At 70.9% G+C, this 56,372-nt stretch carries 51 protein-coding genes and 2 pseudogenes (2 of these 53 only partly in view); 28 read left to right on the top strand and 25 right to left on the bottom strand.

The annotated features are described in order from the left end of the window. Positions 1-508, bottom strand: the beginning of a protein-coding gene (locus GQF42_RS23445; RefSeq protein WP_158922931.1) for a hypothetical protein. 698 nt of this gene lie to the left of the window's left edge; only the first 508 of its 1,206 coding nucleotides appear in the window; it begins with the start codon at positions 506-508; its stop codon lies beyond the left edge, outside the window. 70 nt (positions 509-578) lie between these two features. Then, a complete protein-coding gene (locus GQF42_RS23440) occupies positions 579-1,784 on the bottom strand; it encodes a PP2C family protein-serine/threonine phosphatase (RefSeq protein ID WP_199273088.1) in 1,206 nt (401 codons plus the stop codon). Between the two features lie 196 nt (positions 1,785-1,980). Here GQF42_RS23440 and GQF42_RS23435 point away from each other — a divergent pair, with 196 nt between their 5' ends. The 5 genes from GQF42_RS23435 (at position 1,981) to metG (ending at position 9,200) form a co-directional block, all read left to right on the top strand. Further along, positions 1,981-2,466 carry a hypothetical protein gene (locus GQF42_RS23435; protein WP_199272765.1) on the top strand — a complete coding sequence of 162 codons (486 nt, stop codon included), beginning with the start codon at positions 1,981-1,983 and terminating at the stop codon, positions 2,464-2,466. A gap of 266 nt (positions 2,467-2,732) precedes the next feature. Next, positions 2,733-3,665 carry a hypothetical protein gene (locus tag GQF42_RS23430; protein ID WP_158922927.1) on the top strand — a complete coding sequence of 311 codons (933 nt, stop codon included), beginning with the start codon at positions 2,733-2,735 and terminating at the stop codon, positions 3,663-3,665. A gap of 53 nt (positions 3,666-3,718) precedes the next feature. Then, complete coding sequence (locus GQF42_RS23425) at positions 3,719-5,662, top strand: FUSC family protein (RefSeq protein WP_158922925.1); 1,944 nt, start codon at positions 3,719-3,721, stop codon at positions 5,660-5,662. Between the two features lie 73 nt (positions 5,663-5,735). Continuing rightward, positions 5,736-7,490 carry a VWA domain-containing protein gene (locus GQF42_RS23420; RefSeq protein WP_158922923.1) on the top strand — a complete coding sequence of 585 codons (1,755 nt, stop codon included), beginning with the start codon at positions 5,736-5,738 and terminating at the stop codon, positions 7,488-7,490. A 93-nt stretch (positions 7,491-7,583) separates the two neighbouring features. Further along, positions 7,584-9,200, top strand: a complete 1,617-nt coding sequence (gene metG, locus GQF42_RS23415) for a methionine--tRNA ligase (RefSeq protein ID WP_158922921.1) — start codon at positions 7,584-7,586, stop codon at positions 9,198-9,200. A gap of 73 nt (positions 9,201-9,273) precedes the next feature. Here metG and GQF42_RS23410 read toward each other — a convergent pair whose 3' ends face one another. Next, on the bottom strand, positions 9,274-9,483 hold the full coding sequence (locus GQF42_RS23410) for a DUF397 domain-containing protein (protein WP_158922919.1): 210 nt from the start codon (positions 9,481-9,483) through the stop codon (positions 9,274-9,276). Then, a complete protein-coding gene (locus tag GQF42_RS23405; RefSeq protein ID WP_375989374.1) occupies positions 9,480-9,713 on the bottom strand; it encodes a Scr1 family TA system antitoxin-like transcriptional regulator in 234 nt (77 codons plus the stop codon). Before GQF42_RS23405 ends, GQF42_RS23410 begins: the two co-directional genes overlap by 4 nt. A 188-nt stretch (positions 9,714-9,901) precedes the next feature. Here GQF42_RS23405 and GQF42_RS23400 point away from each other — a divergent pair, with 188 nt between their 5' ends. Beyond that, positions 9,902-10,591: a hypothetical protein gene (locus tag GQF42_RS23400; RefSeq protein ID WP_158922917.1), complete on the top strand. Its 690-nt coding sequence runs from the start codon at positions 9,902-9,904 to the stop codon at positions 10,589-10,591. A 90-nt stretch (positions 10,592-10,681) separates the two neighbouring features. Here GQF42_RS23400 and aspS read toward each other — a convergent pair whose 3' ends face one another. Continuing rightward, positions 10,682-12,445 (bottom strand): aspartate--tRNA ligase, encoded by a 1,764-nt coding sequence (gene aspS, locus GQF42_RS23395; protein ID WP_158922915.1) that lies wholly within the window; start codon positions 12,443-12,445, stop codon positions 10,682-10,684. 222 nt (positions 12,446-12,667) lie between these two features. On the opposite strand from aspS, the gene GQF42_RS23390 reads away from it, so the two are divergent. Beyond that, entirely contained in the window at positions 12,668-14,848 is a 2,181-nt protein-coding gene (locus GQF42_RS23390; protein WP_158922913.1) for a SpoIIE family protein phosphatase, read from the top strand. Here GQF42_RS23390 and GQF42_RS23385 read toward each other — a convergent pair. The 4 genes from GQF42_RS23385 to GQF42_RS23370 form a co-directional block, all read right to left on the bottom strand. Next, positions 14,761-15,864 carry an AI-2E family transporter gene (locus GQF42_RS23385; protein WP_158922911.1) on the bottom strand — a complete coding sequence of 368 codons (1,104 nt, stop codon included), beginning with the start codon at positions 15,862-15,864 and terminating at the stop codon, positions 14,761-14,763. The two genes, GQF42_RS23390 and GQF42_RS23385, sit on opposite strands and share 88 nt — an antisense overlap. Positions 15,865-16,038: 174 nt before the next feature. Beyond that, the gene (locus GQF42_RS23380; protein ID WP_158922909.1) at positions 16,039-17,016 is read right to left on the bottom strand and encodes a pirin family protein; all 978 of its coding nucleotides are present in this window, start codon (positions 17,014-17,016) and stop codon (positions 16,039-16,041) included. Positions 17,017-17,146: 130 nt separating this feature from the next. After that, positions 17,147-17,668: a hypothetical protein gene (locus GQF42_RS23375; protein ID WP_158922907.1), complete on the bottom strand. Its 522-nt coding sequence runs from the start codon at positions 17,666-17,668 to the stop codon at positions 17,147-17,149. A gap of 40 nt (positions 17,669-17,708) precedes the next feature. After that, positions 17,709-18,191: an SseB family protein gene (locus GQF42_RS23370; protein WP_158922905.1), complete on the bottom strand. Its 483-nt coding sequence runs from the start codon at positions 18,189-18,191 to the stop codon at positions 17,709-17,711. A gap of 176 nt (positions 18,192-18,367) precedes the next feature. Here GQF42_RS23370 and GQF42_RS23365 point away from each other — a divergent pair, with 176 nt between their 5' ends. From GQF42_RS23365 to GQF42_RS23355, 3 genes are all read left to right on the top strand, one after another. Further along, positions 18,368-20,194: an acyl-CoA dehydrogenase gene (locus GQF42_RS23365; RefSeq protein ID WP_158930479.1), complete on the top strand. Its 1,827-nt coding sequence runs from the start codon at positions 18,368-18,370 to the stop codon at positions 20,192-20,194. Between the two features lie 72 nt (positions 20,195-20,266). Then, positions 20,267-21,589, top strand: a complete 1,323-nt coding sequence (locus GQF42_RS23360) for a M18 family aminopeptidase (protein ID WP_158922903.1) — start codon at positions 20,267-20,269, stop codon at positions 21,587-21,589. A 66-nt stretch (positions 21,590-21,655) separates the two neighbouring features. Beyond that, positions 21,656-21,907, top strand: a complete 252-nt coding sequence (locus GQF42_RS23355; protein ID WP_158922901.1) for a hypothetical protein — start codon at positions 21,656-21,658, stop codon at positions 21,905-21,907. Positions 21,908-22,049: 142 nt separating this feature from the next. Here the strand turns inward: GQF42_RS23355 and GQF42_RS23350 are convergent, their stop codons facing one another. After that, positions 22,050-22,436 carry a cupin domain-containing protein gene (locus GQF42_RS23350; RefSeq protein ID WP_158922899.1) on the bottom strand — a complete coding sequence of 129 codons (387 nt, stop codon included), beginning with the start codon at positions 22,434-22,436 and terminating at the stop codon, positions 22,050-22,052. 52 nt (positions 22,437-22,488) lie between these two features. Between GQF42_RS23350 and GQF42_RS23345 the strand changes: the two genes are divergently transcribed. Together GQF42_RS23345 and GQF42_RS23340 are read left to right on the top strand one after the other, a co-directional pair. Then, positions 22,489-23,523: a GlxA family transcriptional regulator gene (locus GQF42_RS23345; protein ID WP_158922897.1), complete on the top strand. Its 1,035-nt coding sequence runs from the start codon at positions 22,489-22,491 to the stop codon at positions 23,521-23,523. 31 nt (positions 23,524-23,554) lie between these two features. Continuing rightward, positions 23,555-24,049: an LURP-one-related/scramblase family protein gene (locus tag GQF42_RS23340; protein ID WP_158922895.1), complete on the top strand. Its 495-nt coding sequence runs from the start codon at positions 23,555-23,557 to the stop codon at positions 24,047-24,049. Between the two features lie 65 nt (positions 24,050-24,114). Here GQF42_RS23340 and GQF42_RS23335 read toward each other — a convergent pair whose 3' ends face one another. Beyond that, on the bottom strand, positions 24,115-24,939 hold the full coding sequence (locus GQF42_RS23335) for a carbon-nitrogen family hydrolase (protein WP_158922893.1): 825 nt from the start codon (positions 24,937-24,939) through the stop codon (positions 24,115-24,117). Between the two features lie 182 nt (positions 24,940-25,121). Between GQF42_RS23335 and GQF42_RS23330 the strand changes: the two genes are divergently transcribed. After that, the gene (locus GQF42_RS23330; protein WP_158922891.1) at positions 25,122-25,946 is read left to right on the top strand and encodes a maleylpyruvate isomerase family mycothiol-dependent enzyme; all 825 of its coding nucleotides are present in this window, start codon (positions 25,122-25,124) and stop codon (positions 25,944-25,946) included. A gap of 237 nt (positions 25,947-26,183) precedes the next feature. Here the strand turns inward: GQF42_RS23330 and GQF42_RS23325 are convergent, their stop codons facing one another. Beyond that, complete coding sequence (locus GQF42_RS23325; protein WP_233273433.1) at positions 26,184-27,488, bottom strand: MFS transporter; 1,305 nt, start codon at positions 27,486-27,488, stop codon at positions 26,184-26,186. 2 nt (positions 27,489-27,490) lie between these two features. Then, a complete protein-coding gene (locus GQF42_RS23320) occupies positions 27,491-28,186 on the bottom strand; it encodes a GntR family transcriptional regulator (protein ID WP_233273432.1) in 696 nt (231 codons plus the stop codon). A gap of 189 nt (positions 28,187-28,375) precedes the next feature. Between GQF42_RS23320 and GQF42_RS23315 the strand changes: the two genes are divergently transcribed. The 3 genes from GQF42_RS23315 (at position 28,376) to GQF42_RS23305 (ending at position 30,755) form a co-directional block, all read left to right on the top strand. Further along, on the top strand, positions 28,376-29,287 hold the full coding sequence (locus tag GQF42_RS23315) for a D-alanyl-D-alanine carboxypeptidase family protein (RefSeq protein ID WP_199272764.1): 912 nt from the start codon (positions 28,376-28,378) through the stop codon (positions 29,285-29,287). 137 nt (positions 29,288-29,424) lie between these two features. Then, positions 29,425-29,775, top strand: a complete 351-nt coding sequence (locus GQF42_RS23310) for a GntR family transcriptional regulator (protein WP_158922887.1) — start codon at positions 29,425-29,427, stop codon at positions 29,773-29,775. After that, positions 29,772-30,755: a DUF1648 domain-containing protein gene (locus tag GQF42_RS23305; protein ID WP_233273431.1), complete on the top strand. Its 984-nt coding sequence runs from the start codon at positions 29,772-29,774 to the stop codon at positions 30,753-30,755. The genes GQF42_RS23310 and GQF42_RS23305 overlap by 4 nt, the downstream gene beginning before the upstream one ends. A 22-nt stretch (positions 30,756-30,777) precedes the next feature. Here GQF42_RS23305 and GQF42_RS23300 read toward each other — a convergent pair whose 3' ends face one another. Further along, on the bottom strand, positions 30,778-31,551 hold the full coding sequence (locus tag GQF42_RS23300; protein WP_158922885.1) for a hypothetical protein: 774 nt from the start codon (positions 31,549-31,551) through the stop codon (positions 30,778-30,780). A gap of 134 nt (positions 31,552-31,685) precedes the next feature. Further along, complete coding sequence (gene murJ, locus GQF42_RS23295; protein ID WP_267906148.1) at positions 31,686-33,329, bottom strand: murein biosynthesis integral membrane protein MurJ; 1,644 nt, start codon at positions 33,327-33,329, stop codon at positions 31,686-31,688. A 277-nt stretch (positions 33,330-33,606) separates the two neighbouring features. Here murJ and GQF42_RS23290 point away from each other — a divergent pair, with 277 nt between their 5' ends. The 6 genes from GQF42_RS23290 to GQF42_RS23265 are packed head-to-tail and all read left to right on the top strand — an operon-like array spanning position 33,607 to position 37,888. Next, a complete protein-coding gene (locus tag GQF42_RS23290) occupies positions 33,607-34,035 on the top strand; it encodes a WXG100 family type VII secretion target (RefSeq protein ID WP_158922883.1) in 429 nt (142 codons plus the stop codon). 60 nt (positions 34,036-34,095) lie between these two features. Further along, on the top strand, positions 34,096-34,413 hold the full coding sequence (locus GQF42_RS23285; protein WP_158922881.1) for a WXG100 family type VII secretion target: 318 nt from the start codon (positions 34,096-34,098) through the stop codon (positions 34,411-34,413). Next, a complete protein-coding gene (locus tag GQF42_RS46035) occupies positions 34,413-36,164 on the top strand; it encodes an RNase A-like domain-containing protein (protein ID WP_233273430.1) in 1,752 nt (583 codons plus the stop codon). The genes GQF42_RS23285 and GQF42_RS46035 overlap by 1 nt, the downstream gene beginning before the upstream one ends. A gap of 23 nt (positions 36,165-36,187) precedes the next feature. Then, a complete protein-coding gene (locus GQF42_RS23275) occupies positions 36,188-36,883 on the top strand; it encodes a hypothetical protein (protein ID WP_158922879.1) in 696 nt (231 codons plus the stop codon). After that, positions 36,880-37,185, top strand: a complete 306-nt coding sequence (locus tag GQF42_RS23270) for an RNase A-like domain-containing protein (RefSeq protein ID WP_158922877.1) — start codon at positions 36,880-36,882, stop codon at positions 37,183-37,185. Before GQF42_RS23275 ends, GQF42_RS23270 begins: the two co-directional genes overlap by 4 nt. Before the next feature lie 22 nt (positions 37,186-37,207). Next, the gene (locus GQF42_RS23265; RefSeq protein WP_158922875.1) at positions 37,208-37,888 is read left to right on the top strand and encodes a contact-dependent growth inhibition system immunity protein; all 681 of its coding nucleotides are present in this window, start codon (positions 37,208-37,210) and stop codon (positions 37,886-37,888) included. 217 nt (positions 37,889-38,105) lie between these two features. Here the strand turns inward: GQF42_RS23265 and GQF42_RS23260 are convergent, their stop codons facing one another. Genes GQF42_RS23260 through pdhA form a run of 3 tightly spaced genes read right to left on the bottom strand, consistent with a single transcriptional unit; the run spans position 38,106 to position 41,713 of the window. Next, positions 38,106-39,491, bottom strand: coding sequence for a dihydrolipoamide acetyltransferase family protein (locus GQF42_RS23260; protein WP_158922873.1), 1,386 nt, complete (start codon positions 39,489-39,491; stop codon positions 38,106-38,108). A gap of 10 nt (positions 39,492-39,501) precedes the next feature. Then, positions 39,502-40,479, bottom strand: coding sequence for an alpha-ketoacid dehydrogenase subunit beta (locus GQF42_RS23255; RefSeq protein WP_158922871.1), 978 nt, complete (start codon positions 40,477-40,479; stop codon positions 39,502-39,504). A gap of 1 nt (position 40,480) precedes the next feature. After that, positions 40,481-41,713 carry a pyruvate dehydrogenase (acetyl-transferring) E1 component subunit alpha gene (pdhA, locus tag GQF42_RS23250; protein WP_158922869.1) on the bottom strand — a complete coding sequence of 411 codons (1,233 nt, stop codon included), beginning with the start codon at positions 41,711-41,713 and terminating at the stop codon, positions 40,481-40,483. Between the two features lie 322 nt (positions 41,714-42,035). On the opposite strand from pdhA, the pseudogene GQF42_RS23245 reads away from it, so the two are divergent. Both GQF42_RS23245 and GQF42_RS23240 read left to right on the top strand, forming a co-directional pair. Beyond that, positions 42,036-42,712: pseudogene (locus GQF42_RS23245) on the top strand (response regulator). 120 nt (positions 42,713-42,832) lie between these two features. Then, entirely contained in the window at positions 42,833-43,849 is a 1,017-nt protein-coding gene (locus tag GQF42_RS23240) for a phosphotransferase (RefSeq protein ID WP_158922867.1), read from the top strand. A 114-nt stretch (positions 43,850-43,963) separates the two neighbouring features. Here GQF42_RS23240 and GQF42_RS23235 read toward each other — a convergent pair whose 3' ends face one another. Continuing rightward, the gene (locus GQF42_RS23235) at positions 43,964-45,637 is read right to left on the bottom strand and encodes a protein kinase domain-containing protein (protein ID WP_158922865.1); all 1,674 of its coding nucleotides are present in this window, start codon (positions 45,635-45,637) and stop codon (positions 43,964-43,966) included. A 344-nt stretch (positions 45,638-45,981) separates the two neighbouring features. Here GQF42_RS23235 and GQF42_RS23230 point away from each other — a divergent pair, with 344 nt between their 5' ends. Next, positions 45,982-47,613 carry a protein kinase domain-containing protein gene (locus GQF42_RS23230; protein ID WP_158922863.1) on the top strand — a complete coding sequence of 544 codons (1,632 nt, stop codon included), beginning with the start codon at positions 45,982-45,984 and terminating at the stop codon, positions 47,611-47,613. A gap of 101 nt (positions 47,614-47,714) precedes the next feature. Here GQF42_RS23230 and GQF42_RS23225 read toward each other — a convergent pair whose 3' ends face one another. Further along, entirely contained in the window at positions 47,715-48,257 is a 543-nt protein-coding gene (locus GQF42_RS23225) for a bacterial proteasome activator family protein (RefSeq protein ID WP_158922861.1), read from the bottom strand. A 174-nt stretch (positions 48,258-48,431) separates the two neighbouring features. Here GQF42_RS23225 and GQF42_RS23220 point away from each other — a divergent pair, with 174 nt between their 5' ends. Then, positions 48,432-49,154 (top strand): hypothetical protein, encoded by a 723-nt coding sequence (locus tag GQF42_RS23220; RefSeq protein WP_158922859.1) that lies wholly within the window; start codon positions 48,432-48,434, stop codon positions 49,152-49,154. A gap of 270 nt (positions 49,155-49,424) precedes the next feature. On the opposite strand, the gene GQF42_RS23215 is transcribed toward GQF42_RS23220, so the two are convergent. Further along, positions 49,425-50,405 (bottom strand): NAD(P)H-quinone oxidoreductase, encoded by a 981-nt coding sequence (locus GQF42_RS23215; RefSeq protein ID WP_158922857.1) that lies wholly within the window; start codon positions 50,403-50,405, stop codon positions 49,425-49,427. A 70-nt stretch (positions 50,406-50,475) separates the two neighbouring features. Continuing rightward, positions 50,476-51,168, bottom strand: a pseudogene (locus GQF42_RS23210) (potassium channel family protein); the annotation flags it as partial. A 366-nt stretch (positions 51,169-51,534) separates the two neighbouring features. Between GQF42_RS23210 and GQF42_RS46030 the strand changes: the two are divergent. Beyond that, positions 51,535-52,053: a DUF302 domain-containing protein gene (locus GQF42_RS46030; protein ID WP_158922855.1), complete on the top strand. Its 519-nt coding sequence runs from the start codon at positions 51,535-51,537 to the stop codon at positions 52,051-52,053. A gap of 131 nt (positions 52,054-52,184) precedes the next feature. Next, positions 52,185-53,276: a potassium channel family protein gene (locus GQF42_RS23200; protein ID WP_158922853.1), complete on the top strand. Its 1,092-nt coding sequence runs from the start codon at positions 52,185-52,187 to the stop codon at positions 53,274-53,276. A gap of 105 nt (positions 53,277-53,381) precedes the next feature. Here the strand turns inward: GQF42_RS23200 and GQF42_RS23195 are convergent, their stop codons facing one another. The 3 genes from GQF42_RS23195 to GQF42_RS23185 form a co-directional block, all read right to left on the bottom strand. Continuing rightward, positions 53,382-54,728, bottom strand: a complete 1,347-nt coding sequence (locus tag GQF42_RS23195; RefSeq protein WP_158922851.1) for a molybdopterin molybdotransferase MoeA — start codon at positions 54,726-54,728, stop codon at positions 53,382-53,384. Beyond that, positions 54,725-55,636, bottom strand: a complete 912-nt coding sequence (locus tag GQF42_RS23190) for an NTP transferase domain-containing protein (protein WP_158922849.1) — start codon at positions 55,634-55,636, stop codon at positions 54,725-54,727. The genes GQF42_RS23195 and GQF42_RS23190 overlap by 4 nt, the downstream gene beginning before the upstream one ends. A gap of 91 nt (positions 55,637-55,727) precedes the next feature. Continuing rightward, a protein-coding gene (locus tag GQF42_RS23185; protein WP_158922847.1) for a dihydrolipoamide acetyltransferase family protein crosses the window boundary here: on the bottom strand, positions 55,728-56,372 show its final stretch. The gene runs 801 nt beyond the window's last position; 645 of the gene's 1,446 nt are visible here — the last part of the coding sequence; its start codon lies beyond the right edge, outside the window — the gene reads right to left on this strand; its stop codon occupies positions 55,728-55,730.

Below are 56,372 nucleotides of genomic sequence, written 5' to 3'. Positions count from 1 at the left end.
TCATGTACGAGGGCTCGGCCGGCCCCCGCCGCCCCGGCACCGGCGCGACCCGGCCGTACACCGCCGCGTTGGGTCCGCAGTCCAGCCCGCGCTCGGCGACGTACCGCCAGGCCTCCGCGTCCGCGTGCAGATCCACGACCAGTCCCGTGTCCGCAGCGGAGCGCAGCCGCAGCTCCTCCCGGATCCAGTGCCACGGCAGCGCGGTGTAGCGCACGGTCGCCGCGGTGGTGCGCGCCAGCGCCAGATGAGGCAGACGCTGCTTGCGGTCCAGATGCACCTGACCGGCGATGTACACGGTCAGCGGCCCCGGCGCCGCCGCCGCGGCCCGCAGCCGGGTCAGCACGGCCTGCGGCTCCAGCGGATCGGCCAGCTCGACCACGTTGGCCGTGTCGGCGCCGGACAGCACGGCAGGGGCGACCGCGGCCAGCACGGGCAGCACACCGGCCGCGTCCACCAGACGCCCCCGGCCCAACGGCGAGGCCGCGAGCAGCAGCACGGTTCCGGGCATCGTCCCTCCCCCTGTCGACCTGTGCGGCCGATGGACCCCGCTCGGGCGGTGACCCCCACGCGGCCCGTGGTCACGACTTCCAGCCAGCACCGTAACCGCTGCGCCTGCAAACGCGCGCCTCAGGTCCGCAAACCGCCCTGTCGGGGCCTTCGCCCTCGGGCCCCGCAAGCCGCCGCACCGCGAACACCGTGGTGTCGTCGCCGAGCCGCCCCCTGCTGTGCCGCAGGACGCCGTCACGGACCCGGCGCACCAGCCGCCGGGGCTCGGCCCGCAGGTCCGGCTCGGCGGTGGCCATGGCGGTGATGTCCCGGGCCAGCGGATAGAACTCACCGGCCCGGTCGCGGGCCTCGGTCACGCCGTCGGTGACCAGCAGCAGCGTCTCGTCGGCGGCCAGCGGCACCCGGTGCACGGGTGGCGGCCCCGCCCCCAGCTCGCTCATGCCGATCGGCAGCCCGTCGCCGCTGGGCAGCTCGCGCACCCCGCGGGGACCGACCGCGAGCGGGGGCTCGTGCCCGAAGTTCACGGTATCGACGACGTCCGCGGCGTCCACGGGAAAGCCGATCAGCACGGCGGTGGCGAACCGGTCGCCGTCGTCGTGGCCGAGCGCGACGCCGTGGTCCCGGTGCCGCAGCATCCGGGTCTCCAGGCGTTCGGCGACGGTCGCGAGATCCCTCTCGTGGTAGCCGGCCTCGCGGAAGGTGCCGAGCAGCGCGGCGGCGGCCTCCACCGCGCCGAGGCCCTTGCCCTGGACGTCACCGACGAGGACGCGGGTGCCGTACGGGCCGGGCTGGATGTCGTAGAAGTCGCCGCCGACCCGGGCGTCGACGTCGGCGGCCAGATACACACCCGCGTGCTCCAGCCCGGCCCAGCGCGCCGGCAGCGGACGCAGCACGGTACGCCGGGTGGTCTCGGCGATGTGCATGATGCGCAGGGTCTGCCGCTCCTTGCGCTCACGCACGGCGGCGGCCATGGTGGCCAGGACACCGCCGAGGGCGACCAGGACGAAGTCGCCGAGCCCGGCCTGGTACTCACCGGGCCAGGTGCTGTCGACGACGACGTACGTCACCACCGCGAGCACGGCGAAACCACCCGTCGTCCACACCCCGCAGATCGCCGCGGCCGTACCCGGGACCAGCACGATCCAGGAGATGATCCGGAACCGCTCGGTGGTGTGGAAGTCCACCAGCAGGATGCCGATGTACAGCAGCAGCGAGGGCACCCAGGCGACACTGCGGCCGTGGAAGCGCAGCGGCTGACGCTCCCGCTCGTACTCCATCTCCGTCACGGCGGGCAGCCCTCCATGCCCTTCAGCGAAGCACGCCGGACAACCGCCCGCATCCGGGCCCCGCCCCCGTACCGCGCCCTGCTCCCCGTCCTTTCCCCCATCCGGCCGACTTGCCGGGCCGCGGTGCCAGGTGTGCCCTGGAAGGCGGGGGAAGTCGGGGGCGAGGAGAGAAGAGAGGAGCGCTCTCATGGCTCAAGCGGCACCCGCGCCCGGTGGAATGTCCCGCCCCGGGCGGACGCCTCAGGTGGAGGGCCGGGCACCCGAAGCACGCGCCACCCGCCCGCCCGACGTCTTCGACGCACGCACCCACCGCATCGCCCACATCGCCGTCCCGGTGGTGCTCGGTCTGATCTACGGCTACTGGGTCGCGGCCAACAACCGCGCAGGAGGCACCATCACCGGCTGGAACCTGCTGCTCGGGTTCGCCAGCGCGCTGGTGTTCGCGGTGGTGAGCATGGCCCTGCTGACGCTGGCCCCGCGGATGCCGCGGGAAGTGCACGCACTGCTGTGGACGGCGTTCGTCGGCTGCGCGTTCGGCTTCGCCTACGGCCAGACCGGCGCGACGGTCTGGCGGTCGGTGGTGATGTCGCTCGTGGTGGCGGCGGCGACGTTCGCCGTCTTCTTCTACCGCTACTACACACGTGAGGACGCGTTCGGCCGCCGTGTGCGCTGAGCACACAGGACGAGCACACGGTGACGGAATGTGCGTGGGCCCCGGCCACCACCGGCCGGGGCCCACGCACTCCCCTGTGCCCCCTCTTCCTTCCCTCTTCCCACACCGCTCCCTCGAGCCGGTTTCCGTCTCCCCAGCACCAGGAAACACCCGTTCGGCCCAACCCTCCACCGGAGGCTGCCGGACCGTACCCCGTCCTCGCTCCCGGGTAGCCCGAATGCCACGCCCCGCTGGCGCCCGCACCCTACGGGCCGTTGCCTGGAAACGTGCCCTCACGTCTCAGGAGCGCCCTGTCGGCCGTGCTGCTCGCCCTGTCCTGCCTCCTCGTGCCGTTCGCCGCGCTGGCGGCCTGGGCGGCGTACGGACTCGTCGACACGGGCCGGTACGTCACCACACTGGCTCCGCTGGCCGCCGACCCCGACGTCCGGGACGCCGTCGCGGACACGGTCGGCGACGGCATCCTGCGCGCGGTGGACCAGCACCCCGAACTGCGCCCGGCCGGCGGCTCCGTCCGCCCGTTCGTCCACGACGCGGTGCGCTCCTTCACCCAGACCGAGGCCTTCCGGCTGGCCTGGGACACCGGCAACCGGGTCACACACGACGCGGTCCTGCGCGCCCTGCGCGACGAGCAGGACGAACCGGCCGGACAGCCGGTCACCGTCGACCTCGCCACCGTCACCGACCCGGTCAAGCGCCGGCTCACCCACGACCACGTACCGCTCGCCGCGCGCATCCCGGTGGAACACACCCCGGTCGCCGTACTCCCGGGCGACGAACTGGTCGCGTTCCGGAAGGGATTCCACGTGCTCGAGGTCGCCGGCTTCTGGCTGCCGGTGGCGGCTGTCGTCTTCGCCGCCACCGGGATCGCCCTCGCCGTCCACCGCCGCCGCGCCATCACCGCGACCGCGCTGGGGACGGCCCTGGGCGGTGCCCTCCTCGCCCTCGCCCTCGCCATCGGCCGCAGCCTCACCCTCTCCGACCTGCCCGCCGACGTCCCCCACCCCGCCGCGGGCGCGGTCTACGACGCCCTCACCGCCACCCTGCGCTGGACGGCCTGGCTCCTGCTGGGCCTGGGCCTGACGGCAGCGGGCGCCACCTGGCTGACCCGCCGCATCCGCACGGGCCGCCCGCCGCGCAGACGGCGGCCCACGGACTCCGTGTCGAACCCGGAGACCCGACAGCCCCGGGCAGGCGTCTGAGCCGGGCACAAGCCGCCGGAGGTACGGCCGGGACGGCACTGGATAATGACGGCATGTCCCGAGAGTTCCCCATCGGCCTCACCCCTCCCGACTGGCTGGTGCGGAACCTCCAACCCCAGCAGGCCCCCGTCAACTGGCCCGCCGTGGCCCGCGCCGCCGTCGCCCTGGCCCTCCCCCTGGTGATCGGTCTTGCCACGGGCCACCCGGCCTACGGCGCCCTCGCCTCCATGGGCGGCCTGTCCGGCGTCATCGGCGACACCGCCGACGCCTACCGCATGCGCATCCTCAACATCGCCGTCCCGCAGCTGTTCGGCGCGGTCGGCGTCACGCTGGGCACGCTGGTGTACGGCCACGGCTGGTACGCGGTGGCGGCCGTCACCGGCGTGGCCCTGCTGTCCGGCATGATCTCCACGATCGGCGCGGTGGCCTCGGTCTCCGGCCTGCTCCTCCTGCTGAACTGCGTGGTGGGAGCAGGCCTCCCGCTGCCCCGGCCCTGGTGGCTGGCCCCGTTGCTGATGACGGGAGGCGGCCTGCTGGTCCTCCTCCTCGCCCTGCTCGCCTGGCCGTTGCGCTCGGGCGTCCCGGAGCGCGCGGCGGTGGCGGCCACCTACCGCACGGTCGCCGCGCTCCTCGCCGTCTCCGGCACGGACCGCGCGGAGGAGTACGAGGACGCCCGCCGCAACGTCACCCATTCCCTGAACCAGTCCTACGACCTGATCCTGGCCCGGCGCGCCCGCCACCACGGCCGCAGCCCCGAACTCACCCGCCTGCTGGCCCAGTTGAACGCCGTCACGCCCGTGGTGGAGGCGGCTCCCGCAGCCCACTGGTCGAGCCGCCCCCTGCCTGCGCAGATCCCCGCGGCGGTCCGTCACCTGGCGCAGGCCGTCGAGACGGGCCACACCGGCCCGACGGCCCTGGACCTGCCCGTCCCGGTGAGCGAGACGGCCCGCGCGGTGGACCACGCCCTGCGCCACATGGCCGAGGTGGTCGCGTCCCCCGACCTCGACCCCCGGGGCATCGACGACCGTCTGGGCCGCCCGGCGACGCTGGGCATCCGCACGGCACGAGCGGCCCGCAACGTCGTACTCTCCGCCGGCTCCTGGCGCTACGGCCTGCGCCTGGCGGTCTGCATCGGCATCGCCCAGGCCCTCGTCTCGCTGATCCCGGTCCCGCGCTCCTACTGGGTGGCCCTGACGATCACCTTCGTCCTGAAACCCGACTTCGGCTCGGTCTTCTCCCGCGCCCTGCTGCGCGCGCTCGGCACCGTGGTGGGCCTGGTGCTGGCGGCGGTGGTCCTGGCGGAGATCCCGCTGGGCTGGTGGGACGTCCCGGCGATGCTGGTCCTGGCCCCCCTGATCCCGGCCCTGACCCCACGGGGCTACGGCTACCAGACGGCGGCGATCACTCCGGTGATCCTGCTGCTGTCGCACATCCTGAACCACCAGGGCACGGCATTGCTGCTGCCGCGCCTCACCGACTCCCTCCTGGGCTGCGCCATCGCCCTGATCGCCGGCTACCTCCTGTGGCCGGAGAGCTGGCGCACGAGGGTCGGTGACCGGCTGGCCGACGCGGTGGCGGACACGGCGGCCTACGTGGAAGCGGCCTTCGGCCCGGCCGCCGACCTCGCCGCCCGGGCCCGTATGCGCCGCCGCCTCTACCGCGACCTGTCGGTGATCCGTACGGAGTTCCAGCGGGCCCTGACCGAGCCACCGCCGACCGGCCGCCGCGCCGCCGCCTGGTGGCCACTGGTGGTCGCCGTGGAACGCATCGTCGACGCCACGACGGCGGCCCGCGTCCGCGTGAAGCACGGGGCCCAGCCGCCGTCCACGGCCGAGATCACCCAGATCGTGCGGCAACTGGGGGAACTGTCGGAGGGGGTGCGCAGCGCCGAAACCCTGATCCCGGTCCGCACGGACCTCACCGGACCTGCCGACAGCGTCCTCGAACCTCTGCGCCAAGAGGTTGCCGCGGCCCGGTCGATCGCATCGCCGCACTGAGTGCTTCGCTAACCTTACGTGTCCGTCCTGGCCAGGGATCTACGGGCATCAACTCACGCGAAGGGTTGCGCATATGGGCATTCTCACTCTCCTGCGGAACGCATTCGGCCGCTCACGCAAGGGACGGGCCGCCGAGGCAGAGGGTGCGGACCGACGCTCGGCGCAACCGGCCACCCCGGCTCCCGCCGCTGCCGAGGAGCCGACCGCCACGGTCCCCGAGCCCCGCCACTCGTCCCCCGACGAACACGATCTCGTGGCAGCGGCCTTCGACAACGTCAAGGTCCCCCGCCAGCCGGAGGAGGGCGTACCTCACACCCGCCCCAAGCCCGAGACGACGGCGAAGCCGACCCCCGAGCCGGAGAAGGCCACGGAAACAACACCGGAGGCCGAGCCGACCACGGAGACCGAAGCGACCGAAGCACCATCCGCCGAGACCGAAGCCACCACGGAGGCCGAGGCGACCGCAGGGGCAACTCCCGACACGGAGGAACAGCCCGGGGCCGAGGCGACCGCGGAGGGCGAGGTGACCGAAGCGGTAACCGCCGAGGCCGAAGCCCCCGCGGAAGCAACACCCGAGACGGAAGCCCCCGCGGAAGCAACACCCGAGACGGAAGCCCCCGCGAAGGCAACGGCCGATGCCGAGGCCGCCGTGGAAGCAACCCCCGGCACGGAGGAGCAGCCCGAGCCCGAGGCGCCGACGCAGGCAACGGCCGAGGCCGAGGCCGCCGTGGAAGCAACCCCCGGCACGGAGGAGCAGCCCGAGCCCGAGGCGCCGACGCAGGCAACGGCCGAGGCCGAGGCCGGCGTGGAAGCAACCCCCGGCACGGAGGAGCAGCCCGAGCCGGCGGCCGTCGAGACAGCCGGGGCCAAGGCCGGGGAACAGCCCAAGCCCGGCACCGCCCCGGAAGCCGGAGCCAAGGCCGAGCACGAAGAGCCCGCGCAGGCGAGGGCCGAGGCGGAAGCCGAGGAGCAGGCGGAAACCGGGGAGCAGGCGGAACCGGTGGCCGTGGAGACGAGCGCACCGCAGGCCGCCGACGGCGAGACCGCCCCGCAGGGGCCACCGGCACCCGACAACGAAAGCCGCACGGGTGGTGCGGGTGGGAACACGGACGCCGAAGGCGAAGCCGAGGCGGAACCGGCCCCGGCGCCGCAGGCACCCGCACCCGCCACCCCCCTCACCAAGGTGAAGTCCCGCACCCCCGCCCTCGCCACCGCCTACAAGGCAGCCGCAGCCGCCCTGAGGAAGACCGACCTCACCGGTGCCCGGGCAAAGCTGTACCTCGTCCTCGACCGCTCCGCGAGCATGCGCGCGTACTACAAGGACGGCTCCGCCCAGGCCCTCGCCGACCAGACCCTCGCCCTCGCCGCCCACCTGGACGCCGAGGCCACGGTCCACGTCGTCTTCTTCTCCACGGAGGTCGACGGCACCACCGACCTCACCCTCACCCCGGACCACGAGACGAAGATCGACGACGTCCACGCCGGCCTCGGCCGTATGGGCCGTACCAGCTACCACGCCGCCGTGGAGGCCGTACTCACCCACCACGACAAGAACGGCGCCCCCGGCACTCCCGCCCTCGTCGTCTTCCAGACCGACGGCGCCCCGGACGCGAAGACCCCCGCGACCCAGGCCCTGACCGCAGCCGCGGACACCCACCCCGCCGTCTTCTTCTCCTTCGTCGCCTTCGGAGAGCACGACAACAAGGCCTTCGACTACCTCCGCAAGCTCAAGACCGCCAACACGTCCTTCTTCCACGCGGGCCCCACCCCCCGCGAGCTGACGGACACCGAGCTGTACGAGGGTGTCCTCGCCACCTGGCGCCCGTAGGCCCGCAGCGCGTCACCCGGGGGGTGGGCCACACCGTCCACCCCCCGAAACGCGTGTGAGTCGATCACCGCGGGCCCAGTAGGATTCCGACTTATGGCGGCCACTGGATCCGAGAAGCAGGCGGGTAAGGCGTTCTACGTCTCCACGCCCATCTATTACGTCAACGACGCTCCTCACCTGGGCCACGCCTATACGACCGTCGCAGGCGACGTGCTCACCCGCTGGCACCGCCAGCGCGGTGAGAAGGTGTGGTACCTCACCGGCACGGACGAGCACGGTCAGAAGATCATGCGCACGGCCGAGGCGAACGGGGTGACGCCCCAGGAGTGGGCGGACAAGCTCGTCACCGAGGCCTGGAAGCCTCTCTGGGAGCACCTGGAGATCGCGAACGACGACTTCATCCGCACCACGCAGAAGCGCCACACCGACCGCGTCCAGGAGTTCGTGCAGGACCTGTACGACAAGGGCGAGATCTACAAGGGCGGCTACGAGGGCCCGTACTGCGTCGGCTGCGAGGAGTACAAGCTCCCGGGCGAGCTGCTCGACGGCGAGGGCGAGTACGCGGGCCAGAAGCTGTGCCCGATCCACAAGAAGCCCGTGGAGATCCTCAGCGAGGAGAACTACTTCTTCCGGCTGAGCGAGTACGGCGACAAGCTCCTCGCCCACTACGAGGCGAACCCCGGATTCATCCAGCCTGAGTCCGCGCGCAACGAGGTCGTGAACTTCGTCCGCCAGGGCCTGCAGGACCTGTCGATCTCCCGCTCGACGTTCGACTGGGGCATCCCGATCCCCTGGGACGACAAGCACGTGATCTACGTGTGGGTCGACGCGCTGCTGAACTACGCCACGGCGGTCGGCTACAACGAGAACCAGGAGAAGTTCGAGACCACCTTCCCGGCCGACGTCCACCTGGTCGGCAAGGACATCCTCCGCTTCCACGCGGTGATCTGGCCGGCCATGCTGATGGCCCAGGGCCTGCCCCTGCCCGGCAAGGTCGCCGCCAACGGCTGGCTGATGGTCGGCGGCGAGAAGATGTCGAAGTCGAACCTGACCGGTATCAAGCCGCAGGACCTCACCTCGCACTTCGGCGTCGACGCCTACCGCTGGTACTTCCTGCGCGCCATCGCCTTCGGCCAGGACGGCTCCTTCTCCTGGGAGGACTTCTCGGCCCGCTACACGAGCGAGCTGGCGAACGACTACGGCAACCTCGCCTCCCGCGTGGCCGCCATGGTCGGCAAGTACTTCGACGGCACGCTGCCCGCGGCGACCGCGGACGGCGAGGCCGAGAAGGCGATCCACGACGGCCTGGCGAAGGCGGTCGCCGAGGCCGACCGGCGCATCGGCGACGAGCTGGACTTCCAGGGCGGCATCCTGGCCGTCTTCGACTTCGTCAAGCAGGTCAACGGCTACATCACGGAGCAGGAGCCGTGGAAGGTGGCCAAGGACGACTCCGCGGAGGGCCGGGCGCGCCTCGCGACCATCCTCTACACCGCGGCGGAGTCGCTGCGGGCGGTCGCCGTCCTGCTCAACCCGGTCATGCCGGAGACCTCCCAGAAGCTCTGGGACTCCCTCGGCGCGCAGACCTCCCTCGGCGCGCTCGCCGAGCAGCGGATCCAGGACGCGGGCGAGTGGGGCAGGCTGCAGGCGGGCGCCACCGTCACCAAGGGTGCGGTCCTCTTCCCGCGCCTGGAGGAGAAGCCGAGCGCGTAGGGGCGTGGTTCCTCGTACAAGGAGGCCTGGGAGCGACTTGCTTCCGGGCCTCCGCCTGCACCGGCGCCCTGGGTCAGCTCCGCGACGCGTGCGCCACGAGGTCGGCCCACGCGCTCGGCGCGAGCGCGCGCCGCGGACCTGCGACGTTCTTGGAGTCGCGGACGGGGACGGTGCGGGGTGCTATGGCGATCTCCACGCGTGAGTCGCCCTCGGTACCGTCGCTGTAGCTGCTCTTGAACCACGCCGGTTCGGAGGTGTCCCCGGTGGAGGCTTTGCGGATCATTTCTCTCCTAGCACTTGCTCGATGAAGGCGGGCGACTCTCCTCGCGTGAGGGCCTGGGCCCGCTGCACCTCTTCCTCCTCGTAGGGCGGCTGCCGCGCCTCGAACAGCGCCCGCGCGTGCTCGGGCGTCTGCAACAAGCCGTGGATGCTGAGCCCGACGTACACGCCGGTCTCAACCGCCTTCTGCTCCAGTTCCGCCAGCGCCCGCACACCGGACTGAGGGACTACCACTCGACGGCCTTGGCGAACGCCTCGACACAGCGAGGGAACGCCGCCTGCGGAGGGACCGGCGGTGGGAGGGAGCTGCCACGGCGGAGTCCTCAGGAGGTTGCCGAACGTGCCTTACGACCCCTCAGTGGCCGCCGCGCCGGGAAGAGTTGCCGTCGGCAGGGGAAATTCCTCTGGCAGAGTCCGTTGTCGTGAACGTCCCCGAACCCCACCGCCGGCTCCTCGCCGATGTCATCACCGCGGGCGGCCCGTACGGGCTGGTCCTCGCCGGTGGATACGCCCTCCAGGCGCACGGTCTGCTGCGCCGGCCGCACGCGAATCTCGACTTCGCCACGGAGAGCGCCGAGCAGACGGGGGTGATCGCCGGTGCCGTCCGCGCCGTCCTGGAGGCACGGGGCCGGCAGGTGCACGCCGAGGCCGTCAGCGTCTTCACCGCGCAGCTGACGGTCAGCGATCCGGAGAGCGGCGAGCGGTGCACCCTCACGCTGCACAAGGAGGTGTTCTGGCAGCCGCCGGAGCTGACCGAGTACGGCCCCACGCTGTCCCTGCAGGACGCTGTCGGTACCAAGATCCGTGCGCTGTACGACCGGGGCGCGGCCGTCGACCTGATCGACGCGCGGGCCGCCGCCGCCCGGTTCTCCCTGCCCGACCTGGAGGAGCTGGGCCGCCGGCACGCCCATGACCCCTTCGACCTGGCCACCCTCCAGTCCCGGCTGACCGGCACGGACTTCTACGCCGACCGGGACTTTCTGCGCCAGGGCCTCGCCGAGGACGAGGTCGGCGCCCTGCGCGCCTGGGCCCAGCACTGGTCCGACGACATCGCCGAGCGGTTGCTGGAGGACGGTGCGTCCCCCGACACCGAGGACGAGCAGGACGAGTGAAGCGGCGAGTGGAGCGGGGCAGGCAGGCGGAAGGGCCCGGAACCGGTGCCGGTTCCGGGCCCTTCCTGCCGGAGCAGTCCCTGCCGTGTCCTACTTGGGCTGCGGCTTCCTGATGTTCAGGTGCAGCTCGCGCAGGCGGGCCTCCTCCAGCTCGGTCGGGGCGCCCATCATCAGGTCCTGGGCGTTGCCGTTGAGCGGGAAGGCGATCGTCTCGCGGATGTTGGGCTCGTCCGCGAGGAGCATGACGATGCGGTCCACGCCGGGGGCGATGCCGCCGTGCGGCGGGGCGCCGAAGCGGAACGCGCGGAGCATGCCCGCGAACTTCTCCTCGACGGTCTCCCGGTCGTAGCCGGCGATCTCGAAGGCCTTGAGCATGATGTCCGGCTCGTGGTTCCGGATCGCGCCGGAGGACAGCTCGACGCCGTTGCAGACGATGTCGTACTGCCAGCCCAGGATGTCCAGCGGGTCCTGGTTCTCCAGAGCCTCCAGGCCGCCCTGCGGCATGGAGAAGGGGTTGTGCGAGAAGTCGATCGCGCCGGTGTCCTCGTCCTTCTCGTACATCGGGAAGTCGACGATCCAGCAGAAGCGGAAGGCGTTCTCCTCGAAGTGCCCGGCACGCTTGGCGGCCTCGACGCGGACCGCGCCCATGATCTTGGAGACCTCGTCGAACTCACCCGCGCCGAAGAAGATCGCGTGGCCGGGGGCCAGCGAGAGGCGCTTGGTCAGCTCGGCGACGTTCTCCTCGGTGAGGAACTTCGCGATCGGGCCGGACAGCGCGCCGTCCTCGCCGACGCGGACCCAGGCCAGGCCCTTGGCGCCGAGCGAGACGGCGAAGTCGCCGAGCTGGTCGAAGAACTTGCGCGGCTGGTCCTGGACCGCCGGCACCGGCAGCGCGCGCACGTGCTTGCCGGCGAACGCCTTGAACTCCGAGCCCTCGAAGACGTCGGTGATGTCCACCAGCTCCAGCTTGGCGCGCAGGTCCGGCTTGTCGGAGCCGTACTTCAGCATGGCCTCGCGGAACGGGATCCGCGGGAAGGGGGAGGTGACGTGACGGCCGCCGCCGAACTCCTCGAACAGCTCGGTCATCAGCTTCTCGACCGGCTGGAAGACGTCCTCCTGCTCGACGAAGCTCATCTCGATGTCGAGCTGGTAGAACTCGCCCGGCGAGCGGTCGGCGCGGGCGTCCTCGTCACGGAAGCAGGGCGCGATCTGGAAGTAGCGGTCGAAGCCGGAGATCATCAGCAGCTGCTTGAACTGCTGCGGAGCCTGCGGCAGGGCGTAGAACTTGCCCGGGTTCAGGCGGGAGGGCACGACGAAGTCGCGGGCGCCCTCGGGGGAGGTGGCGGACAGGATCGGGGTCGCCATCTCGTTGAAGCCCAGCGCCGTCATCTTGTGCCGGATCGCCGAGATGACCGCCGTACGCAGCATGATGTTGCGGTGCATGCGCTCACGGCGCAGGTCCAGGAAGCGGTACTCCAGGCGCCGCTCCTCGTTGACCCCGTCCTCGGCGTTGATCGTGAAGGGCAGCGGGGCGGCGGCGCCCAGCAGCTCGACCTCGGCGACCTCGACCTCGATCTCGCCGGTGGGCAGCTCGGGGTTGATGTTCTCGGTTCCACGTGAAACAACGCGCCCGTCGATACGGACCGTGGACTCCTTGGAGATCTTGTCCAGGGCCTCGTACGCGGGGGTGCCGGGGCGGGCGACCAGCTGCGTGATGCCGTAGTGGTCGCGCAGATCGATGAAGAGGATGCCGCCCAGGTCGCGCCGATTGTGCAGCCAGCCACTCAGCCGGACGTCGGTGCCGACGTCAGAGGCGCGGAGCTGGCCGCAGGTGTGGGACCTGTACCGATGCATCGTCGTTCATCGTCCTTCGTGGTGGGGTTTCTCCCGCCGGGCCTGCCGGCCGGTGGGAACGGGCACGGGGCCCGGACCCATCAAGGGTACCGGGCACCCCCAGCTCGGCTCCCCACCCTTTTCCCGCGCCCCGCCCTGGAGGATCCTCCGTACAAACGGGCGGCCAGGGTCCTCCTTTTCCTACGGTGGCACCCTTCGGGCGCATCTTCATAAAGTGGGGCAATGCGCACACGCGAGCCTCTCCCGTCCGTCGGGGACGTCCTCGCCGCCCTCGCGACCGGGCTGTGGCACTGGGACACGGCCGCAGGACTGGTCACCGTCGACGCGGAGGCGGCGCGGCTGCTCGGGCTGCCCGCGCGTCCGGTCACCCTCACCGAGGCCCAGACCCGGGCCCGGCTGCACCCGGCCGACTGGAACGAGATCACCGGGGTGGTCCCGCTGGCGGTCGCCGAGGGCACGCTCGCCGAGGTGCGTATCCGGATCATGGACGAGCAGGGGAACATCCTGCGGGTCGTCCGCAGCCGGTCCAAGCCCTCCTACGACCCCGAGCGGCAGGCGTACGAGCTGATCGGCACCCTGCAGGAGGTCACCGAACCGGCCCCGGGCACGCCGGCCGGCCGCACCGCGGTCACCGGCGACTGGCGGCGCTCGCGGGAGGCGTTCCTGCTGGACGCGGGCCGGGCGCTGGCGGAGGCACGGTCGACCGCGGAGGTGCTGCGGGTGGCGGGCACCCTGTCGATGCCGGGGTTCTCGCCGGACGGACTCGTCGTCTTCGGGGTGGAGGGCGACCGGCTGACGATCATCGGCCAGCACGGGCATGAGCCCGGCGACATGAACCCGTTCTCCGACATGCCGCTGGACACGGACTATCCGGCGGCCGAGGTCTCGCGCACCGGACGCGCCGTCTACCTCTCCTCCCCGGCGCAGTACAAGGAGCGCTACCCCGTCACCTGGCCGCTCGCCAAGCCCTTCGGCCGCCAGTCCTGGGCGTTCCTCCCGCTGACCGTGGCCGGTTGCACGATGGGCGCCTGGATGGCGGCCTTCATGCATCCGGTGGCGTTCACACCCGACGAGCGCGCGGTCCTGACGACCGTCGCGAGAATGCTCGCCCAGGCGCTGTCCCGGGCCGGTGCCGCCGAGACCGAGCGGGAACTGACGGACGGCCTGCAGCGCTCCATGCTGCCCTCGCTGGGCCCGCGGATCCCGGGAATGCAGGTGGCCGCCCGGTACATCCCGACCGGCGGCGGACTCCAGGTCGGCGGCGACTGGTACGACCTGATCCCGCTGCCCGCCGGCCGTTTCGCGCTGGTCGTCGGGGACGTCCAGGGTCATGACGTACGGGCTGCGGGCCTCATGGGCCAGCTGCGCATCGCCCTGCGCGCCTACGCCTCCGAGGGCCACCGCCCGGATGCCGTGCTCACCCGCGCCTCCCGCTTCCTGCACGGCATCACGCACGACGCCCATGACGAGGAGATGGCCGGCCTGCGCTTTGCGACCTGCGTGTACGCGGCGGCCGACCCGGCGACCGGAATGCTGGAGATCGCCCGGGCCGGGCATCCGGACCCGGCGATCCGGATGGCCGACGGCACGGTGATGATGTGGCCGACGGCGGGCGGACTGCCGCTGGGCATCGACCCGGACGCGGACTATCCGACGACCCGGTTCACCCTGGAACCCGGCGAGACGCTGATGCTGTGCACCGACGGGCTGATCGAGACCGGCGGGCACGACCTGGACAGCGGCTGGCAGCGGCTGCGCAAGATCCTGGAGGCCCACCGGGGGGACGGCGGGGTCGACGTCGAGTCGCTCTCGGACGAGCTGGTGCAGGGCGTGCACGGGCCGTCCTCGCACTACACCACCGGCCCGCTGGCCGACCGCCGCGAGGACGACATCGCGCTGATGCTGCTGAGCCGGCCGCAGGAGGGCGCCGCCCGGCCCGCAATCCGGCGCACCCTGCTGTCGGTGGCCCAGGACGAGCCGGACCGGGTCGCCGAGGCCCGCCGCCACCTGCACGAGCTGCTGCACGACTGGACCTGTCCCGAGCAGGTCGACTCGGCGGCGCTGCTGGTCTCGGAGATGCTCACCAATGTGCTCGTGCACACCGACGCCGACGCGCTGCTGCTGGCCGAGGTGACCGGCGAGCCCGGCACGCGGCGGCTCAGGGCGCAGGTCACCGACGCGGGCGACGACCTGCCGCACCGGCGCCGGCCCGGCGAACTGGCCTCGTCCGGCCGTGGCCTGATGCTGATCGAACTGCTTGCGGACGCCTGGGGCGTGGAGCCGCGGGGCGAGGGCAAGAGCATCTGGTTCGAGCTCTACGAGCCGGGCGGCTCGGGCGGCTCGGCGGGCGCCTCCTCGGCAGGCGCCGCCTCGGCGGGGACATCCTCGGCGGGCGCGGCGTAACGCGTCCGCAGTTCCTGGACGACTCCGAAGGCGGCCGCGGTCAGCGGCACGGCCAGCAGCATCCCCAGGATCCCCGCGACGGACGCCCCGGCGGTGATGGCGAGCATGACGACCGCCGGATGCATCTGTACGGTCCGGCTCTGGATGACGGGCTGCAGCACATGCCCCTCCAGCACCTGCACGGCGAGCACGACCCCGAGCGACCACAGCGCGATGACGAAGCCGCGGTCGGCGAGGGCGACCAGGACCGCGACGGCACCGGAGATGAAGGCCCCGAGATAGGGGATGTAGGCACCGACGAAGACGAGCGCGCCGAGCCCGATCGCGCCGGGTACCCGGAGGATCAGCAGGCCGACGGTGATGCACAGGGCGTCGATGAGCGCGATGAGGGTCGTCCCGCGCATGAACCCCTCCACCGCCTCGAAGGCCCGCCGGGCGACGGCCTCCAGCGTGTCGGAGGTGCCGGCGGGCGCGACGGCCCGCAGTGTTTCGACGGCCCGGTGGGAGTCGCGCAGGAAGAAGAAGACGAGCAGCAGCGCGAGCACGGCCATGGCGATGCTCTCGCCCACGACGCTGACCCCGCTGATGACGTTGGACGCGGCCGTACCGCCGAACTTGCCCAGCAGCTGCCGCGCGTTGACGGCGAGGTCGTCGAGCCCGGTCCCGGCGGCCCCGAAGTGCGCCGAGACCCCTTTGGCGGCGTTGCGCAGCGAGGCGACGATCTGGTCCCCGGTGTCGACGAGCGCCGCGACGACGATGTACACGGCACCGCCGACGACGGCCACGACGGCGACGCAGGTGAGCCCGGCCGCCACCGACGCCGGCACTCCGGCCCGCACGAGCTGCCGGTACAGCGGCCCGAGCAGTGCGGTGCCGAGCAGCGCGAGCAGCACCGGCGTGACGGCTGTACGGAACTCCCCGCACAACCGCACCCCCACCCACCCCACCCCCGCGGCCAGCAGCAGCACCGCGCACCAGGCGGCGAGGCGGCGTAGGGCGTCGGGGAGCAGCTGCACGCGTCCAGCGGATCATGGGCGTCCACGGGTGTCCTGCCGCGGTCGGCCGACCGGGTGAGCCGTGCCCGACCGGGTGCGCCGTGCCCGTGAAAACCCGCGTCGATCCTGCCGGCCGGGAGAACGCCGCACCCGGCCCGCCTGAGCGGACCGGGTGCGGCGGGTCGTACGGGTACGTCAGTCCTGCGGACCCTCGGCGGTCATCCCGTGCACCGCGGGGATGGTCCCCAGCCGGCCCTTCTGGAAGTCCTCGAAGGCCTGCTGCAGTTCCTGGCGGGTGTTCATGACGAACGGGCCGTAGTGGGCCATCGGCTCACGGATCGGCTGCCCGCCGAGGAGGACGACCTCCAGGTCCGGGGTGTGGCTGTCCTGCTGCTCGTCCGCGCGGACGGTCAGCGCGGACCCGGCGCCGAAGACGGCGGTCTGGCCGAGCTGGATCGGCCGGCGGTCCGCACCGACGCTGCCGCGGCCCGCGAGGACGTAGGCCAGGCCGTTGAAGTCCTCGCGCCAGGGCAGGGTGATCTCCGCGCCCGGGGCGAGGGTCGCGTGGATCATCGTGATCGGCGTGTGCGTGATGCCGGGACCCTGGTGACCGTCCAGTTCGCCCGCGATGACGCGCAGCAGCGCGCCGCCGTCGGGAGAGGTGAGCAGCTGGACCTGGCCGCCGCGGATGTCCTGGTAGCGCGGGGCCATCATCTTGTCCTTGGCGGGCAGGTTCACCCACAGCTGCAGGCCGTGGAAGAGACCGCCGGACACGACGAGGGCCTCCGGCGGCGCCTCGATGTGCAGCAGGCCCGAGCCCGCGGTCATCCACTGGGTGTCGCCGTTGGTGATGGTGCCGCCACCGCCGTTGGAGTCCTGGTGGTCGAAGATCCCGTCGATGATGTAGGTGACGGTCTCGAAGCCGCGGTGCGGGTGCCAGGGGGTGCCCTTGGGCTCGCCCGGCGCGTACTCCACCTCGCCCATCTGGTCCATCATGATGAACGGGTCGAGGTGGCGGTAGTTGATCCCGGCGAACGCCCGGCGCACCGGGAAGCCCTCACCCTCGAAACCGCTCGGAGCGGTGGTGACGGCCAGCACCGGACGCGCGACGGCGTCTGCGGGAGCGGTCACACGGGGCAGCGTCAACGGGTTCTCGACGGTCACTGCAGGCATGGTCGGTACCTCCTTGTGCAACCACTTTAGTTGAGCGTTGAACTTTCTGCCACCCCACAACAGAAAGAGCCCGGAGGGAATTCCCCTCGGGCTCCGACAGGTGGGCATCACATGACATATAGGACATGAATCACCCCGCGCAGGCGAGGAACACGGCGAGCACGGCCGCCCCCGCCCTGCCGACCAGCGCAGGAACCCCGAACGCCGGCAGCAGGAGGACGCCGAACGCCAGCATCCCCGCGGTACGGGTGCCGATCCGGCTGCTCCCGTCGGGGTCGGCGGGGTCGTAGAGGACCCGCACCCAGGCGGCACCGCGCGTGTCGACGCACGTACAGGTGCGCGGCTCACCGCGCGTGCCGGTGTACGCGTAGACGTGGCACCTCAGGACGGCGTCGTCGACGCTCTTCTCACAGGGCCGCTCCAGCCGCCCTTCCGCCACGACCCCGCGCGCACGCAGCGCCCGGGCCGCGCACAGCAGCCACCCACCACCCAGCGTGCCCATCCAGCCGCAGGCGAGCAGGGCGGGGGCACAGCACCAGACCGCGACGCCCCCGGCGACCCTCGGCGCGCACGCCACCGCCGCGAAGGCGGCGCCACCGGCCCACCACACTCGGTACGCACGAGCCGGGGCCGGCGTGTCGGTCGGGGCCACACCGGCACAGTAGGCCAACTCGCCCGGCAGGAGGGAGGGTTCAGCCGCCGTACATCCGGCGCATCGCGAACTCCACCATCTGCTCGACCGCCTTCGCGTCGAACACCATCCGGTGCTCGCCCTCCATGTCCAGGACGAAGCCGTAGCCGGTCGGCAGCAGGTCGATCACCTCGGCGCCGGTGATCACGAAGTACTTGGACTCCTTGCCCGCGTACCGGCGCAGCTCCTTCAGCGAGGTGAACATCGGGATCACCGGCTGCTGGGTGTTGTGCAGGGCGAGGAAGCCGGGAGTGTCGCCGCGCGGGCAGTACACCTTCGACGTGGCGAAGATCTGCTGGAAGTCCTCGGCGGACATCTGCCCGGTGGTGAAGGCGCGCACCGCGTCCGCGAGGGAGGGCGGGGACGGCTCCGGGTAGAGCGGCGGCTGCTGGCCGTACCCGCCGACACCGCCCGGCATCTGCTGCGGCGTGGCGTACTGCTGCTGAGCAGCACCACCGTCCATGGGCTGGCCGTATCCGTACATGGCGCAAGCGTACCGAGGGCTCCTGGCGAGCGGGGCGGAGTAGACCCTGCTCACACTTGAACCGGTAGGGGTTGCGTCTTATTACCGACGGGTAGCATCATCGTAGCCACTTGTTGGTACGTGAACTTAGGTGCGAGGAGTCAGTGCCTCGCCGATCCCTCTACGGAGCCGTCGCCATGGGGCACTACAAGCCGAATCTCCGCGACATCGAGTTCAACCTCTTCGAAGTACTGGGGCGCGACAAGGTGTACGGCACCGGCCCGTTCGAGGAGATGGACGTCGAGACCGCCAAGAGCGTGCTGGAGGAGCTGACCCGCCTCTCCGAGAACGAGCTGGCCGAGTCCTTCGCCGACGCCGACCGCAACCCGCCGGTCTTCGACCCGGAGACCAACACCGCTCCGGTACCCGCGTCCTTCAAGAAGAGCTACCAGGCCTTCATGGACTCCGAGTACTGGCGCCTCGGCCTGCCCGAGGAGATCGGCGGCACCACCTCGCCCCGCTCCCTGATCTGGGCCTACGCCGAGCTGATCCTGGGCGCCAACCCGGCCGTGTGGATGTACTCCTCGGGCCCGGCCTTCGCCGGCATCCTCTTCGAGGAGGGCAACGAGGTCCAGAAGCACATCGCCTCGATCGCCGTGGAGAAGCAGTGGGGCTCCACGATGGTGCTCACCGAGCCCGACGCGGGCTCCGACGTGGGCGCCGGCCGCACCAAGGCGGTCCAGCAGGAGGACGGCTCCTGGCACATCGAGGGCGTGAAGCGCTTCATCACCTCCGGTGAGCATGACATGTCGGAGAACATCCTCCACTACGTGCTCGCCCGCCCCGAGGGCGCAGGCCCCGGCACCAAGGGCCTGTCCCTCTTCCTCGTGCCCAAGTACAACTTCGACTTCGAGACCGGCGAGCTGGGCGAGCGCAACGGCGCCTACGCCACCAACGTCGAGCACAAGATGGGCCTGAAGGCCTCCAACACCTGCGAGATGACCTTCGGCGACCAGCACCCCGCCAAGGGCTGGCTCATCGGCGACAAGCACGACGGCATCCGCCAGATGTTCCGCATCATCGAGTTCGCCCGCATGATGGTCGGCACGAAGGCGATCTCCACGCTGTCCACGGGCTACCTGAACGCGCTGGAGTACGCAAAGGAGCGCGTCCAGGGCCCGGACCTGGCGAACTTCATGGACAAGACCGCGCCCAAGGTCACCATCACCCACCACCCGGACGTGCGCCGCTCGCTGATGACGCAGAAGGCGTACGCGGAGGGCATGCGCGCCCTCGTGCTGTACACCGCCTCGATCCAGGACGCGATCCAGGTCAAGGAGGCGAACGGCGAGGACGCCTCCGCCGAGCACGCGCTGAACGACCTGCTCCTGCCGATCGTCAAGGGCTACGGCTCCGAGAAGGGCTACGAGCAGCTCGCCCAGTCGCTGCAGACCTTCGGCGGCTCCGGCTTCCTCCAGGAGTACCCGATCGAGCAGTACATCCGGGACTCCAAGATCGACACCCTGTACGAGGGCACCACGGCGATCCAGGGCCAGGACTTCTTCTTCCGGAAGATCGTCCGCAACCAGGGCGCCGCGCTGAACGGGCTCGCCGAGGACATCAAGAAGTTCCTGGCGCTCGGCACCGGCGGGGAGGAGCTGGCCGGCGCCCGTGAGCACCTGGCCAAGGCGGCCGTGGAGCTGGAGGCGATCGTCGGCCTGATGCTGACCGACCTCGCCGCCACCGAGCAGGACACCAAGAACATCTACAAGGTGGGCCTGAACACCACCCGCCTGCTGCTGGCCACCGGTGACGTCGTCGTCGGCTACCTGCTGCTCAAGGGCGCCGCGATCGCGGCCGAGAAGCTGGCCACCGCCTCGGCGAAGGACAAGGCCTTCTACACCGGCAAGATCGCCGCGGCGAAGTTCTTCGCGGCGAACGTGCTGCCGGGCGTCACCCTGGCCCGCAAGGTCGCCGGGAACGTCGAGCTGGACCTGATGGAGCTGGACGAGGCCGCGTTCTAGTCCGTCGATTCGGTCCCACGGGCTCGCTCCCATACCGGGAGCGAGCCCGTACACGTCGTTAAGGTGAATCCCATGAGCGCACCAGCCCGCTTCGACCGCGGCCACACCGACGACCTGATGTCCTTCCTGGCGGCCGGAGCGTCGCCGTACCACGCGGTGGCCACCGCCGCCGAGCGACTGGAGAAGGCGGGTTTCAAGCAGGTCGCGGAGACGGACGCCTGGGACACGGAGGCAGCAGCGACGTCCGCCACCGGCAGCGGCGGCCGGTACGTACTGCGCGGGGGCGCGCTCATCGCCTGGTACGTCCCCGAGGGCGCCGAGCCGCACACCCCGTTCCACATCATCGGCGCGCACACCGACTCCCCGAACCTGCGGATCAAGCCGCAGCCGGACACCGGCGCGCACGGCTGGCGCCAGGTCGCCGTCGAGATCTACGGCGGTCCGCTGATGAACTCCTGGCTGGACCGGGACCTGGGGCTGGCCGGCCGGCTCACCCTGCGCGACGGCTCCTCGACCCTGGTGAACGTGGACCGCCCGCTGCTGCGCGTCCCCCAACTGGCCATCCACCTGGACCGCTCGGTCAGCACCGAGGGCCTCAAGCTCGACAAGCAGCGCCACCTGCAGCCGGTGTGGGGCCTCGGCAACGACGTGCGCGAGGGCGACCTCATCGCCTTCCTGGAGCAGGAGGCCGGCCTCACGGCCGGCTGGGTGACCGGCTGGGACCTGATGGTGCACCCGGTGGAGCCGCCGGCCTACCTCGGCCGGGACCGGGAACTGCTCGCCGGGCCGCGCATGGACAACCTGCTCTCGGTGCACGCGGGCACGGCCGCCCTGGCCGCCGTCGCAACCTCCGGCGCCCCGCTGACCCGTATCCCCGTGCTGGCCGCCTTCGACCACGAGGAGAACGGCTCCCAGTCGGACACCGGCGCGGACGGCCCGCTGCTCGGATCGGTCCTGGAACGCTCGGTGTTCGCGCGCGGCGGCTCGTGGGAGGACCGGGCCCGCGCCTTCGCCGGCACGGTGTGCCTGTCCTCCGACACCGGCCACGCCGTCCACCCCAACTACGCCGAGCGCCACGACCCCACCCACCACCCCCGGGTCAACGGCGGCCCGATCCTCAAGGTCAACGTCAACAACCGCTACGCCACGGACGGTTCGGGCCGTGCGGTCTTCGCCGCGGCCTGCGAGAAGGCGAACGTCCCCTTCCAGACCTTCGTCTCCAACAACGCCATGCCCTGCGGCACCACGATCGGCCCGATCACCGCGGCCCGCCACGGCATCCGCACGGTGGACATCGGCGTCGCGATCCTCTCGATGCACAGCGCGCGCGAACTGTGCGGTGCCGACGACCCGTTCCTGCTGGCCAACGCACTGGTGGCGTTCCTGGAGGGCTAGCCCGGGCCGCGCCGGGTACCCGGAAGGGACCGGAGATTCCGGAACCGGAAGGGGAGGCGAGTTCTCATGGGGCTCGGCGGATGCATCATTCTCATCGCCGTGGGAGCCATCCTGACGTTCGCGACCGACTGGCACATGCACGGCGTCAACATCCCGGTCGTCGGGCTGATCCTGATGGCCGTGGGCCTGATCGGCGTGACGACGTTCAGCGGCATCGCACGCCGCCGCCGGGTCGTCGTCCCGCCGACGCCGGTGGTGGAGGAGGAGAAGCCTCACCACCACCACGTCGACGGCTACAGCGACGGCTACGGCGTCTGAGCGCCACAGCGCCCGAGGAGCCGAGGAGCCGAAGGGTACTTCTCGTCGTCCGTCCCCGCCGTCCTCGCCGGCACCGGCGGCGGCCGGTCCGCCCCGCCCCGCCCTCGGCGACGATCACTGGCCCGGACGGACTCGCCGCGTGCTACGTCAGCGCGTGACCGGTGGTCACATCCACATGGTCCGGCACCTCCTCGTGCCGGTCGCCGACCGAGAGCGTGCCGGTCGGCTCGAAGAGGAGGACCTCGGCGCGCCGGGGCGCGAACGGCTTGTGCTCGGTGCCGCGCGGGACGGTGAACACCGATCCCCGGGACAGCACGACCGTGCGTGCCCCGGTCGCCTCACGCAGTCCGAGGTGCACCTCGCCGTCCAGGACCAGGAAGAACTCGTCGGTGTCCTCGTGCACGTGCCAGACGTGCTCACCCTCGAACTTGGCGATACGGACGTCGTAGTCGTTGACGGCGGCGACGATACGGGGGCTCCAGCACTCGTCGAAGGAGGCGAGGGCCTTTTCCAGGGAGATGGGTTCCATGGGTTCAGGGTGCGGGTGACCGGGGCCCGCAGACGAGTGCTAGAAATCGCATATGCCGCAAGGATCCTCTCACTCGCGCCCGGCCCGTCCGGCTCATCGGACTCATCGGACTCATCGGACTCATCGGACTCATCGGGTCGCCGTGATCGTCGACGAGGGAACCAACCCCTTCGAGGTCGGCGTCGCCACCGAACTGTTCGGCCTGCCCAGGCCCGAACTGGGCGGCCACGGGCCGCTGTACGAGATCACGCTGTGCACGCCCGGCTCCGCGGCCCGGATGAACCACGGGTTCTTCACTCTGACCGGCGTGCCCGGCCTGGAGGCGGTGGACGAGGCCGACACCCTTGTCGTACCGGGACGCCCGGACAACGTCGTACCGCGCGGTGCCGACGTCCTCGACGCCATCCGCCGCACGCACGCGCGCGGAGCACGGGTCGTCAGCTTCTGCACCGGCAGCTTCGCCCTCGCCGAGGCCGGACTGCTGGACGGCCGCCGGGCCACCACCCACTGGATGTGGGCGGACACCTTCCGGGACCTGCACCCCCAGGTGCTGCTGGAGCCGGACGTGCTGTTCGTGGACGAGGGCGACCTGCTCACCGCCGCCGGCAGCGCGGCCGCGCTCGACCTCGGGCTGCACATCTGGCGCCGCGACCACGGCGCCGAACTCGCCAACGCCGTCTCCCGGCGTCTCGTCTTCGCCGCCCACCGGGACGGCGGCCAGCGGCAGTTCGTGGAACGCCCGGTGCCCGACGTGCCCGACGCGTCGCTCGGCCCGCTGCTGTCCTGGGCACAGGAGCGGCTGGGCGAGCCGCTGACGGTGGCCGACCTCGCCGCCCGCGCGGCCGTCAGCCCCGCCACGCTGCACCGCCGCTTCCGTGCCCAGCTGGGCACGACCCCGCTGGCCTGGCTCACCGGGGAGCGCGTGGCGCTGGCCTGCCGGCTCATCGAGCGGGGCGAGGAGCGCCTGGACGTCGTAGCGGCCGGCTGCGGCCTGGGCACGGCGGCGAACCTGCGGGACCGGCTGCGCCGGGAGACGGGGCTGAGCCCGTCGGCCTACCGCAGACGTTTCGGGCCGGCGGGCCAGTGATGATCAACGCGGCACGGGGAACGGTACCCACATGAGATTCCTCGTACGCGACCGGCTCCTCGGCATCGGTGAAGACTACTGGATCGAGGACGAGCACGGCCGGAAGGTGTTCCTCGTCGACGGCAAGGCGATGCGGCTGCGGGACACCTTCGAGCTGAAGGACACCCAGGGACGCGTCCTGATCGACATCCACCAGAAGATGTTCGCCCTGCGCGACACGATGGTGATCGAGCGGGACGGCGAGGGCCTGGCCAGGATCAGGCGCAAGCGGCTGTCCCTGCTGCGCAACCACTACCGGGTCGCCATGGCGGACGGCACCGAGCTGGACGTCAGCGGGAAGATCCTGGACCGTGAGTTCGTCGTCGAGTACGACGGCGAACTCCTCGCCGTGATCTCCCGGCGGTGGCTGCACCTGCGGGAGACCTACGGCGTCGACGTCGTACGGGAGGACGCGGACCCGGCGCTGCTGATCGCGGTGGGGGTGTGCGTGATCCACCTGGCCGAGAAGGAGCGCGAGGCGGACTGAGCGGTCGAACGAAGTCGGCTGCGGTCCGGCAGCGCCCTGAAGGGGCGCGGCCGGCGGGGCGGGGGTCAGCCCTGGTGGCGGGGCGGTTGCAGGCCGAGCACCCGGTCCTTCAGGACCGGGAACTGCTCGCGGGTGGCCGCCACCTTCGCCGGGTCGAAGTCGACCGTGAGGACCTCCTCGCCCGGGCCCGCCTCCGCGAGCACCTCGCCCCACGGATCCACCACGATCGAGTGACCCGCCTGCGGAACTCCCGCATGGGTCCCGGCCGTTCCACAGGCGAGCACGAACGCCTGGTTCTCCACCGCCCGTGCCTGGGCCAGCAGCGTCCAGTGCGCGCGTCGCCGCTCGGGCCAGCCCGCCGGGATGACGAGGGTCTCGGCGCCGGCGTCGACGAGTGAGCGGAAGAGTTCGGGGAAACGGAGGTCGTAGCAGGTGGCCACACCCAGCGTGGTCTCGGGCAGCCGTACCGTCACCAGTTCCTGCCCCGCGCCCATCAGCACGGCCTCGCCCTTGTCGAAGCCGAAGCGGTGGATCTTGCGGTAGGCGGCAGCCGGCTCACCGGAGGGGGAGAAGAGGAGAGAGGTGTTGTAGAGGGTCCCGTCCTGCGCGGCGGAGCCGCTGCCGGACACGGCCCGTTCCGGGATGGAGCCGGCATGCAGCCACACACCCGCATCGCTCGCGGCCTTGGCCATCGTCTCGTACGTCGGCCCCTGGAGCGGCTCGGCCTCGCGGCCGAACTCCTCGAAGGCGAACGCGCCAGTGGTCCACAGTTCGGGCAGGACCACGAGGTCGGCACCGGCCTGCTCCCGGACGAGCGCAGCCACCCGCTGCCGCCGGGAGTCGACCGATTCGTCCTCGTTCACGGCGATCTGGATCAGCGAGGCGCGCACACTACCACCGTCCTGGCATTCGAGTCGTCCACACAGGCCTACGATCGTCACACGAAAGCACTGCCGGGGTGCCTGAAGGCAGCGTAACTTAGCCACTCAGACACCCGCCGCCGTGCCGCCGCCGCCCGCTGGCAACGCCGCCACAACCTGCCCGTGTACCGACCGCCGAGGGGTCCCGTTCCGTGAGTCTGCATCCCACCCTCCAGCCCTACGCCGACGCCTGGACCCACTCCATCGACGCGATATCCGAGATGGTCCAGTCGCTTGCCGAGGGCGAGTGGAACCGGCGGACCCCGTGCCCGGGCTGGTCGGTGCGGGACATCGTGTCCCATGTGATCGGCCTGGACTGCGAGATGCTCGGCGACCCGCGCCCCATCCACTCCCTGCCCCGCGACCTCTTCCACGTCGCCACCGAGCACCAGCGGTACATGGAGATGCAGGTCGACGTGCGCCGCCACCACACGGCGCCGGAGATGACGGCCGAGCTGGAGTACACGGTCATCCGCCGCAACCGCCAGCTGCGGGGCGAGTCCCGTGACCCCGGCACCACGATGCGCGGCCCGCTGGGGGCGGAAGTCACCCTGGAACAGGCCTACCGCGCCCGGGCGTTCGACGTGTGGGTGCACGAGCAGGACCTGCGCACGGCCCTGGGCCGTCCCGGCAACCTCGACTCGCCCGGCGCGCACATCACCCGGGACGTCCTGCTGGAGGCGCTGCCCAAGGTGGTCGCGAAGGACGCGGACGCGCCGCGCAGTTCGGCGATCGTCTTCGACGTGCACGGCCCGGTGGAGTTCCTGCGCACGATCCGCGTCGACATCCAGGGGCGGGGCACCCTGGAAACGGCCCCGGCCCTCGGTCCCGCCGCCACCCTCACCCTCGACTGGGAGACCTACGTCCGCCTGGCCTGCGGCCGGGTGACCCCCGAGGCGGTGGCCGACCGCCTGAAGACCGAGGGCGACCCGGACCTGACGGCGGCGATCCTGCGCAACTTCACGGTGACGCCGTAGCGGCGGGACGCACCTGCCGACGACAGGACACCGCACACCGGGACCGGAGCCGGGGGCCGGCTTGCCGGACCGGAGCCGAGGACCGGCTCGGCCGTGACACCGGGGCGGTCGTGGTGCCTCGGGGTGACGTCGGGGCGGATGCCCGGCGGGCAGCCGCCGACGGCGAGCGCCCGAGCAGGCTGTCCGGCCCCCCGGGCGACCGGAAACGGGTGGTGCGCCGATGGCAGGCAGAGCGGGCTACGCCGCGGGCACGTGCACCGTCTCCACCCGGCTGGCGACCAACCGCTCACGCTCACGCCGGGCGGCTCGTCCACGCAGCCGCAGGATCTGCGACACCCCCAGCGCCTGCAGCACGAACACCGCCGAGAACGCCACGGAGTAGTCGTCACCGGTGGCATCCAGCAGCACCCCGACAGCGAACAGCGTCGTCATCGAGGCCACGAAACCACCCATGTTGGTGATCCCCGACGCCGTCCCCTGTCGCTCGGGCGGGTTGGCCGGCCGGGCGAAGTCGAAGCCGAGCATCGAGGCAGGCCCGCACGCCCCGAGCACGCTGCACAGCACCACCAGCAGCCACATCGGCGCATGCGGCTCCGGGTAGACCAGCGTCGCCGCCCACAGCAGCGCCGTCGCCCCCACCGTCCCGAGCGCGAGCGGCAGCCGCGCGGCATGGTGCCGGGCGACGATCTGGCCGTAGACGAGCCCGATCACCATGTTGGACAGGACCACCAGTGTGAGCAGCTCACCGGCCGTGGCCCGGCTGAGCCCCTGCGCCTGGACCAGGAACGGCATGCCCCACAGCAGCAGGAACACCATCGCCGGGAACTGGGTGGTGAAGTGCACCCACAGCCCCAGCCGCGTCCCCGGCTCCCGCCAGGCCGCCGCGATCTGCCGGCGGACATAGGCCGCGCCCTGGTGCGGGGACGGCTCCGGCTCGTACCCCTCGGGGTGGTCCTTCAGGAACAGCAGGGTCAGCACCAGGACGACCACGCCCGCGAGCGCGCTGCCCGCGAACGCCGGGGTCCATCCGATGCCGTGCAGCAAGCGGGCGATGACCAGGGTGGAGACGAGGTTGCCCGCCATGCCGACCAGCCCCGCGAGCTGCGCGACCATCGGCCCGCGCCGGACCGGGAACCAGCGGGTGCCGAGCCGCAGCACACTGATGAAGGTCATGGCGTCACCGCAGCCGAGCAGTGCCCGAGAGGCCAGGGCGGTGCCGTACGACGGCGAGAAGGCGAAGCCCAGCTGCCCGGCCGTGAACAGCACGGCGCCGATGCTCAGCACCTTCTTCGTGCCGAGCCGGTCGACCAGCAGGCCGACGGGTATCTGCATGCCGGCGTAGACCAGCAGCTGGAGGATCGAGAACGTGGACAGCGCGGAGGCGTTGACGTGGAAACGGGCCGCCGCGTCCAGACCCGCCACACCAAGTGACGTACGGAAGATGACGGCGACGAAGTAGACGGCGACGCCTATGGACCACACGGCGACGGCACGTCGGCCGCCCGGCGGGTCACCCGGGAGGGTGGCCTTGCTGGTCGTCATGCTCATCGCACCTCACCCCGCGCGAGGTGCTCGAACCAGGTCACGTGCCGGTGCACGACCTCGACGGCCGCCTCCGCGTCCCCGGCCCGCAACGCGTCCAGGATCTCCTCGTGTTCGGCGAGGGTCTTGGCGATCCGGTCCGGGTGCGAGTGCATGACGGCGACGCCCATCCGCAGCTGGCGGTCGCGCAGCTGGTCGTAGAGCCGGGACAGGATCTCGTTGCCGCCGCTGCGCACGATCTCGGCGTGGAAGGTGCGGTCGGTCACCGCTGCCGCGGCCAGATCCCCGGCGGCGGCCTGCGTCTTCTGCTGCTCCAGCAGTTCGGCCAGCCGCTCGAGCAGCCCGGGCGGGGCGGGTACGGCCTTGCGCGCGGCGTGCTCCTCGACCAGCTGACGCGTCTCCACGACGTCGGCGATCTCCTGCGCGGAGACGGGCAGGACCAGGGCGCCCTTCTTCGGGTAGAGCCGGATGAGGCCCTCGACCTCCAGGCGCAGCAGCGCTTCGCGCACGGGGGTGCGCGAGACCCCGACGGCCTCGGCCAGCTCGCCCTCGGTGAGCAGGGTCCCGCCCTGGTAACGGCGGTCGAGCACGCCCTGTTTGACATGGGTGTAGACGCGGTCGGCGGCGGGGGGCTGCTTCATCGACTGGTTCGCCGGCGGGTTCGTCGGAGGGGCGGACTTCTGGACGGCCGTCATCATGCCCACAGGATAGATACAACACGTACGCATGCGGTGCCGGCGTCCATCATGCGGACGTGGCCGAAATCTTCGGCAGCAACCGCACAACCTTCTGTGCTACCTACGTGTCTCACACGTGCGGCCCTCTGCTCTTGCCACCTCAACCCGGCCGCACTTCAGGGGCATTCAAGACAATCGGGGTATTTTACTTTGATTACCGGCATTCACGGCACCCGCAGGATCCGTATCCGCAGAGCCGCCGCCGTCGCCGTCACCTCCGGCGCGCTGCTCGCGACCGGCGCCCTCACCGCGGTGCCCGCTCAGGCCGTCACAACGCCCTCGATCGTGGCCGCGGGCGGTTACGTGATGAACAACGCGAACGGCTCCTCGCTCTACACGAAGGCAGCGGACACCAAGCGGTCCACGGGCTCCACCACCAAGATCATGACTGCCAAGGTCGTGCTCGCGCAGTCGAACCTCAACCTCGACAAGAAGGTGACGATCCAGAAGGCGTACAGCGACTACGTCGTCAAGTACAACGCCTCCCAGGCGCACCTGATCGTCGGCGACAAGGTCACCGTCCGTCAGCTGCTGTACGGCCTGATGCTGCCGTCGGGCTGCGACGCCGCCTACGCGCTCGCCGACACCTACGGCTCCGGCTCCACCCGTGATGCGCGCGTGGCGAACTTCATCGGCAAGATGAACAGCGCCGCCAAGAGCCTTGGTCTGAAGAACACGCACTTCGACTCGTTCGACGGCATCGGTCAGGGCAACAACTACTCGACGCCGCGCGACCTGACGAAGATCGCCAGCAGCGCGATGAAGAACGCCAACTTCCGCGCGATCGTGAAGACCAAGTCGTACACCGCGAAGACCGTCACCAAGACGGGCAGCACCCGCACGATGGCCGCGTGGACCAACACCAACGGTCTGCTCAGCAGTTACAGCGGCACCATCGGCGTGAAGACCGGCTCCGGCCCGGAGGCCAAGTACTGCCTGGTCTTCGCCGCGACCCGGAACGGCAGGACGGTCATCGGCACCGTTCTCGCCTCCACCTCCATCCCCCAGCGCGAGTCGGACGCGAAGAAGCTCCTCAGCTACGGCTTCGCCAGGCTCGGCTGACATCCGGCCGGCCGCCCCGCCCAGGCACCACGGGCCCGTCGCACCCTGCGGCGGGCCCGTTCTGCTGCCCGGACGAGGGCAGGACGCCGGCCCGGCACTGCCGGGATGAAGAGCATGGTGCTAGTGTCATTAGCACCATGCTGCTGCGTCTGGACAGGACCGACACCCGCCCCCTGCACGAGCAGGTCGCGGCGGTGATCCGGCGGGCCGTCGCCGAGGGCGAGTGCCGCGCGGGCGACCGGCTGCCCTCCGCCCGCGACCTCTCCGAGGTCCTGGGCATCAACGTCAACACCGTCCTGCGCGGCCTGCGCGAACTGCGCGACGAGGGCCTGCTGGAGTTCCGCCGGGGGCGCGGGATCACCGTCGCCGACGGGGCCGCCGGGCGCTCCGGACTGCAGATCAAGGTGCGGGAACTGGTCGCGGAGGCATCCCGGCTGGGCTACAGCCGCACCGACCTCATCGACATGATCCGGGGGATGACCACATGACGGACGGGGACGAGCGGAAAGACGTACGGTTGCGTGCCGCGCGCTGGGGGGCCGCGGGCTGCATTGCGGCCGTGGCCGCGCTGCTCACGGTCCTGCCCTGGGCCGCGCACGGCCGGCTTCCGGACCGGCTGGCCACGCACTGGAGCGGCGACGCGGCCCCTGACAGCTCGATGCCGCTGTGGGCGGCCGCCCTGTTCCCGGCCGGGGTGTGGCTGCTGATCGCCCTCGCGCTGTCCGTGTGCCGGCGCCGTCCCTGGACGGGCCGCCACCCCTGGCTGTCGATCGCGCTGGCACCCACGGGCGTGGTCCTCGTCGGCGCACAGGCCTCCATCGTCAGGGCGAACCTCGACCTCACGGACTGGCACCAGGCGCGCCAGCCTGCCTGGGGCATCGTGCTGATCCTGGCCCTGGCGGCGGTCGCGGGTGCCGTCGCCTGGCGGCTGAGCGTCCGCTCCGCCGCCACCGCGCCCACCGCCGCACCACCCGAGCTGGACCTGCCCGAGGGCGAGCGGCTGGTGTGGTTCTCGCGCGCGGCCAACCCCTGGCTGCAACTGCTCGCCGCGGCCGGCGTCCTGATCGCCGCCGCCGCGCTCGTGGTCCTCGCCGTCGGCCTGGCGAGCCCCGTGATGGTGTGGCCGCTGTGCACGGTCTGCGGCGTCACCGCCCTCGCCTGCGCCCTCTTCTCCTCGGTGCGGGCCAAGGTGTCGGAGGCGGGCCTGGAGGTGGCGTTCGGCCCGCTCGGCTGGCCCGCCCGCCGCTGGCCGACGGCCGCCATCGAGTCCGCCCGCGCCGAGCACCGGCTGCCGTCCCAGGTCGGCGGCTGGGGCTATCGCCTCAGCGGTCTCGGTACGACGGTCATGCTCCGGGCGGGCGACTGCCTGGTCATACGCCCCCGGGGACGCCGCAGTGATTTCGCGGTCAGCGTGGACGACGCCGAACGCGGCGCGGCCCTGCTGAACGCCCTGCGCCGACGGGGCTGAGGCGGCGTCGGCCGAAGCGCTGTCAGCGCAGACGTCGGACCTCCTTCGCCGGGAGCTGGTCGTAGGTCTTGAAGGTGTACGTGGCGTCGTAGGTCATCAGGTTTCCCGTGGTCGCCGGCAGGCCGAGCCGGTGGTTGAGAGGGCCGGTGAGCGGGCCGCAGTCCTCGGCGGCCGGGGCGGTGAATGTGTCGTCGTACGCCGAGAAAGCGATCACCGGCGGGTCCTGGGAGATCCGCGTGGAGGGGCCGGACCGCTTCAGTCTGAAGTCGACGGGTGCCCTCGCCCCGACGGTGCAGCCGTGCGGCAGCAGCGGGCTCAGGAGCCGGAAGCGGAGGCTGAACCGGCCGGTGTAGAAATCGGACCGGCCTCCGTACTCCGGCCGTATCGCCAGCCCCAGGGCCGCCGAGCGATCACCCGCGGGGGTGCCGGTCAGCCCGCCCGGCACGGCCGTCGGCGTGCTGTGCATCGCGCCCCACACCTGCCCGTCGCCGCCGTCCGGCATCGGGCCCTCTGCGTGCGTCATGGTGATCGGGGCGAGCGCCACCGTGACCTTGCCCATGGTCAACCGCGGTGCCGCGGCGTGCACTTCGCATCTCCAGCGGGCCGGGTCGACACCGTCGGGAAGGGGCGGGCAGTCGCTGAAGTCGGCCGCGGAAGCGGCGACGGCACGGGGCGCTGCGTACGCGGCAACCGGCGCACACACCGCCGCCGTAGCGGCGAGGACGGCGACGCCCGCGACGGCGGCGACACGGCGGACGGGGGAGGAACCAGGACGGGCGGCAGTCGATTTCTTCATGCCACCAGCGTCCCGCCGGCGACCGCGCTGCCACCATCCGTGACACCCCCCACACTCCCCTGAGCAACCCCTGAGGGAACGTCAGGGCTGATGCACAGAACGCCTGTTGTCGGCGCCTGCCGACAGGAACGAGGTCAGCGGAATCCCGGAAGACGCCGCAGTTCGCCGACCTTCAGCACCCGCGCCAGCAGAAGGAAGACGAGCAAGAGGGCGAGCACGCCCGCCAAGGTCGTCAGGACCGCCCCCGCCGTCCCGTTCAGCACACCGGCACAGCCCCGCGCCGCCGCCCAGCCCGCCACCGCGCCCCCCGCACCGGCGCACAGCAGCTTGGTGTACGTGCCGCGCAGGGTGCCGTCGTCGAGACGGCCGCCGGTGCGGCGGGCCAGCAGCCGGGCGGTGAGGACGAGGCCGACGAGGTAGGAGACGGCGTAGGCGCCGGCCATGCCGGTGACCGCCCACCGCGCGGACAGCAGCAGATGACAGGCAGTGGCGAGCACGATGTTCACCACCTGGGTCCACACGGCCATGAAGAACGGCGTACGCGTGTCCTCGAAGGCGTAGAAACCGCGCAGCAGCAGGTACTGCGCGGAGAACGGGATCAGCCCGAGCCCGAAGGCCTGGAGCATGTGGCCGAGCGGCCGGGCCGAGGCGGCGTCGGCGGCACCGTGCGCGAACAGGAGGGTGGCGATGTCCGGCCCGAGCGCGGTGAACACGAAGGCGGCCGGGACGATCACCACGCCGCTGACCCGCAGCGCCCGGGACAGATCTGCGCGCAGGTCGGCACTCCGCCCCTCGGCCGCCGCCCTGCTCATCCGCGGCAGCAGGGCGGTGACCAGGGACACGGTGACGATGGACTGGGGCAGCATCCAGATGGTCTGCGCGTAGCTGTACGCGGTGTAACCGACCCCCGCGTCCGGCAGCTGAGTGTCGGCGGCGTTGGCGTAGTTGGTGACGACGGTGAGCCCCACCAGGTTGGTCAGCACGAACAGCAGGGTCCACTTGGCCGCGTGGACCCCCGAGCCGAGCCCCGCCCCCCGCCAGTCGAACCGGGGCCGGAAACGGAATCCGGCGGCGCGGGCGAAGGGGACGAGGGCGAGGGCCTGCACGGCGATCCCGAGGGTCGTACCGACTCCGAGCCAGCGGACCTGCGCGTCGGTGACCTCGGCGACCGTACGGGGGACGGTCATCATCCCGAGGTAGATGCCGAACATCGTCACGAGCACGACGTTGTTGAGGACGGGCGTCCACATCATCGCGCCGAACTTCTCACGGGCGTTCAGGACCTGACCGTAGATGGCGAAGAGGCCGTAGAAGAAGATCTGCGGCAGCAGGAACCGGGCGAAGACGACGGTCAACCGGAACGCGTCGTGCTCCTTGGGCGTGTCCCTTATGTACAGGCTCACGATCTCCGGCGCCGCCCATACGGCGAGCACGGTCCCGACGGCCAGCACGCTGACGACGAGGGTCACGAGCCGCTGCTCGTACGCCCGCCCGCCATCCGCATGCGTGGCCCGGGCCCGCACCAGCTGCGGCACCAGCACGGCGTTCAGCGCACCGCCGATCAGCAGGGTGTAGAGGCTGGTGGGCACGGTGTTGGCCGTGTTGTACGTGGTGGCGAGCAGCCCGGTGCCGAGGGCAGCGCCTTGCAGCACCTGCCGGACCAGCCCGGTCGCCCGCGACACGACGGTCCCGCCCGCCATCAGCACGGACGACCGCCCGACCCCCGCTTCCGCTTTGGGTCTCGCGTGCCGCGCGGTGGTTCTCTCCCCCGTCACCATGCCGACAACTTACGGCAGTTGAGATCCCCTTCGCGCAAGGTGATCGGCGAACCCGGCCCGGACGGCCGGTCTCGGGGTGGGTATGGCCCGGCGGCGTTCGTGGAGTCACGCCGGCGACGCAGTGGGCGGTGATGCCGTGCTGTCACATTTCTGTACTGCCTCGGTGCGTTCTTGAACACCATCGGTCAAAAGCCTGGTCACGGTGTCAGTCGTCCTCCGTAGGATGACGGCATCAGTGAGGCAGCGGTGTCGCCAATGTCTGGGGGAGGCATACGGCATGGTTCGGGGTGCAGGACCTGAGCACGACGCAAGAGCCGGCCTACGCGTCTCGTCCAAGGACCTGACAAGGCTCGCGGAGGACCTCGACGACATGCAGGACCATCTCGACAAACAGGTCCGGCGCATGGACGAGCTGGTCGACCGCATCGAGGCCGGCTGGCGCGGGCCGGCGGCCACGACGTACCGGCAGTTCCACCGGGCGGCCGCCGAGGACGCCGTGCGCATCCGTGAGGTGATGAAGCAGCTGGAGGAGGCTGTACGGCTCAGCCGGGACGGCTTCTCCGCAACGGATCTGGGCGTGCTCGAGCGCATGCGTGGCATCCATGTCGACATCGACAGCGAAGTGGCCAGGCTGTCCACCCCGGACGGGGAGGCCGGGGCGACCGACGGACCGTCGCAACCGCGCAGCAGTCTCGACTCGTACTGACACGAGCAGGCACGACGTACCTGCGGGACCGACATACGCAGGAAGTACCAGGGGGATGACATGTCGACCGGATCCGGTCCTGCCGACGACCACATATCGGTGTCCTTCAGCACACTGCAGGAACTCACCGTCGAGCTGGAGGACATCCTCAAGAAGCTCAACGGCAAGCTCGACGACCTCTACGACCGTGTCGAGCCCGTCGTCCTGTCCTGGAAGGGCGAGGCCCGCGAGATCTTCGTCCAGAAGCTCGACGAATGGGACCGCTCCGCCCAGGACCTCCAGGCGGCACAGAAGTGGCTCCATCAGTACGTCACCACCGGCCACGCCAACTACACGGCTGCTCACAAGGCGGTCCTGCGCGGCTGGGGGGCGGCCTGATGGGATCCCGTCCGAGCGACGCCGAGCGCCGGCAGGAACGGGACCAACTCAAAACGACGGCACCCGACTCCGGCGGCGGCTTCGACCTGAAGCCGCCGCACCTCTACTACACCTCGGCCGTGGTGCGCGACGGGCAGTTCGACTACGACAAGGGCGCCACGACGCTGGTGAGCGCCCTCAACAAGTACAGCCAGTCGGCGGGCACGGGATCGGGGCCCGACGCCTTCGCCAAGGCCTATATGCAGATCGCCGAGAAGTTCACCGAGGTCTGGGCGGCCAGTGTGGTGAGCGTTGGCGGCGTCGCTGTCGGCCTGACCCTGACGGCCAACAACTACCAGGCGGCAGACTGGGCTTCGCGAGGCATGTGCGGTCCCCCGCCCCGCCGCACGCCGCCCGTCGTCATCGACAAGGCGCCCGACTACGGGAAGATCAACGACATCAAATGGTCCGGGACCGGCCAGGACGCCGACTCATGGGCGATTTCCGGAGCCCTTGGCGAGATCCCCGACTTCATCGCGGGCGCCATCCGGCCCGCCATCGAATACGGCCTGAATCTGGGCAAGACTCATGAAATAACCCCCGGTGCCCGCGAAGATGACCTCAAAGGCATGGCAAGCGCATGGCAGGAGGCCGGAAAAACGTCACTGAAAGCCGGTGACAATTTCACGTCCGCCATCGAGTACATGACGGACCCCCAGGGCAACAACGAGTGGCAGAGCGCGATGAAGTCCTTCTGCCAGTCGATCTGGGGGACCACCCCTTGGGGACAGACCCGTGACGCACAGGGGAAGACCACTCAGCAGGGCGGCCGCAGTTGGGAGACTTCGGGGACCGTCGCACCGGATCAGCGCCGACCGATCCTGGAGGTTCTGCAGCACACCGCCGACACCCTGCAGAAGACCTGTTCCGACCTGGTCCAGGCCGCACAGACGTGCCGGCAGACCACCAGCGGTCTCGCCAAGAAGGCCGCCCAGGGGATGGTGAAGGAGCTGACCAGCGGGAACCCGCTGGAGATACTCGAACTCGCGGGCCCTCAGATGTTCGCGACGCTGGTCTGGACGTTCCGGAAGCACATGGACCGAGAAGCGGCGGACAAAGCTGTCGAGATCTACCAGCAGAAGTTCCACGAAGCCGCCACCACGCTGCTCGCCCTGGAGTGGGAACTGGACGAAGCGCTCAGAAGCGCGCCCACATTCGTCTCCGAGGAGGCCAGGGCCGAAGGCTTCGGCAGCCGATCCCTCCACGAATTCAAGAACGAACACCAATACACAGTCGACCAGGACGAGAAGAACCACTTCTTTCCGATTGACCTGGCCAGCGACGAAGGACTGTACGGCGGCCATTCCATCGAAAAGCACGTGGGCCTGACCGACGACCAGCTCAGGGCGCGACTCCGAGACGACTCAAGCGCCAGCTCGGCCTCAAGTTTCAAGGACCTGACATCCGCCCAGCGATACACCCAGGCCGCCCTCGACGACGTCGACAACGCCGACCGGATCGAGAAATGGATTGAAAGCGTCAAGAAGAAGCAGAAGAACAATCCCAACTATGACCCGAACAACTCAAAGATCCAGCCCCCTGTCGAGCTTTCTTTCAACGACGTGACCGGCTCAACCGTCAGCGGTGCCGACTACGCACAGAACGGCGACCGAGCCCAGGCGAGCGACACTCACAAAGTCCGGGTTGTACTAAGATACCGCGACGGACTCAATCCTCCGTTCATCGTTGTCACCTCCATGCCGGTGAACTGAGAAATTCCGTGGAGGGAAACACCTTGCCATCGTTCACTTGGTCCGTCTTCGACAGGGGCCCGACGGCCAGAATCCTGGATCTCGCCGTCATGTGCCAGGAATCCGGCGGGAGATACTCGCTGACGGACGAACTGGCGGCCTTCGTACGGCTGGTGCAGTCGTCGAACGAGGCCCAGTGGCTCTGTCCCGTCACCACGGTGACGGCCCTTCTCGATCTCACCGCCGAGTATCTCGAACGGAAACAGGCAGAGTTGCCACAGGAGTTCACGGCCAAGCTCGCTCGTGCCGCGGGCGGCACGGGCGGAGCCGAGTACCTGCGCGCCCTGGCGGGAATCCTTCGAGCCATCGAGCAGGACACTGCGGGTGAGACCGCCCCGTCCGCAGGCGCCGGGTGGGATACGGACATCCGCTTCCGCATGCTCCGAGGGTTCTACGACAATTGGATCGGGTCGGGCGAGTACGAGTCGCTGGAGGAGGCGATCAGTGCCGCGATCGACTCGGAGCACCCCTTCTGTGGGGACTTTCTCGCCCCTGTGGCTTCAGAAGCCGAGTCCGCCCTCGTACGCCTCCTGGACTCGGCCGACTCCGGAGCCGGCCTCTCGCACACGATGTCCTGGGCCACCGCAGCGACGCTCACCACGCTGCTGGACGCCGTCAACGGCCATATGCGGCACGAACACCCCGACCCTCTCGCGACGCCGGACCACGACCATCGATGACCACCACACAGCGCACAGCCACCTACCCCGACCGGGAGACGGCCCAATGGGCCACCCAGCAGGTCGTCACGGCAAACGAGCAGCTCATCCACCGCTGGCTCGCCCAGTCCTCGCGCCCTCGCCTGACCATCGAGGCTTCCTGGCCCTCGCGGCCCGAGCCGGTCGGTCGCGTTCTGTTGCAGGCGATGATGCTGGCCGGCCGGGAGCCGGTGGACGTACACGCCGCCCGGGTGATCCTCAAGCGGGACGCGTCGCGCCCGCACGGCTTCGCCGTCCACGCCACGTTCCCCGTCTATCTGTAGAGACCCGCAGAGGCTGACCACCGTGCCCTTGAGTCCTCTAGAACACGACCGTCGCTACGGCGAACTCGACCAGGTCATGCGCGCCTACCTCGGGCGGTCCGCGGACGACACCCCGGATCAGCCCAGTGAGGCCCTGGTCGCCTACCTCCGGCACGCCTGGCACAACCGACCGTGGGCCCTCGCTGTCGCCGAGCGGCAACTGCGGGACTACGCCGACAACCCTCCCGGACGGCTCCGGCTGCGCCTCGGCGAGTACTACGCCATCCCCGACATCGGCCTGGCCGACAGCGACGTCCAGCAGTGGCTGCACTGTCTCGCGGACCACATCAGGCGCAGCGTCGAGAGCGGGGAGGTACCTCCCGCGGCGTCCCCCGCCACCCACTGGGAATGGCACGCCCGTTTTCCTGAACTCGGCCAGTTCCTCGGCGGCTGGTTCTTCCAGGACATGCCGGACGAGTTCGACGGACACGATGCGGCAGTCGATGACTATCGGGCTTCCACCGATCCCCAACTCGTGGCCCGTCTCGTCGGAGAGATCCATGAGCTGCTCTCCCTCCACCTGGACGAGTCCGACTGCGCACTCGCCGTCGCAGAACTCGGCATGGAAGTCGGCCCACCCGCGCCGTACTCAGCGAGCGGCTGGCTGGCGCGAGCCGCCGAGCAGCTTGCGACACCGCCTGCCGAATACCGTCCCGGCCCGTGAGCTCCACGGCGGTGGATGTGTGCAAGGAACTCGGGCACACCAACTCCCGGCAGACCGGTTCGACGCCTTTGTACCGCTCCCGGGGCGGGGTGGAAGACGTGGCTGCGAGGTCCGTGCTTCACCAGGTCCGAGAGCCGAACCGCGAGGTGGAGGGGGCGGTCGCAATCCGTGGTCGCGACCGCCCTGCCTCATCTCTCGGACTGCCTACCCGGCGCCCTCACGCCCAGGTGATCAGCCTCTTCGGCTGTTCCAGGATCGCCGCCACGTCCGCCAGGACCTTGGAGCCCAGCTCGCCGTCGACCAGGCGGTGGTCGAAGCTCAGCGCCAGGGTCGTCACCTGACGCGGCTTGACCTTGCCGTTGTGGACCCACGGCTGGAGCTTGATCGCGCCGATCGCGAGGATCGCCGACTCGCCGGGGTTGAGGATCGGTGTCCCGGTGTCCACGCCGAAGACGCCGACGTTGGTGATCGTCACCGTGCCGCCCTGCATGGCGGCGGGCGACGTCTTGCCGTCCCGCGCCGTGGTCACCAGCTCGCCGAGCGCCTCGGCCAGCTTCGGGAGCGTCTTGTCGTGCGCGTCCTTGATGTTCGGCACGATCAGCCCGCGCGGGGTGGCCGCGGCGATGCCCAGGTTGACGTAGTGCTTCTGCACGATCTCCTGGTTGGCCTCGTCCCAGGACGCGTTGATGCCCGGGTTGCGCTTGATGGCCACCAGCAGGGCCTTGGCGATCAGCAGCAGCGGGTTGACCCGCAGGCCCTGCATCTCCCTGTCCTGCTTCAGCTCCTCGACGAGCTTCATCGTGCGGGTCACGTCGACCGTCACGAACTCCGTGACGTGCGGCGCCGTGAAGGCGGAGCCGACCATCGCCGCCGCCGTGGCCTTGCGTACGCCCTTGACCGGGATGCGGGTCTCCCGGGCCATGTCGTACGACGCCACCGGCGCGGGCATGACCGCGGGGGCCGTGACGGCCGGGGCCGTCACCGGCTCGGCCGCCTGCGGCGTCGCCGCCGCGTGGACGTCCTCGCGCGTGATGATGCCGTCGGGGCCGGACGGGGTGACCGTGTGCAGGTCGACACCGAGGTCCTTGGCCAGCTTGCGCACCGGCGGTTTGGCCAGCGGGCGGGGCTTCTCCGCGGCCGGGGCGTGGCCGTTCAGCTCCGACTGGACCGCCTGGGCGGCCGCCGGGACCGGGATCTCGGGTCCCTTGCGGGGGCGGCGCTTGGTCGAGGACGTCGCCACGCCGTAGCCGACCAGGACCGGCTGGCGGCCCTGCGGCTTCGGCTCCTCGGCCGGGGCCTCGGCGGGCGCGGCAGGCTCCGCCGGAACCGGCTCCGGCGCGCCGCCCGCGATGTCCACGGCGATGATGGCCGTGCCCACGTCCACCGTGGTGCCCTCGGCGAAGTGCAGTTCGCGGACCACGCCGTCGTAGGGAATGGGCAGTTCGACGGCCGCCTTGGCGGTCTCGACCTCGCACACCACCTGGCCGTCGGTGACCGTGTCGCCCGGCTGGACGTACCACTTGAGGATCTCGGCCTCGGTGAGTCCCTCGCCGACGTCCGGCATCTTGAACTCGCGTACGGACGCTTGCGTCATCGTCGTCACGACCCTCTCCTCAGTACGCCAGCGAGCGGTCGACGGCGTCGAGCACGCGGTCCAGGTTCGGAAGGTACTCCTCCTCCAGGCGCGCCGGCGGGTACGGGGCGTGATAGCCGCCGACCCTGAGGACGGGCGCCTCCAGGTGGTAGAAGCAGCGCTCGGTGATCCGGGCGGCGATCTCCGCGCCGGAGCCGAAGAACACCGGGGCCTCGTGGACCACGACCAGGCGGCGGGTCTTCTCGACCGAGGCCTGGACGGCGTCGAAGTCCAGCGGGGAGACCGAGCGCAGGTCCAGGACCTCCAGGGACTTGCCCTCCTCGGCCGCGGCGTCCGCGACCTCCTGGCACAGCTTCACCATCGGGCCGTAGGCGGCCAGGGTCAGGTCGGTGCCCTCGCGGACGACCTGCGCCTTGTGCAGCGGCGCGGGGATCGCCTCGAGATCCACCTCGGCCTTGTCCCAGTATCGGCGCTTGGGCTCGAAGTAGATCACCGGGTCGTCGCTCTGGATGGCCTGTTGCATCATCCAGTACGCGTCCGACGCGTTGGAGGGGCTGACGATCTTGAGGCCCGCCACGTGCGCGAAGAGCGCCTCGGGGGACTCGGAGTGGTGCTCCACCGCGCCGATGCCGCCGCCGTAGGGGATGCGGACGACGACCGGCATCTTGACCTTGCCCAGCGAGCGCGCGTGCATCTTCGCGAGCTGGGTGACGATCTGGTCGTAGGCCGGGAAGACGAAGCCGTCGAACTGGATCTCCACCACCGGGCGGTAACCGCGCAGCGCCAGGCCGATCGCCGTGCCCACGATGCCGGATTCCGCGAGCGGGGTGTCGATGACACGGCTGTCGCCGAAGTCCTTCTGCAGGCCGTCCGTCACGCGGAACACGCCGCCGAGCTTGCCGACGTCCTCGCCCATGATCAGGACCTTGGGGTCCTCCTCCAGAGCGCGGCGCAGCGACTCGTTGATGGCCTTCGCCATCGCCATCTTCTCGGCCATCTCAGCGACCCCCTTCAGCTGCGTCCGCGAACGACGCCTGGTAGGCGGCGAACTGCGCGCGCTCCTCGTCGACGAGCGCGTGCCCGTCCGCGTACACGTTCTCGAAGATGGCGAAGTGGTCCGGGTCGGGCATGGCACGGACCGCTTCGCGCACTCGTTTGCCCAACGCCTCGGACTCGGTCTCGAGTTCCGCGAAGAATCCCTCGTCCGCGTGGTTTGAGGCCTCGAGATACCGGCGAAGGCGCAGGATCGGGTCCTTCGCCTCCCAGGCGGCACGCTCGTCGTCGGCCCGGTAGCGGGTGGGGTCGTCGGAGGTGGTGTGGGCGCCCATGCGGTAGGTGTACGCCTCGACCAGGGTCGGGCCCTCGCCGCTGCGGGCGCGCTCCAGCGCCCACTTGGTGACCGCGAGACAGGCGAGGACGTCGTTGCCGTCGACGCGGACACCGGGGAAGCCGAAGCCCTGCGCCCGCTGGTAGAGCGGCACGCGGGTCTGCTTCTCGGTGGGCTCGGAGATCGCCCACTGGTTGTTCTGGCAGAAGAACACCACCGGGGCGTTGTAGACCGCGGAGAACGTGAACGACTCGGCCACGTCGCCCTGGCTGGACGCGCCGTCGCCGAAGTAGGCGATCACCGCGCTGTCCGCGCCGTCCTTGGCGATACCCATCGCGTAGCCGGTGGCGTGCAGCGTCTGGGAGCCGATGACGATCGTGTACAGGTGGAAGTTGTTGCTGTTCGGGTCCCAGCCGCCGTTGTTCACGCCGCGGAACATGCCGAGCAGGTTGGTCGGATCGACCCCGCGGCACCAGGCGACGCCGTGCTCACGGTAGGTCGGGAAGACGTAGTCGTCCTCGCGGGTGGCCCGGCCGGAGCCGATCTGGGCGGCTTCCTGGCCCAGCAGGGAGGCCCACAGGCCCAGCTCGCCCTGGCGCTGCAGGGCGGTGGCCTCGGCGTCGAAGCGGCGGGTGAGCACCATGTCGCGGTACAGGCCGCGCAGGTCCTCGGGAGTCAGGCCGGCGACGTAGGCGTCGTACTCGGCGTTCTTGACCCGCTTGCCCTCGGGCGTCAGGAGCTGTACGAGCTGGGGCTCGGTGCTCTTGCGCGCTGCGGTGCGGGTGGTGCGCTTGGTGCCGGTGGCTCCGGACTTCGTCCCGGTGCCGGCCTTGCTGCCGGTGGTGCCGGCCTTGCCTGCGGCGCTGCGTCGCGGCTGGCGCGCGGCACTGCTGTCCACGGTCACGTGTGCTCCTCCGTCGTTCCGGCCCCCGGGGTTGCCGGTAGGCCAGTGCGGCTCACCTGTTTCGACCACCGGGCACGGGGTGGGTGCCACTCGGCCGGGAACAGGCGTGACAGGTGCCCCGGCGAGCGCCCTGCAACCATTACGTTACCCAGAGGTCCACATTTCTGTGAAACCCCACCTGACCTGCGATTTTGCTTGGATTTCCAAGTAAATCGAGAAGGTGTGGAAGCGTGCTGGTCACAGCCTTGCGAAAGGCCGGAGCAAGCGCACGTTATCCCGCACACCCAGGTCACGGGAAGAGTGTGTGTGTGAGACTGATCCCGTGCACGAAGACGGAAAAATCATGGTTTTTCTTCTCGATGACCACGAGGTCGTCCGTCGGGGCGTCCACGAGATGCTGTCCGTGGAGCCCGATATCGAGGTCGTCGGCGAGGCCGGCACGGCGGCCGACGCGCTGGTGCGCATTCCGGCCACCCGGCCCGACGTGGCGGTGCTGGACGTCCGGCTGCCGGACGGCAGCGGGGTCGAGGTGGCCGGGAGATCCGTTCGAAGGACGCCACGGTCCGGTGCCTGATGCTGACGTCGTTCGCGGACGACGAGGCCCTCTTCGACGCGATCATGGCGGGCGCCTCCGGCTATGTGCTGAAGGCGATCCGCGGCAACGAACTGCTTCAGGCGGTGCGGGACGTGGCCGCAGGCAAGTCCCTGCTGGATCCGGTCGCCACCGCGCGCGTGCTGGAGCGGCTGCGCGACGGCGGCAGCGCGCGCACGGACGACAGGCTCGCGCAGCTCACCGAGCAGGAGCGGAGAATCCTCGAACTGATCGGCGAAGGGCTCACCAATCGGCAGATCGGTGAGCGTTTGCATCTCGCCGAGAAGACGATCAAGAATTACGCTTCGAGTCTGCTTTCCAAACTCGGTATGCAGCGTCGTTCCCAGGCTGCCGCTTATGTCGGCCGTATGCAGGCGGAAAGGAGCGGAAGCGACGGAACTCTCTGAATAAAGCCTGCCGCGTGACCGAAAGCGATCATCACCGACTGCCTGTGACAACGCCCAGCTCACAGGGGATTTTTGTGCCCTAGCATCTGCGGCGTGCCGCGCTCTTGTGTACCACCCCTCGTGTCCCATGCGCCCCCTCTTGCTGTCTTGCTCCGCCTGTACGCCGCCGGTACTGCGCTCACCTGTGAACCGGTCGACCAGGGGCTGCTCAACCGCGGCTACCGGCTGTGCACCACGCGCGGCCGCTATTTCCTCAAGCACCATTTCGACCCCGACACCGCCGATCCGGCCGCCATCGAGCGCCGCCACCGGGCCACCCAGCGCCTGGCGGACCTCGGCGTCCCCGTGTCCGTACCGCTCGCGCACCGGGAAGGCCGTACGGTCGCCGTGGTCGGCGGTCACGCCTACGCCCTGCACCCCTGGATCGACGGCAGGCACCGCCACGGCGGCCAGCTCACGCGTGCGGAGAGCGCACGCCTGGGCGCACTCCTGGGCGCCGTGCACGCCTGCCTGGAGCGCGTGATGCCGCCCAAGGGACGCACGCGCCCGGCCACGAGCCCCCATCCCGTGGAGAGCGCCGACCCGGCCGACACCTTCGCCCTCATCGACGACCTGCTCGGCCAGGTCCGGCGCCACCGCCCCGCCGACGCCTTCGACGAACTGGCCCGGCACCGGCTCCTGGAACGGCGTGCGCTGCTGGAGCAGCACGCCGAGCAGCGTCCTCCGCGCGGCGGCTCGGTGGGCTGGGTGCACGGGGACTTCCACCCGTTCAACCTGCTCTACAAGGACGACGCCCCCGCGGCCATCGTCGACTGGGACCGGCTCGGCGTGCAGCCCCGCGCGGAGGAGGCCGTACGCGCCGCCGTGATCTTCTTCGTCCACCCCGCGGGCGCTCTGGACCTGCCGAAAACGCGCGCCTACGCGCGCGCGTACCGGCGCGCGGCCGGCGCCACGCCCTCGGAGCTGGCGGCGGCCGTGCACCGGGTGTGGTGGGAGCGGTTGAACGACTTCTGGATGCTGCGCTGGCACTACGAACGCGGTGACACGCGCGCGGACTGCCAGTTTCCTGCCGCGTCGGCACTCGCGGTGTGGTGGACGCGCGAGTACGACGCGGTGTGCGACGCGTTCACCAACTGACGGCGACGGGCTCGACGGGCGGCGCCGAGGAGCAGGGCTCCCGGGAGCGGCCGAGCCCCCGGGAACCGGCTTTCCGGCTCAGGGGGAGGCCGTCACGGGCGCCGGAGGTGTCCTTCAACCGGTGGGGGCGCCCGTGGCGCCGACCGCGGTGTTCCCGGCAGTCGTACCGGCGTTGGTCGTACCGGCGTTGGTGCCACCGTTGGTCGTACCGGCGTCGGTACCACCGTTGGTCGTACCGGCGTCGGTACCCCCATTGGTCGTACCCGCGTCCGTACCACCATTGGTCGTACCCGCGTCCGTACCACCATTGGTGGTGCTGGTACCCGTGGACTGCGACGGCGAGGTCTGCGGGTCCGTCGGTCCGGTGGACTGCGACTTCGAGGTCTGCGGGTCCGTCGGGGTGTAGCCGGAGCCGCCCGACGTCGTGTTCGAGCCGTTGTCCGTGCCCGGGTCGGTGGGCTGGTCGGAGGTGCTGTCCGAAGGGCTCGGGGAACTCGAGTCGTCCTTCGTGGACTGGGAGTGCGTCGTGGTCGGCTTGGTGTCGCTGCCGCCGGTGCTGCCGCTGTTCCCCGCGCCCTTGAGCGCCAGCGCGACGCCCGCCGCGATCGCGATCACCGCGAGGACGGCGACGATCCACAGCTTGCCGCGCCCGCTGCCCCTGTCGCCGTGGCCCTCGAAGCCGCCGTCGTCACCGTTGCCGTATCGGGACGGCAGGATCGGCTGCGGGATCTGCGCGGTGCCGGCGCCGAACTCGCCCGGGTGCTGCATCGCGGTCGTCCGGGTGAAGCCGCCCGCCGGGGTGTGCCGGCCGTCGTGCGCGTCCACCGGGCCGGTGTTCCAGGTGCCGGTGTGGCCGCCCGCCTCGTAGAGCATCTGCAGGCCGTACTGGACAAGCCCGCGCATCTCCTCGGCCGTCTGGAACCGGTCGTCCGGCTCCTTGGCGAGCGAGCGCATGACCAGGCCGTCCAGCTCCGGCGGGCAGCCCTCGGCCACCTGCGACGGCGGGGTCGGCATGTCCTGGACATGCTGGTAGACCACCGACAGCGGGGTCTCGCCGGTGAACGGGGGTCTCAGGGCGAGGAGTTCGAACAGCAGGCAACCGGTCGCGTACAGGTCGGAGCGGTGGTCGACGGCCTTGCCGAGCGCCTGCTCCGGAGAGAGGTACTGCGGCGTGCCCATGACCATGCCGGTCTGCGTCATCGTCGACTGGGCGCCGTGCAGGGCGCGCGCGATGCCGAAGTCCATCACCTTGACGGCGCCGCTGTTGGTGATGATCACGTTGGCGGGCTTGATGTCGCGGTGCACGATGCCGTGCTGGTGCGAGTAGGCAAGCGCTTCCAGCACACCGGAGACGATGATCAGGGCCTGTTCGGGACCCGGCGCCTCGGCGTTCATCAGCAGGTCACGGATGGTGCGGCCCTCGACCAGCTCCATCACGATGTACGGCACGGACTGGCCGCCGACGAAGTCCTCGCCTGAGTCGTACACGGCGACGATCGCGTGGTGGTTGAGGCCGGCGACCGACTGTGCCTCGCGGGTGAAGCGGGCCTTGGAGACGGGGTCCTCGGCCAGATCCGCGCGCAGCAGCTTGACCGCGACGGTCCGGCCCAGCCGGACGTCCTCGGCCGCGAAGACCTCGGCCATGCCGCCCCGGCCGAGCCGGTGGGTCAGCCGGTAGCGGCCGTCGCCGACGAGCCCTCCGTTGCCCCACATCTCGGGCGCGTCCGACATGCCGCCGCCACTCGCCTCGGGGTCGGACGGGCCCTGGGCGCGCTGCGTCTGTGCCATCAGTCCTCGCCGTCGTTTCTGCCCGCGGTGCGCGCGGTGTTGTCACGGTCTCCGTCGGCCACGCTACAGCCTCCGTGGGGGCCGCCGGTTCGGAACGGGAACCGGGACCAGCCACGAGCGTGACCGGCCATGAAACCTCTAGCACGCGCTGTCGTGCAAATTCTGTGTGCCGGCCGTACGCCCCCTGTAACGCTTGCGCGACGCTTCTTGCGCGTACGGTCACGGAACGGGCACCGAGCTTGACGTGTCAGTGCCCTCGGGCAGACTTGGCCGGGAATGACACATTCGATCAAGGCCCATGCGATGAGTGAAGGCGCCGGGCGGCCGGTGGGGGACGGGGAGAGATGAGCCAGGACGGCGCACACGGCCGGTACGCGGGGCAGGCCCTCGCGGGCGGCCGATATCAGCTGCGGGACCTGCTCGGCGAGGGCGGCATGGCCTCGGTGCACCTGGCGTACGACGCCGTGCTCGACCGCCAGGTCGCGATCAAGACACTCCACAGCGAGCTGGGCCGGGAACAGGCCTTCCGCGAGCGCTTCCGCCGCGAGGCCCAGGCCGTGGCCAAGCTCACGCACACCAACATCGTCTCCGTCTTCGACACCGGCGAGGACGATCTCGCCGGTCTCGCGACGCCGTACATCGTCATGGAGTACATCGAGGGCCGTCCGCTGGGCTCGGTCCTCGACGAGGACGTCCGGCAGTACGGCGCGATGCCCGCCGACAAGGCGCTCAAGGTCACCGCCGATGTGCTGGCGGCGCTGGACATCAGCCACGAGATGGGGCTGGTCCACCGCGACATCAAGCCCGGCAACGTGATGATGACCAAGCGTGGTGTGGTCAAGGTCATGGACTTCGGCATCGCCCGCGCCATGCAGTCCGGGGTCACCTCGATGACCCAGACCGGCATGGTCGTCGGTACCCCGCAGTACCTCTCGCCCGAGCAGGCCCTCGGCCGCGGTGTGGACGCCCGCTCCGATCTGTACTCGGTCGGCATCATGCTGTTCCAGCTGGTCACCGGGCGGCTGCCGTTCGACGCGGACTCGCCGCTGGCGATCGCGTACGCGCATGTGCAGGAGGAGCCGGTGGCGGCCTCCTCGATCAACCGTTCCCTGCCGCCCGTGATGGACGCGCTGATCGCCCGTGCGCTCAAGAAGAACCCCAACGAGCGCTTCCCGACCGCCGAGGCCATGCGGGACGAGTGCCTGCGCGTCGCCGCCTCCCTCCAGACGGCCGCGCCGAGCATCGTGCCGGGCGCCGCGCCGACGCAGAGCGGCTCCGGTGTCGGCTCCGCGGTGTTCCCGCCGGTCGGCCAGGCCACCCCGGCGCCGCCCGGCCCGGTGCAGACGCCGTACCAGCCGGGCCCGTACGGCCCCCGGACACCCGCCCCGGCGGCCTACGGCTACCCACAGCAGGGCGGCTACCAGACACCGCCTCCGGCGGGCTACGCCCCCCAGGCCGCGCAGACTCCGCCGCCGTACACGATCTCGCCGCAGACGGCCACGCAGGCCTCCGGCCCCGGCGCCGGCAGGAACAACAAGCCGGTGATCATCGGCTCGGTCGCGGTGTCGCTGGTCGCGGTCATCGGCCTGGTCGTCGCGCTCGCCATGAACAACGGCAGCAACGACAACAAGGCGCAGGGCGGCGGCTCGAGCGCCTCGACCTCCTCCTCCCACCGGGCGGGCTACCGCGGCCCGGACACCACCCGCCGCATCGACAAGGCCAAGTGCACCCAGCCGCAGGAGTCCTACGACGACGCGAGCAAGGTCAGCCTGCCGGACTTCCGGTACAAGGACATCACCTCGGTGAAGGCGTGCTTCCAGGCCGCGGGCTGGCAGTACAAGATCAAGAAAGAGGACGACAACACCTGGGGCGACGGCACGGTCCTGGACCAGTTCCCCTCCGCGACCACGGATGTCGACAAGAAGGACCCCGGCACGGTCGAACTGACCGTCTCGTCGGGCAATCCTCCGCAGTGACGGTCATGGCGTGAGCGCGTGATGTGACGAGAAGGGCCCGGCGGTCGTCCGCCGGGCCCTTGTCTTGTGTCGGTACGGCTCTGTCGGCTGCCGGTACGGCTCTACAGGTACGGCCCGCCCGCGCGGCCGCCGGTGTGGTGCTCGTCGCCCTCGTGGCCCGTCACGCCGGGCGGCAGCGCGCGACGCATCTGCTCCAACTGCGCCCGCGCGGCCATCTGCTGGGCGAACAGCGTCGTCTGGATCCCGTGGAAGAGGCCTTCCAGCCAGCCCACCAACTGCGCCTGGGCGATCCGCAGTTCCGCATCGGTCGGGGTCGCGTCGTCGGTGAACGGCAGGGAGAGCCGTTCGAGTTCCTCGACCAGCTCCGGGGCCAGGCCGTCCTCCAGCTCCTTCACCGAGCTGGCGTGGATCTCCTTCAGCCGCACCCGGCTCGCCTCGTCCAGCGGAGCCACCCGCACCTCCTCCAGGAGCTGCTTGATCATGCTGCCGATCCGCATGACCTTGGCCGGCTGTTCGACCTGCTCCGTCACCGGGATCTCGCGGGAGTCCTCACCCCCGTTGCCGCCGCCGAGGGCCATTCCGTCCTGGCCCACGACGAGGATCTGGGGATTCTCCGTCGACCGTTCGTTCCTCGGCATCTCCATGCCGCCATTCTCTCGCACCCGTACACCTCATCACCGTGGTGCCCCCTCAAGCGAGTGATCCACCGTTTAGACCCTACGGCGCATTTCAAAATGCCTTGTTTATCAATGAATGTGAGGCTTGTTGTCGTCGGTCATCCAACGATCACGGCATCCGGGCTCCGGGAGGTCACCGACGTGACTCCATGGCTGCGACTCACGCTCCGCTCCGTACGGCTGGTGCTCGTCCTCGCGCTGGCGGCCGTGTCGGCGTACGGCACCGTCGCGGTGTGCGCCGGCCCGCCCGCGCAGGCCGCCGAGCCCGGCCCCGGAGCCTCGGCGGGCCCGCACCACACCGGCTCCGGCCCCGCCCCTGGGGCCGGTCCGCACCACGGGGACCGGCCGAACCATTCGGTCCACTCGGGCAGGCCCTCCGCATCGGGGGGTCCGCACGGCCCCGGCCGAGGCGACCGGGGCGGCCGGGGCTCCCCCACTGCCGATACAGCCGCCGACACCCCGCCCGCCTCCATGCCCTCCGACTCCGCCTCCGCCTCGTACCGTCCCCCGACCGACGAGCCGACCCGCGCGGGCAGCCTGGCCGGCGAGGGACGGCTGCGGCCGGGCCGGACGGACGGGCCCGCCGCCGAGGTGGAGGGCGGCGGCAGCCCCATGCCCACGGGGTCTTTCCGCACCGGCCGGGCCGAGGAGCCGGAGACCGCGGACCTGCCGACCGGGGCGCCGACGGCCTCGGCCTCTCCCGACCGGGCCGGTGTCGACCGGCCTCCGGCCCAGAACGCCGTCCCTCGCAGCGAAACCGGCACCGCGCCGGTCCGGCAGATCCTCCCGCTGGGCGGCGGCCTGGTCCTCATCGGCCTGGGCCTGGGCCTGGCGTTCTTGGGCCTGAGACTGCGCAGGGGCTGAGGACGGAGGTCGCCGCGGCGGTCGTACCGCCCTGGCCGTGGGGTCGCGGTGGTCGTACCGCCCTGGCCGTGGGGTCGCGGTGGTCGTACCGCCGTGGCCGTCGGCCGAAGTGGTCGTACGCCGTGGCCGCCGCAGCCGCTACGACCGCCGTGGCCACTACGACCCGCCGTGGCCGCCGTAGCCGGGAGCAGTCGTGCCGCGCGGGCCGCGTGCCCGTCGGCCGGCGGGCACGCCCGGCCACGACACACGGCCCTGCTCGGGCCCGCGGTGCTACGACGCCACGAGCAGCACCTTGCCGACGTGGCCACTGGCCTCGAGCACCCGGTGTGCCTCGGCCGCCTCGGACATGGGCAGCTCGCGGTCCACGATCGGACGGACATGCCCGGCGGCGAGCAGTGGCCAGACGTGCTCGTGGACGGCGGCCACGATCGACGCCTTCTCGTTCAGCGGACGGGCGCGCAGCGAGGTCGCGCTGATCGCGGCCCGCTTGTTGAGCAGGGCGCTGATGTTCAGCTCGCCCTTCACCCCGCCCTGCATACCGATGATCGCGAGACGACCGTTCACGGCGAGCGCCTGGACGTTGCGGTCCAGATACTTGGCACCCATGTTGTCGAGGATGACGTCGGCGCCCGCACCGCCCGTGGCCTGCTTGATCTCGTCGACGAAGTCCTGCTCGCGGTAGTTGATGAGGATGTCGGCGCCCAGTTCGGCGCAGCGCTCCAGCTTCTCCTTCGTCCCGGCGGTCACCGCGGCCTTGGCGCCGACGGCCTTGGCCAGCTGGATCGCCATGGTGCCGATGCCACTGGAACCGCCGTGCACGAGCAGCGTCTCGCCCGGCCGCAGATGGGAGATCATGAACACGTTGGACCAGACGGTGCACACCACCTCGGGCAGCGCGGCCGCCTGCTTCAGGTCGACGGTCTCGGGCACGGGCAGCAGCTGCCCGGCCGGTACGACGACCTTCTCGGCGTATCCGCCGCCCGCGAGCAGCGCGCACACCGCGTCGCCGACGGCCCAGCCGGAGACTCCGGGGCCGAGCGCGGCGATCCTGCCGGAGCACTCCAGGCCGGGATAGGGGGAGGCGCCGGGCGGCGGGCTGTAGGCGCCCTGCCGCTGCAGGATGTCGGCGCGGTTGACGGCGCTGGCCACCACCTCGACCAGTACTTCTCCCTCGCCGGGCACCGGGTCGGGGACCTCAGCCCACACCAGCACCTCGGGACCACCAGGTTCGGGAATCGTGATCGCATGCATGCCGGTGACGCTACTCCCCGCGTGTGCTCGTCCCTGGTAGCCCCACGCCCCACGGGCCGTGGCCCCGGGGTCAGTTCCGCGGCAGCGGCCGGGTGTCCGGACCGTCCTGGTCGGCGGGAGCGGTGTGGACGATCGTGATCAGCCGGTCGGTCAGCTGGAGGGCGCCGACGGCCGGGTCGTCGTAGCCGAGCACCCGGTGTCCGCGGACGACGCTCACGACGAGGTCGCTGCTCTCGCGCGGCCGCTTGCCGACCTCGTCGCGCACCACCGGCCGTTCGACGAGGTCCAGCCCGCTGCCCTGCTGGATCAGGTCCTCCATCACCATGCCGGCGGCGGGGCTGAGCACGGACAGCCCGAGCAGCCGGCCGGCCGCGCTGGCGCTGGTGATGACGGCGTCGGCGCCGGACTGCCTGAGCAGCGGGGCGTTCTCCTCCTCGCGCACGGCGGCCACGATCTTCGCGCCCGGGTTGAGCTGCCGGGCCGTCAACGTGACGAGGACGGCGGTGTCGTCGCGCTGCGGGGCCACGATGATCTGCCGGGCCCTGTGCAGCTCGGCCCGCCTGAGCACGTCGCTGCGGGTGGCGTCGCCCACGACCCCCGCATAGCCCTCGGCGGTCGCCGCGTCCACCGCCTTGGCGCTGGGGTCGACCACGACGACCTGCTCCGTCTTCAGCCCCGTCGCACAGACCGTCCGGATCGCCGACCGCCCCTTGGTGCCGAAGCCGATGACGACGGTGTGCTCGCGCAAGATGTGCCTCCAGCGTCTTTCCGGCCGCTTCCTGGGGCCGTGGACCATGACCCCGCACAACGACCCCGTACAACGCGCCCGTCGGGGCGACCTACGAGGGCGGCTCGGTCACCGAGAGGGACAGTAGCGGCATTTGGATCAGCGGCGAACTTCACCGAAGTCACGTCGAGAACAGTGGCCGCCGTCCCTTCCGGTTGCATGGTCTTCCCGGTCCCGGCAGGCTGACCGCCAAGAGCGACGCGATCAGGAAAGTGCCCGGCTCATGAGTGACGAACTCCCGCCGCAGTCCCGGCGACACCGTCAACCTCTGCATGCCGTCCATCACCCCCTCGGCATCCACGATGTCGAACTCGTACGCACCGGCGACGAACAGGCACCGTCATGACCTCACGCACCACTGCCGTCGAACACCCCGCCCGTCGGCTCGTCGTGGCACTCCCTCGCCCCTACGACGAAGCCCGCGAGCAGTACGAGACCCTCGTCCCGGAGGTCGATCTCGCCCGCTTCCTCCAGACGGCCTCCTGGCAGGCGACGCTCGAACTGGCCGAGATCAACGCCCCGCACGGCTTCATGCGCTACTACCGCAGTGACATCACCGCCGTCATGGCCGGATCGACGTCCCGGTGGAAGACCACCCAGTACCTGATGGGCAACCACACCATCGCCGAACGCATGTTCCGCCACGATCCCTCGGTCATGCTCCACGCTCCGCTGCGAACGCTGCTCTACTCCGATCCCGACGGCGGCACCGAACTGGCCGTCGACCAGCCCAGCCTGCTGTTCGCCAGCTACGGCAACCCGCGTATCGCCGACGTCGGCCTCGAACTCGACGCCCTCCTCGCCCGGCTCATCTCCCTGCTCGGCGGCGAGACACCACCCCAACTGGCGGCGCGGACGTGAGGTCGTGAGGCCGTGAAGTCGGTGCCTGCCTCCGGCTCGCACGAATGACCATGGTCCGGCTCCGGCAGGAAAAGGCAACAATGTCGGAACGGTCACCAGTGTCACGACTCCGACAGCAGAGGAAACGCACGATGAGTGCCGCACGGCAACCAGGCTCGGACAGGGCTCGCCTTCCCCTCCTGCGGTCCCTGCGGTACTGGTCGAAGAGCGAGGACGGCCAATCGGTCCGGTTGCCGGCCGGTACGGCGGTGCCGCCCCTGCAACAGGTGCTCCGGCGCGTGGCTCTGGCGCTGCTGGTGCTTGTCCTGACGACACTGCTCGTATGGCTGGACCGTGCCGGCTACAGCGACAACGCGGACGGCACGGTGGACCTGATCGACTCGGCGTACTACGCGACCGTCACCCTCTCCACCACCGGATACGGCGACATCACCCCGGTCAGCCACGGCGCCCGGCTCACCAACATCTTCGTCATCACACCCCTGCGCGTGCTGTTCCTGATCATCCTGGTCGGCACCACGCTGGAGGTCCTCACCGAACGCACGCGGAACCAGGTCCGGATCGAACGGTGGCGCGCCCGCATCCGCGATCACGTCGTCGTGGTCGGTTATGGCACGAAGGGCCGTCATGCCGTCGAGACCCTTTTGGGGCAGGGCACGTCGAGGGACCAGATCGTCGTGGTCGATCCGCAGAAGACGGCGGTGGACCTTGCCACCAGTGACGGGCTTGCCGCGGTACACGGCGACGCCACCCGCACAGAGACGCTGAGCAGAGCCGAGCTGCACCAGGCGGCTCACGTCATCGTGGCTCCCCAACGCGACGACACCGCGACCTTGGTCACCCTCACTGCGCGGCAGCTCAACAGGAGAGCCTCCATCGTCGTGGCTGTCCGAGAGGACGAGAACGTTCCGCTGCTGAAGCAGAGTGGCGCCAACGCAGTGATCACCAGCTCCAGCTCGGCCGGCCGGCTGCTCGGCGTGGCGATGTCCAGCGCACACAGTGCTGACGTCCTGGAAGACCTCATGACGTGCGGCAGCGGGTTGGACCTCGTGGAACGTCCGGTCTCCACGGCTGAGGTGGGTAACTCTCCACGCCAAAGCCCTGATCTTGTTGTCGCGGTCATGCGAGGCAGGGAGATGCTGCACCACACCGATCCCCGAGCGGAGACTCTCCGGCCCGGTGACCGGCTGATCACCATCCAACGTGCCGTCACCAGGGCATGAACAACGGCCCGGAATCATGTCCGGGCCGTGAACTTATGGGCGCCTCCTCGCCTCGTGCCTCGGGATGAGCCGCCTGGTGCACGACGGCGTCAGAGCCCGGATGTTTCACGTGAAACACACTCCGATCCCGGCGGCCGCCCACGGCAGATCCAGCAGCTCCGTCTCGGCTCCCTGCCGCGCCCCTCCCGGCGGTACGACGGCCAGCGCATCCGCGGCCGCGATACCCCGGAGCATCGCCGGGCCGTTGTAGTGCAGCGGTACGGCGCAGTCACCGCGCAGCACCACGGGGATGAGCCGGGTGTCGTACGGATGCCCCTGGACCGCCTCCTTCAGCGGCAGGGCATACGGCTCGGGGGCCGGGTGTGCGGCGAGGGTGCGCAACAGCGGTTCGGCGAGCGTGAGCAGGCCGGAGACTGCCGCGAGGGGGTTGCCGGGCAGACCGACGAGGTGCTGATCGTCCTTGGTGCGTGCCAGCAGCATGGGGTGACCGGGGCGTACTTCGACGCCGTCGACGAGGAGTTCCGCGCCGATGCTGTCCAGGGTGGGACGGACATGGTCGCGCGGTCCGGCCGCGGTGCCTCCGGTGGTGATGATCAGGTCGGCGGCGGAGCCGGTGACGGCCCGGTGCAGTGCCTTGGCGTCGTCGCCGATCCGGCGTACCGCGACGATCTCGGCGCCGAGTGCGCGCACCCACGGCGGCAGCATGGGACCTAGCGCGTCCCGGATCAGCCCGTCGTGCGGCAGCCCCTCGGTCAGCAACTCGTCACCGAGGACGAGAACTTCGGCCTGCGGGCGGGGTACGACGGTGACGGTGTCGTATCCGGCCGCGGCGGCGAGGCCGAGGACGGCAGGGGTGACGACGGTGCCGACGGGCAGCAACTGGTCGCCGTTGCGGCATTCCTGGCCTCGCGGGCGGATGTCCTGGCCGTGCGCCAGATCCCAGGCGGCGTGCAACCGGCCCTGGGCGTCGCTGCGGCCGTGCTCACTGCGCAGGACGGCGGTGGTGTCGGCGGGGATGCGGGCGCCGGTCGCGATGCCCACCGCCTCGCCGTCGGTGAGCGGTTCGGGCTGGTCGTGCCCGGCGAGGATGCCTTCGCCCCGGACCTGCCAGGGCCCGGGTCCGGCGACCGCCCAGCCGTCCATGGCGGAGGTGTCGAAGGAGGGCAGGTCGGTGAGGGCGTCGAGCGGGGTGGCCAGGACCAGGCCGAGGGCGTCGCCGAGCGGCACGGAGACGGGGGTGCGGCGGGGCCGGGAGCGCGCGGCGCGAGCGGCCGTCTCGCGGGCCTGGGGCCAGGGGATGGCCCGGTGCCGTTCGGCGGGCTGCCCCGGGTCCTCGAGTGCCTTGTCCGTGCGGTCGTCCTTGGCTTCCCTCACCAGGGCCAGGGCTTCCTCGAGGTCGAGGTCGTCGCTGTCCTGTGCGGGCGTCCCGGCGCGGGTTCCGGGGGCGGTCATCCGGCGTCCGGGGTGCTCGGACCGCTGCCGTTCCCGGTGCCGCCCCCGTTGTTCTCTTCCTCCCAGCGCAGCGCCAGCGCGGCGGCCTTGCGGGCGGCCTCGGCGACGGCCTCGGAGCCTCCCTTGCCCTGGGCGGCGGCGTAGCCGACGAGGAAGGTGGTCAGGGGGGCGGCCGGCCGGGCCACGCCGTGCGCGGCGTCCCGGGCCAGGTCGAGCAGGACGCCGGTGTCGACGTCCAGGTCGATGCCCAGTTCGTCCTTGACTGCGGAGATCCATTCATCCAACACGTACCCATGCTCCCTGATGTGTGCCCTGGCGTTGACGATGTCGTCCCAGGTGTCGCAGTCGAAGGACGCGAGCGGGTCCGGGACGCGGGTGAGACGGAGCGCGCCGGTCAGCCGGCGCAGGGGCATTCCGGTCAGGCCGTGGGGACCGGCCGCGAGGGCGGCCAGTTCGCGGCGCAGCGCACCGGTGCGGTAGGCGGCCACGAGCGGCTGGTCGCGGCTGCCGGCGTCGGTGAGCAGCGCGCCGTCGGCGCCGCTGTCACGCAGGGCGGTCAACAGGCGCTGGAGCGTGGCCGGTCCGAGGAAGGGCAGGTCGGCCGAGAGCACGACGACGTGCTCGGCGGTGGTGAGGCACAGGCCGGCCTCGAGCGCGGCGAGCGGTCCGCCGCCGGGCGGCTCCTCCCGCGCCCACAGCACCGGCCGCGTGGTGGCCCGCGGGCCGGCCACGACGACCGTCGTACGGGCGCCCGCGCAGGCCGTGAGCACCCGGTCCAGCAGCGCCCGGCCCCCGACTCGCACCCCGGGCTTGTCGGCCCCGCCGAGCCGCCGGGCGGCGCCACCGGCCAGCACGACGGCGTCGTACGGCTCGGGCGTCCCGGGGGCGGCGGGGGCGTTGCGGGTCATCCCCCGAGTATGTCCCGCGGGTCCTGTTCGTATGTGCCGTGCCGGTGTCCTGCGGGTGCCGCGGGGCCCCTTCTCACGGGCCCCGCGGGGGTCACAGTGTGCGCAGGAGCACCGCCGGCTGTTCCACGCAGTCCGCCACGTAGCGCAGGAATCCGCCCGCCGTGCCGCCGTCGCACACGCGGTGGTCGAAGGTGAGCGAGAGCTGGACGACCTGGCGCACCGCCAGCTCGCCCTCGTGCACCCAGGGTTTGGGGACGATGCGTCCCACGCCGAGCATGGCCGCCTCGGGGTGGTTGATGATCGGGGTGGAGCCGTCGACTCCGAAGACCCCGTAGTTGTTCAACGTGAAGGTCCCGCCGGTGAGTTCCCCGGGTGTCAGCTTCCCGGTGCGGGCGGCCTCGGTGAGCCGGGCGAACTCGGCGGTCAGCGACTCGGCGTCGCGCGCATGGGCATCCCGGACGACGGGCACGACCAGCCCGCGTTCGGTCTGAGCGGCGAATCCGAGGTGGACGTGGTCGAGCTGCACGACCTCGCGGGACCCCGTGTCGACGTAGGAGTTCAGCTCGGGAAAGCGGGCGAGGGCGACGGTGCAGAGACGGGCCAGCAACGCGAGCAGGGAGATCTTCGGGCCTGCGGCCGAGTTCATCGCGGCACGCGCGCGCATGAGTTCGGTCGCGTCGGCGTCGACCCAGCAGGTGGCGTCCGGGATCTCGCGGCGGCTGCGGGAGAGCTTGTC

Origin of the sequence: Streptomyces broussonetiae, assembly GCF_009796285.1 — a bacterium.
Lineage (GTDB): Bacteria > Actinomycetota > Actinomycetes > Streptomycetales > Streptomycetaceae > Streptomyces > Streptomyces broussonetiae.
Note: the sequence above shows the minus strand (reverse complement) of the source record. Positions and strands in the feature narration are given on the sequence as shown.

What these genes read in the sequence shown, in the direction of transcription:
- GQF42_RS23440 (WP_199273088.1), bottom strand. Translation starts at nt 1,784, where the DNA reads ATGGAGTACGAGCGGGAGCGTCAGCCGCTGCGCTTCCACGGCCGCAGT.
- GQF42_RS23435 (WP_199272765.1), top strand. Translation starts at nt 1,981, where the DNA reads ATGGCTCAAGCGGCACCCGCGCCCGGTGGAATGTCCCGCCCCGGGCGG.
- GQF42_RS23425 (WP_158922925.1), top strand. Translation starts at nt 3,719, where the DNA reads ATGTCCCGAGAGTTCCCCATCGGCCTCACCCCTCCCGACTGGCTGGTG.
- GQF42_RS23420 (WP_158922923.1), top strand. Translation starts at nt 5,736, where the DNA reads ATGGGCATTCTCACTCTCCTGCGGAACGCATTCGGCCGCTCACGCAAG.
- metG (WP_158922921.1), top strand. Translation starts at nt 7,584, where the DNA reads ATGGCGGCCACTGGATCCGAGAAGCAGGCGGGTAAGGCGTTCTACGTC.
- GQF42_RS23410 (WP_158922919.1), bottom strand. Translation starts at nt 9,483, where the DNA reads ATGATCCGCAAAGCCTCCACCGGGGACACCTCCGAACCGGCGTGGTTC.
- aspS (WP_158922915.1), bottom strand. Translation starts at nt 12,445, where the DNA reads ATGCATCGGTACAGGTCCCACACCTGCGGCCAGCTCCGCGCCTCTGAC.
- GQF42_RS23390 (WP_158922913.1), top strand. Translation starts at nt 12,668, where the DNA reads ATGCGCACACGCGAGCCTCTCCCGTCCGTCGGGGACGTCCTCGCCGCC.
- GQF42_RS23380 (WP_158922909.1), bottom strand. Translation starts at nt 17,016, where the DNA reads ATGCCTGCAGTGACCGTCGAGAACCCGTTGACGCTGCCCCGTGTGACC.
- GQF42_RS23370 (WP_158922905.1), bottom strand. Translation starts at nt 18,191, where the DNA reads ATGTACGGATACGGCCAGCCCATGGACGGTGGTGCTGCTCAGCAGCAG.
- GQF42_RS23365 (WP_158930479.1), top strand. Translation starts at nt 18,368, where the DNA reads ATGGGGCACTACAAGCCGAATCTCCGCGACATCGAGTTCAACCTCTTC.
- GQF42_RS23360 (WP_158922903.1), top strand. Translation starts at nt 20,267, where the DNA reads ATGAGCGCACCAGCCCGCTTCGACCGCGGCCACACCGACGACCTGATG.
- GQF42_RS23355 (WP_158922901.1), top strand. Translation starts at nt 21,656, where the DNA reads ATGGGGCTCGGCGGATGCATCATTCTCATCGCCGTGGGAGCCATCCTG.
- GQF42_RS23350 (WP_158922899.1), bottom strand. Translation starts at nt 22,436, where the DNA reads ATGGAACCCATCTCCCTGGAAAAGGCCCTCGCCTCCTTCGACGAGTGC.
- GQF42_RS23345 (WP_158922897.1), top strand. Translation starts at nt 22,489, where the DNA reads ATGCCGCAAGGATCCTCTCACTCGCGCCCGGCCCGTCCGGCTCATCGG.
- GQF42_RS23340 (WP_158922895.1), top strand. Translation starts at nt 23,555, where the DNA reads ATGAGATTCCTCGTACGCGACCGGCTCCTCGGCATCGGTGAAGACTAC.
- GQF42_RS23325 (WP_233273433.1), bottom strand. Translation starts at nt 27,488, where the DNA reads ATGACGACCAGCAAGGCCACCCTCCCGGGTGACCCGCCGGGCGGCCGA.
- GQF42_RS23320 (WP_233273432.1), bottom strand. Translation starts at nt 28,186, where the DNA reads ATGATGACGGCCGTCCAGAAGTCCGCCCCTCCGACGAACCCGCCGGCG.
- GQF42_RS23310 (WP_158922887.1), top strand. Translation starts at nt 29,425, where the DNA reads ATGCTGCTGCGTCTGGACAGGACCGACACCCGCCCCCTGCACGAGCAG.
- GQF42_RS23305 (WP_233273431.1), top strand. Translation starts at nt 29,772, where the DNA reads ATGACGGACGGGGACGAGCGGAAAGACGTACGGTTGCGTGCCGCGCGC.
- GQF42_RS23300 (WP_158922885.1), bottom strand. Translation starts at nt 31,551, where the DNA reads ATGAAGAAATCGACTGCCGCCCGTCCTGGTTCCTCCCCCGTCCGCCGT.
- murJ (WP_267906148.1), bottom strand. Translation starts at nt 33,329, where the DNA reads ATGGTGACGGGGGAGAGAACCACCGCGCGGCACGCGAGACCCAAAGCG.
- GQF42_RS23290 (WP_158922883.1), top strand. Translation starts at nt 33,607, where the DNA reads ATGGTTCGGGGTGCAGGACCTGAGCACGACGCAAGAGCCGGCCTACGC.
- GQF42_RS23285 (WP_158922881.1), top strand. Translation starts at nt 34,096, where the DNA reads ATGTCGACCGGATCCGGTCCTGCCGACGACCACATATCGGTGTCCTTC.
- GQF42_RS46035 (WP_233273430.1), top strand. Translation starts at nt 34,413, where the DNA reads ATGGGATCCCGTCCGAGCGACGCCGAGCGCCGGCAGGAACGGGACCAA.
- GQF42_RS23270 (WP_158922877.1), top strand. Translation starts at nt 36,880, where the DNA reads ATGACCACCACACAGCGCACAGCCACCTACCCCGACCGGGAGACGGCC.
- GQF42_RS23255 (WP_158922871.1), bottom strand. Translation starts at nt 40,479, where the DNA reads ATGGCCGAGAAGATGGCGATGGCGAAGGCCATCAACGAGTCGCTGCGC.
- GQF42_RS23235 (WP_158922865.1), bottom strand. Translation starts at nt 45,637, where the DNA reads ATGGCACAGACGCAGCGCGCCCAGGGCCCGTCCGACCCCGAGGCGAGT.
- GQF42_RS23230 (WP_158922863.1), top strand. Translation starts at nt 45,982, where the DNA reads ATGAGCCAGGACGGCGCACACGGCCGGTACGCGGGGCAGGCCCTCGCG.
- GQF42_RS23225 (WP_158922861.1), bottom strand. Translation starts at nt 48,257, where the DNA reads ATGGAGATGCCGAGGAACGAACGGTCGACGGAGAATCCCCAGATCCTC.
- GQF42_RS23215 (WP_158922857.1), bottom strand. Translation starts at nt 50,405, where the DNA reads ATGCATGCGATCACGATTCCCGAACCTGGTGGTCCCGAGGTGCTGGTG.
- GQF42_RS46030 (WP_158922855.1), top strand. Translation starts at nt 51,535, where the DNA reads ATGACCTCACGCACCACTGCCGTCGAACACCCCGCCCGTCGGCTCGTC.
- GQF42_RS23200 (WP_158922853.1), top strand. Translation starts at nt 52,185, where the DNA reads ATGAGTGCCGCACGGCAACCAGGCTCGGACAGGGCTCGCCTTCCCCTC.
- GQF42_RS23195 (WP_158922851.1), bottom strand. Translation starts at nt 54,728, where the DNA reads ATGACCGCCCCCGGAACCCGCGCCGGGACGCCCGCACAGGACAGCGAC.
- GQF42_RS23190 (WP_158922849.1), bottom strand. Translation starts at nt 55,636, where the DNA reads ATGACCCGCAACGCCCCCGCCGCCCCCGGGACGCCCGAGCCGTACGAC.